This window comes from uncultured Victivallis sp. (genome assembly GCF_944391105.1).
In the GTDB taxonomy this organism is placed as follows: domain Bacteria; phylum Verrucomicrobiota; class Lentisphaeria; order Victivallales; family Victivallaceae; genus Victivallis.
In genome coordinates this window covers 1-41,486 of the sequence record NZ_CALXSK010000036.1, presented here as the reverse complement: position 1 = coordinate 41,486, position 41,486 = coordinate 1, and the positions used below count along the sequence as shown (strand labels likewise).

The window sequence follows — 41,486 nt, the reverse complement described above, 5'->3', positions numbered from 1 at the left end:
TGAGGCGGAGTTTAACAAATAACAGAAAAAATATAACCAAAGAAAGGGTCAGTCTCTTGACTTTTTCATAATAGGAGAATATTATATCGCACTAAGGCATACCGGAAAGTCCAATGCCATGTTCATCGACGGCCATGTTCAGTCCCAGAACACCAATCAGTTGAGTGAACGCGGTTTCTGGCACCTGAACGAATACATGGCCCTGGTCAACAACATGTGATTGTAATGAGAAATAATGACAGGGTATTTCAGTAAATTCCATATTTTGCTTCTCTGCACCGATCTCGTCTTTCCGACATTGGCGGCGCGCGTCCCGTACCGAATCGGGGAAGTGAACTTTTCCCTGATCCGCGACTGGCGGGACAGCGACAATATCCGGCTGTTTGCCAGCAGCGTCTCCGATCCGGAAAAACGTTCCCGCACCATCACCGCCGACGACCTGCTGCTCATCATGACGCCCTCCGGAATCACGAAAAGCGAAGGTCCGATGCTCAATGTTGCATCGCTCGGCGGCCTGGTCCGCACTGGCGTTGAAAAACAAATCGAGATGAAAAGCAAAGTCTGGAAAAACGGCTATCTCCTTGAAGTCGCCGTTCCCTTCTCGCTCTTCAACGCGAAACCCGCCGAAAACACGGTGCTCGGATTGAACGTCATGGCCGACGACATCGACCGCGGATTCCGCCAGCATGTCGGCATGACCTTCTACCGCAATGCGAACTACTGGAACAGCCCCCGGTCGCTGGGAAATCTCAAACTCATAAAATAAAAATTAAACTACTTCCCCCCCCGAAGCTCTTCCGGTAAATTCGTAAAAAAATGGAATCCTGACTGGAAAAACCTCCTCCGGAATGCCAAAGTATTACAAATAATGCGAAGCAACCGGAGGAGTTTCATTGGATGATCGATATGAAGCAACTCGCATCCCCGATCCTGCTGAAAGGGGATGCGCATACCGCCTACCGCAGCCCGGCGGTGTATTTTCACAACGGACGCCTTTATCTCTATTTCACCCTGGTCGAAACCGAGCCGGACGGTCGAGTGTTCCTCTATCTGGCGATGACGACCACCAACGATCTGCTCCACTTCACGCCGGTAAAAAAACTCTCTGTGCGAGACCAGGCGTTGAACTTCTCAAGCCCCGGCAACATCATCCGCTTCAGCGGACGCTTCTGCCTCTGCTGCCAGACCTACTGCCGCCCGAACGGTGAGAAGTACGGCACGGCGGATTCCCGCATCTTCCTCATGCGTTCCGACGACCTCGTACACTGGGACGACCCCGAACTGCTCCGGGTCAAGGGAGATGCTGTTCCGCGGGAGGAAATGGAGCGGATGATCGATCCGTATCTGCTCGAAGACAAGGATGAACCCGGCAAGTTCTGGTGTTTCTACAAACAGGCCGGGGTGTCGCTCTCCTGGTCACGCGACCTCGTGCACTGGAACTATCACGGCCGCACCGAAAGCGGCGAAAACGTCTGCGCCGCAGTCGTCAACGGCGAATACTGGCTCTGGCATTCGCCCCAAAACGGAATCGGCCTGCTGAAGAGCACAGATCTCACCCACTGGCACGACACCGGAACCCTCATCACCCTCGGTCAAAAAGAGTGGCCATGGGCACAGGGCCGTCTCACCGCGGGAGCCGTCATCGACCTCCGGGATGAACCTGCCGTCGGCAAGGCGCTGCTTTTCTTCCACGGAACGGGGCCTGAAGACGAGAGCATCGTGTTCGATCAGTACGCCTGCATCGGCGTCGCATGGAGCAACGACCTCATCCACTGGGAGTATCCCCGCTGAGATCTCCATTCAGCGGACGAGAACCGAGTAGCATGCCTCGGCGGCCTGGCGCCCCGCGCTGCTGCTGTTCGGAGAAAGCAGCTGCTTCACCTCAAGCATACCGGCTTCCACCTCCGCCCGACGCGAACCGCCCGGCAGAATCGCCTCCACCGCAGGAACCAGTTCCGACGCCCGGAAATGGTGCTGCAGAAACTCCTGGAACACCTCGCGGTTCGCAATGATGTTCACCATCGTAAAGTATCCGCGATACAATTTCACCACCAGCGCCGCCAGCAGAATCGTCACCCAGTTCAGCTTATAACCCACCACCAGCGGCAATCCCGCGATGGCCGACTCGACCGTAACGGTTCCGCTCGCGGCCAGTCCCGTTCCGGCGCGCTGCTGCCAGTCGCTCGTGTCTCCGCAGCTGACCGCAACCTCCGGCGTCTCCGGGTGACGACGACGGTAGTCTGCAAGCTTCTCGCGGCAGAGCCGGGCGATCTTCTCCCGCGGCGCCGCCAGATGAAACTTCAATTCCGGATGCCGCTTTGACAGTTCGGTGATCGTATCGAGCATCGGATACAGCAGAAAATTGATCTCCATCGTCCGGCTGCCCGGCAACAATAGAAAACTCTCCGGATCACGCACGATCTCCGGCTTGCGCCGCTCTTCAACGATGTCGATGAGCGGATGCCCGACAAACTCCGTCTCCAACCGGGTGGGCGCGAAAACCTCCGTCTCGAACGGAAAGATCACAAGCATCTTCGTGCAGATTTTCGCAAGCACCGGCAGCCGCCACTTGCCCCATACCCACAGGTGCGGGCAGACGTACCAGATCACCGGAATCCGGCTCGCATACATCATGAGCGCGAACAGCAGATTGAATCCGGGATAATCGATCAGCACAACCGCACCGGGCCGCTCCCGCCGCGCCTGTTTTACGAGCCGGAAGAAGATCCCGATGAACGTGAAGATATGCTTGAGCACCTCGATCACGCCGACCACGCCGAGTTCGGTCGAATCGACCCGGATATCGATTCCAGCGGCGATCATCTTCGGACCGCCCATCCCGGAAATCGTCAACTCATCGCCGCGCTCAGCCGCGATCCGGCGCAGTTCCCGGGCAAGTTTCGCGCCGTAGACGTCGCCGGAGGCTTCGCCGGCCAGAATCCAGATCGACCGTTTCACTATTGTTTTACCCCTGCCGTTTTTCCTGTTTGAATTCATCGACGGCCCGTCGGGCGACGCTGCGCAGCATCGCCGCATCGCGATCGTCGAGCTCTTCCGGCACGAACGAAATCGCCGAAACCGGAACCTCGAAGAGAAACGCCGTCCAGACGCACGCCTGAAGATACTGCCCGCGGCAGTTCAGATGAATCAGATCCCGCCCGATCCGAAGCTCGCCGCTCTCAGGATCCTTCCGGTAGAAACACTGCCCGACCACATCCCCCGCCTGCGGCGGAAGATCGGGCCAGCGCAGCGTTTCGAGAATCGCCGGATCGTAGTTCGCAAACGGCTTCTCCTCCGCCGCACGCGAAAGCTGTACCGCAAACCCGGTCGGAATGACCCGCAAATCAAGCTCTTTCGCGAGTTTCCGGTAATTCGCGGTCAAACGTTCGTACATTCCGTTCTGATCAAATCCCCACTCTCCGCCCGGCATCAGGCGCGGATCATCGGCCCGATAAGCCCAGGTCTGCTGAATCACGACTTCCGCACCGGGAGCGTGTTTCCGGACGTAGTTGAAGATATTCGAGGCGAACGGCTGGAACGACTCCGACCGCCAGCTCTGGTGGCTCGCCTGCTGCATCGTCACGATGTCCCATCCCCGGGACAGAATGTCGCGCAGCTTGCGTCCGCCCTGATAAATCCGGCAGACCGGAGAGGCCTCCTCCGCAGAAATGTAGCTCCAGTGCCGCTCCAGCTCGCACCCGCCGAAATTCGCACGGTCGAACGTCAGATGACATCCGGCCGACTCCGCCACCTGCGGAAAATAACGCGTCAGGCTGTCAGTAAAGCTGTTGCCGATGGTCAGGATTCGCAACGAATCTCTCATGCCTCCTCCTTCCGGGCGAATATCACTTCAGTCCGAGCACATCCTGCATGTCGTAAAGCCCCGGCTTTGCGTTCGCGAGAAATTCAACCGCGCGCAGAGCCCCCTTTGCAAACGTGTCGCGGCTCGACGCCTTGTGGGTCAGCTCCACGCGTTCGCCGTTGATCGCGAAGATCACGCTGTGGTCGCCGACCACATCGCCGCCACGCAGAGAGTGCATGCCGATCTCATGTTTCGTGCGCGCACCGACCAGCCCTTCGCGGCCATGGCGCACATCCTTGTCGTAATCCCAGTTCCACGCCTCGCAGACCACTTCGGCGAGCCGCACGGCGGTTCCGCTCGGAGCGTCCTTCTTCTGATTGTGGTGCATCTCGGTGATTTCGACGTCGTAGGCGGGACCGAGAATCGTCGCGGCCTCCTTCACAAGTTTGAAAAGCAGATTCACGCCGACGCTCATGTTGTAGGCCGAGACGATCCGGCCGCTTTTTTTCGCCAGTTCGGCCAGTTCCGCCTTCTCCTCCGGCTTCAGTGCGGTGGTTCCGATCACGACCGCACACCCCTTCGCAACCGCCGCCCGGGTCGTTTCGATGACCCCAGACGTGGCGAAGTTGATGACCGCCTCCGCTCCTTCGAGCGCCTTTTCGAGATCCGCCGTGATCACCACCTTCGCTTCGCCGCAGCCGGCAACCAGCCCGGCATCCTGCCCGAGAAACGGGGACCCGGCATACTCCGTGGCGCCGGAAAGCGCCAGCGTCGTGCTCTCCATGATGTTCGCGACCAGCCGGCGGCCCATGCGGCCCGCGGCTCCAATGACAACGGTTTGAATCATGCTGTTCTCTCTTTCCATGAAAAAAATTTGGTTACAATCCGGGAACCGGCCGCTGTTCATTCCGCGGCACCCAGAAGAGCGATTCCGGCATTCCGACCGGAAACACCCTCACATTCCGGTAACGGCTCGATTGCGCCACGAGGCTGTACGGCACGAAGAGAAATGTGTACGGCTGCTCCTCATGCAGAATCCGGCAGAACCGGCGCGCAAGCTCGATCCGCTTCTCCATATCGAACGTCCGGCGCAGCTCCTCGATGATCGCGTCGGCCTCGGCGTTCCGGAAGCCGATGTGATTGCTGCTGCCGTGAACTCCCGCCTGGCTCGAATGCCACACCTGATACGGATCCGGATCGATCGGGCTCGTCCAGCCGAGGCAGCACGCCTCGAAATTCTGCTCTTCCAGCCGCTGCACATAGACCGACCACTCGATGTTTTGAATTTTCATATCGATTCCCGCCGCGGCGAGCGTTTCCTTCATCATCGGCATCATCCGCTGCTGCGTGGGGCTGGTCGCGGCCTGAAGCATCGTGAAGGAGAATTTCCGTCCATCCTTCTCGAGAATCCCGTCGCCGTCCTCGTCCCTCCAGCCCGCTTCCGCGAGCAGTTTTTTCGCCGCGGGGGGATCATACGGCCACGGCTTGATCTCCGGATCGGTGTAACTGCTGGACGGGGAAAACGGTCCGGTGGCGGTTTCGACCAGATCGAAATAGACGTCTTTCCGGATCTTCTCCCGGTCGATGAGCATGGTCAGCGCCCGCCGTACCCTCGCATCGGCAAAGAGCGGATTCGTGAGATTCCAGCCGATGTAGGTGTAGGAGAACGCGAGGTACTTGTATTTTTTGAGCGTACCATCCCGAAACGGCTTCTCATCGGTCCGCTGCACCCACTGGTCCGGCGTCAGGTCGAGCCGGTCGAGATCTCCGGACAGCAGCGCCTGAAACCGGGTGTTCGGATGTTTGATGATCTCGTAAACGATGTTCTCCAGCGCGGGCGCGGCGCCATAGCGAATCCCGAAATAACGCGGATTGCGGCGGAAGATCACGCGCCGGTCCTTGTCCCAGCGGACGAACATGTACGGCCCGCACCCGACGATCATGCGGTTGCGAACGTGGTCGTCGTTGAATTTCTTCCCGTCGAACGGCCCGTCATAGGCGTGGTAGAGGTGGCGCGGCATCGGGGAGAGACCGAGCGTGACCGCGAGCGACCCGTAGTAAGGACGACTCCAGCGCACCTCGAACTCGTAATCATTGATGATCTTCACCTCCTGCAGATCCTCCAGATACCCCCGCATCGGTTTGCAGTTCACATCGGGATTCTTCACCACATCGACGTAGAATTTGAAATCGGCCGCGGTCACTTCTACGTCGGTATGCTTTTTCCCGGTCACGGGATCGGTGAAATCGTGCCAGTAGATCCCCTTGCGGAGCTTGATCCGGTAGACAAGATGGTCATCGGAGACGCTCCACGATTCGGCCATGAGCGGCTGAAACTCCTCGGGCTTTTCAAAATTCCGCTCGGCCAGCGAGGAACCGCACAACGAATTGAATTCGGCCGCCGCGGCATCGTTGTTGATGAGATAGTTCATGTTCGCGGTGTCGACACTCGTCGCGAGGATCAACCGCCCGCCCGTTTCGGCTTCCGGATCGAAGAACGCCGCATTGGCGATCGCAGACGTCTGCCGGTCCGGAACGGTTCCGGAAATCGGAGGCGCCATCCGCGCGGAAAACTGAATCCGGCCGGGGAGCATCTCGATTTTTTCCAGAATCCGCAGATTGCTCTCCCGGACACGGTCGATCGCCGTCACGAGCATGTAACCGAAAAAGGCGATCACCAGAACCAGAACGGTCAGAATGAATTTCAAATATCCGTGGTTGTTCACGACAACGTTCCTCCCGTTCGCGCTATCGCTGACTGATCCGGTAGGTCATCACCGCGCCCCCGATCTGGAAGATGATGTTCGGCAGCCACAGCAGATACTGCGGATAAAGGTGCGGAAACATCGACAGCGATTCACACAGGATGATCGACAAAAAGAACACACCCGCAAGAATCACGCTCAGGAACAGCCCCACCGAGGTTTCGCGGCGGCTGGTCCGAATCGCGAGCGGCAGCCCGAGCAGCAGAAACGCGATCGGCGAGAGCGCAAATGCGATCCGCTGATTCAACTCCACTTCGAGCTCCGTGGTATCCTTGTTCAACTCCTTGGTCAGGCGGATTCGCCCCATGAGATCGGTCAGCTTCATGAATTTCGGCTTGATGCTGACCCGCATTTCATTGGCTTCCTTCCCGTAATTGAAGCTGAACGAAAGCTCTTCGGAGAAAAGCCGCTGGGGGCCGTCGGTTCCGATGTTGCCGCTCGCGGCGCCGGGAGCCTTGTTGATGAGCAGACAGTCGAACAGCTGCACGGTCAAGATCTGTTTTTCCTTGTCCACCAGCAATTTGCCGCGTGTGGCAGAGATATCCTGCGCAACCTCTTTCCCGGTATCGGTAAGCGTGTAGATCTGGACGCCCTTCAGGCTGTTGTCCCCCTCTTTGTCATCGATGTAGATGATGGTGTTCTCAATGGAAATCTGCTTGCCCGGTTCGAAGAGAGCCAGCGGCTGGTCGATCGCGGCGGTTTTCATGAGGTCGCGCGATTTGCCGAGAAACGGCGGCCCGACCTCCACCTGAAGATAGAGGCACAGCAGCGTCAGCAGAAACGTGAAAATCAGAATCGGAGAAACGATCTGCAGAATCGAGATTCCGCAGGCGCGCATCGCCGTGATCTCCGAATCCGCCGACATCCGGCCGAAAACCAGCATCACCGCGACCATGACCGCCCACGGCACCGTGAAGGTCAGCACAATCGGCAGAATATACCCGGTGAATTTGAGAAAGGTCCAGAAAGAGATTCCCTGCGAAACCAGGTCGAACACCTTGATCAGGTTCGCCCCGGTCATGCCGAAAGTCAAAATGGCGATCGCCATCCCGAACGCGAGCAGAAACCCGCGGGTCACATACCAGTTTAAAATTTTCATAACGCGCCGCAGTTCAAATGTTGTGAACGAAGAACGATTTCCCGAATGTATGCAGTAAAGATACATGCAAAACCCCGTTTTGGCAAATCGGTTTGTTTCGAATTCCTGAAAAACAACCTTGAATATTCCGGAAAACGGGCGTATTGTATCTTAATGGTATAGGCGTTTTTTTCCGTTAAAATCTCATGCAAGGAGTCTGGATGTTATGAAAAAGACCGGGAACCGGATTTTGCTGGCGATTCTGCTGATTGTGATCGCGGCAGGATGTTTCTACCTCATGAACTATCTCTTCGACCATACGAAGCTCGTGCCGGATCTCTTCATGGGCGGAGCCGGGGAACAGGTGCTCGGCCGGGTGGAACCGGGCTCTCCGCAGACCCTCGCGGCCCGGGAGCGCGCCTTCGGGCGGATTGCAATGTGCGTATTCACCGCGATCGGACTGCTGCAGCTCTTCTCCTTTCTCGTTGCGGCCATTGTCGTGAACGGCATCCGGCGCGGGAGCGCGGCCGTGAAGATCCGCCTCAAGGAGCTTGACAATGCGGACATCTTCTTCGACGTGCCGCTTTACATCGGGCTTTTCGGAACCATCTCGGGCTTTCTGCTGATGGTGTTCTCCACACACAGCAGCCTGGTGATCGCCTACTCGTCGACGCTGTTCGGCATCATTCTGAGTCTGGTTCTGCGGCTTGCGCTGCTCTATCCGCTGCGTAAAAAGCTGCTCTCAAGCGGAGGCGATGAGAAGTGAATCGATCGATCTTAATCGTCATGTGCGACTTTCTCGTCTCGGCGATGCTCACGATGCTCGCCGGGATGGCGTCGCAGGGAAATTCCGGCGTGACGCCCGGGAAGGGAGCGATCCTCGATCGCGGATCCACCGCGCTGATCCTGGAGGAGCTGCACCGCCGCAGCGCGGAACTCAAATCCATGCGCGAAAAGTTGCGCGAAGCGCAGGCGCGGGAGGGTTTTTCCAGAGAACGCGAAGCAGAACTCAAAGCACTCGCAGAACAACTCGCTGAAACCCTGGCCAAAGCCGAGCTGATCGAACAAAAACTCGAACTGCATCCCGAAAATGCCGGTGCCCTGTCGCCGGAACAGCTTCAGAAAGCACTGGAACAGGAGATCCGCAAACGGGCGCTCGCAACCGTCCAGCGCCGGGAAGCGGAGAGCGAACTCGCCCGGATGCACAACAGTCTTAAGTCGGTCTCCGGCGACCTGGCTGTTTTGAACACGAACTTCGCCGTCAGCCAGCAGCAGCTCACCGACACGCGGAAAAGCCTTGAGGAACGGGAAGCGGAACTCAAACAGACCGGCAGCGCTCTCATGAAGGCGAGGGAGGAGCTCGCGGCCCGGCAGAACGAACTTGCCGGCGTCCGCGCCACTCTCCAGTCCGAACAGGCGAACCTCTCCCGAACCCGCGAGGAGGCCCAGTCGCTCGAAAGCGATCTCTCGTTTGCGAAGGGGCAGCTCAGTGCGGCTGAACACGACCTGGCGGTCGTGCGCAGCCAGTCCGAACGCAACCGGAAGCTGGCGGAACAGCGCGAAGCAGAAATGCGTGAAGCGCAGCGCCAGCTTTCCGATGCGAAAAACATGCTCAAAAATGCCGTTACGGAGCTCTCCCGCACCAAAGCCGAGCTGAACAAAAGCCGAGAAGAAACCGCCCGCACCGCGGCGAAAAAGGCCGAGGCCGAACGCATGATCGCCGAAAAGCAGGGGCAGGCCGACACCGCCCGCGCACAACTTGAGGCCACACAGCGCGAACTGCGCGCCGCCGAGGAGAAACTTCGCAGCGACGTGCTGGAACGCTACGACGCGGCAGTCGTTCGTCTCACCCTCGCATTGCGGGAAAGAAGGTTGCTGCTGAGCCAGGAGGGCGGCGGGGTCTACTTCCTGCCGCTGGTTCAGATCGCGGGAAAAACGGTTATGCCCGGATTCCACAAGCAGCTTTTCGGCGACGAAAAATACGCGCTGAATTTCGAGCGGATCGATCAACTCGAATACCGGGTCAACATCTCCACGGCGCCGCAGGAACAGCCGGGAACGCTTCTGCGCGGCCCGCTGCTGCTTCTGCCCGGAGAGCCGCGCATCGCGGCGATCGAGTTCACGGTCCGCGGGCGCAAACCGCTCGCGGCTCTGACCATCGACGCACTGAAACAACGCGGGCTGGAGGATCTTTTCCTCTTCAAGGCGCGGTCGTTCGGCAAGGAGTCGGCTTCGCTGAACGGGCGCTGCTCGCTCGATCTCAGCAAGGGAGGGTCTCAGCTCTACATTCGCAACTCGGGACGCAGTCCCGCAGGAGAATTGAAGGCGGAACCCGGCGACTTCATCATCACAAAACAGGGCGACTTCGTCGGAATCGTAACAGCAATCGAGGATTTCGACATGGGGCGGAGACAGGAGGCGAAGTGCTTCGTATTTCCGGAACATTTCAAATGGGACGGCGCAAAAACGATCCGGCTGGACAAGGCGCCTGACGCGGAGTATTTTGAGAATTTCTCGAAAGGTGTACGCGAAACCCGCGCCGGATATGAGCAATAACCGGTAACGGCGGGAAACAGGAACGTGAACGACGACGAAAAACATCCGACTCCGGAACGGGATGACGACCAGAAAACCCTGATCTACGGCATGGCCAGCGAAACGATGCTTTCGCCGGAAGAGCTCCGCCGTGCCCTGGGACTCCCCACCGGCGACCGGATCGAGGATTACGAAGGACTCTCAGCCATCGGAATCGGCGGTGTCGGGGCGGTGTTTTCCGCCCACGAACCCGGCCTGAACCGCGAAGTCGCCCTCAAGATCCTGCGCCCGCAGTATCGCAACAAGGCCGAACGGATCGAGTGGTTCATCCGCGAAGCGCGCGCGACCGCCCAGATCGACCATCCGAACATTCCGCCGGTTCACCGCCTCGGAGTCTTTGACGACGTCGGCGTCTACTTCACCATGAAACGGGTCGAGGGTGAAACGCTGCGGGTGATCCTGCGCAAGCTCAACGAGGACAAGGAAGGATATCGCCGCACCTATACCCTGCACCGGCTGCTTGAAATCTTCATCGGCGCCTGCAACGGCGTGGCATTCGCGCACAGTCACGGAATTCTGCACTGCGACCTCAAGCCCGGCAATCTGATGGTCGGAGATTACGGCGAGGTACTCGTCATGGACTGGGGCATGGCACGTTACCGGGCGGATCTCGATCAGGGGGGGGCCGGCAGCAAAATGGATCTCGACCTGGAATGCGAACTCGACAGCGCGCCTCCCGATCCGCCGAGCGAAAGCAAGGTTGTCCTCGGGGGGACCCCCGCCTTCATGCCTCCGGAACAACTCACCGGAGAAGTGACTGAACCGACGGAAGCGGCGGATGTCTACGGACTCGGAGCGATTCTCTACACGATGCTGACCTGGAAAACCGCCCCGATCGACACGACGCTTCCGTCGGAAGAGGTCATGCGCAGAGCGGTGGCGGGACGCATTGTTCCGCCGCGCAAGGCAGCTCCCCGGGCAGCTCTGGTTCCGCTTGAACTCGAAGCGATCTGCAGGAAAGCGATGGCTCGCGACTATCACAAGCGCTATGCGAAAGTTTCCGATCTTCTGCGCGACATCCGCAACTATCTGGATGGGTATCCGGTCGAAGTGTATTCGCCGACTCCGCTCTACCGCCTGACCAAGCTGATTCGCCGTCACCCGCTGATTCCCTCCACGCTGATGGCCGCGGCGTTGACCTGGGCGGGGTACTTCGGGTTCACACATTTTTCCAATTTGTCGCAGAGCAGTTCATTCATCAACCTTGCGGAGTACAACTATACGCAGGCGAAGAACTACAATGCCCTCGCGCTGCGCACATTCAACCTGCTCAAGGAGCGTTCGGAAGCGACCATGAGCGACGGACGGGAGCGCGACCTGGAAAACGAGCTGTTCCGACTGATCTCCGAACAGGAAAACGGTTACAATTCCGCGCTGGAGTTCATCAGCCGCGCGACGGAACTGGGTTTGCGGGAGGCGGCCGTGAACCGGATGTGCCGGGATATTTTCAAGTCGAGTCTGATTTTCTACCTGCGCATCGAAAATTACAGCACGCTCCAGCGTTTTCTGCGCCAGGTTCGGGCGCGCTGGCGCGGCATTTTCGATCGTGCGATGGAGCAGGACGCGGAACTCGCCGCGCTGGTGAACAAGATCGACAACCGGATCGGAACCCTGCTGATCCGCGGAACGGAACACCCCGGACGCCGCATGACGATCCGGGACACCTCCGGCAAGATCGTCTGGTTCGGCTCGTCGATCGACGGGGGAACTCCGGGATCACCGGCGGCCAATCTGCCGATCGGCGACGTATCCCACTCCTTCGAACTGCCCGCGGGGAATTATCTTCTCGACATTTCTCTGCCGTCCGGCGTGAAAGTGACGGCTCCCGTCACAATTCCGGTGGCGGGCAGCTCTTCCGTTGAGCTTGCCATACCCGACACTTTTCCGTCAAATGTCCGTTACATTGCCGGAGGGGAGTTTTTCCACGGCAGCAGTTCCGGCCGATTCGGGGTGGGAAAAAGTTATCTTCCGTCCTTTCTGATCGGCGCAACGGAGGTCACGTTTGCCGAATATCTCAAATTCTGGAAGGAGTTGAAGTCGCCGGCGGAAAAACGGCGGTATCTCGGGTGGTTCGCATTCGATCCGGCCTCGGAAGAGCGTCGTCCGATCTGGAACGAAGACGGGGAACTTGCTCCTCCGTTCACCCCCGATCTTCCGGTGGTCGGAATTTCCGGCGAAGCGGCGGAAGCGTATTGCGCCTGGCTTGGGAAACAACTCGACCTCCCCTGCCGGCTGCCGAGCAGACTCGAATGGGAAAAGGCCGCGCGCGGCGTCGACGGCAGAACCTACGTATGGGGCAACGTCTACGAACCGGGGAAAGCGCTGCTTCACGACAATCCGCGACAGGGGAACTTTCCGGTCGGAGCTCCTCCCGGCCAGTTTCCCGCGGATGTGTCCGTTTACGGAGTGCTCGATTTGACCGGGAATGTACGGGAATTCATCCGCTCTCCGGATGAAAACGGACGTCTCTACATGGTGATCGGCGGTTCTTACGCAACTGAAGCGGAACAGGCGAACTGTACCAATGTCTATTATGTCAACGGCGGTGCGGGGGATCTCGGCTTCCGCTATGTGCTGGAGCTTCCTCCACTCCCGGAGTCCTCGGGAGGAATTCCGGCTTCTCCGGATTTGAAGTAAAGAAACTGGTGCTATTGTGATTGATTTCAAAGATGTGACAAAAACCTATGCGGGCGAGGTGATTCTCGACTCCGCCTCTTTCCGGGTCAATTCCGGAGACCGGGTCGGTGTGGTCGGCCCGAACGGTGCCGGAAAAAGTACGATTTTCGACATCATCACCGGCGATGTCGCGCCGGACCGCGGTTCGGTCAGCATTCCGAAGGATATGCGTCTGGGCATTCTCAAGCAGCATCTGCCGGACGACGAGGTCACGCGCCCGCTGCTTGAATTCACGGCCGATGCGATTCCTGAACTGCGCGATATGCAGAAAGAACTTCACCACCTGGAAGAACTGCTCCACCAGGGCACGGATGACGATGATGAACTTCAGAAAATGCTCTCCCGCCACGGCCGGCTGCAGTCGACGATCGAACACCTCGGAGCTTACCGGCTCAATGTGGAGGCGGAACAGGCGCTCAGCAATCTCGGATTTCCAGAGGAGAAGTTCACGCAGCCGCTCTCGTCGTTCTCAGGCGGATGGCGGATGCGGGCCGCACTTGCGCGTGTATTGATCTCCCGGCCGGACATCTTGCTGCTCGACGAGCCGTCGAACTACCTTGACATTCCGGCCGTCGAGTGGCTGTGCAAATTCCTGAAGTCGTTCCCCGGAACGCTGCTGTTGATTTCGCACGACCGCTTTTTGCTGCGCAAACTTACGAACCTCACGCTGGAGGTCAACGCCGGACAGGTGACCCGTTACCCCGGCGACTACGACTACTATCGGCGCGAACGCGAGGAACGACGCCGCAATCTGGAGGCCGCCAAACGCAACTCCGACCGCAAGAAAGAGCACCTGGAGCGGGTGATCGACCGCTTCCGCGCCAAAAGTTCGAAGGCCGCACAGGCGAAGAGCTGGCAGAAAGCGCTCGACAAGATGGAGGAGATCGAACTGCCCGATGATTTGAGTTACCACGGAGCGATCCGCTTCCCGGCACCGCCGCCGGGGGGAACCGAGGCCGCCCGCATAGAGAATCTCTCGTTCGGCTACACGCCGGACAAGCTGATTCTAAAGGATGTGAATCTCTCGATCGATGCGGGTGACAAGCTCGCATTCATCGGTTACAACGGCATGGGCAAAACCACGTTCCTGAAACTGCTGGTCGGAATGCTCAAACCGACCTCGGGGCGGGTTGTCCTCGGACATCACTCGGTGATCGGCTATCAGGCACAGGAGTTCGCGGATCTGCTCATCCCGGAGCAGACCGTCTATGATGTTGTGCGCGGCAATCTCCCGGCGGGAGCGTCGACGTCCGGCCTCATGAATGTGCTCGGTTCGTTCGGCTTCTCGGGCGACGCGGCTTCGAAGCAGTGCCGGGTGCTCTCCGGCGGCGAGAAAATCCGGCTGCTGTTTGCGCGGATCTTCGTGAATCCGCCGAATTTCCTCGTGCTCGACGAGCCGACGACCCACCTCGACGTGGCCGCGCGCGAACTGCTGCAGGAGGCGCTGAAAAATTATTCCGGGACGGTCTGCGTTGTCAGTCACGACATCGAATTCGTGCGGAACGTCGCGACCGGAATCATCGCGATGGAGCCGCCCGGAATCCGAAAATATTTCGGGAACTACGATTATTACCTTGAAAAGTCCGCCGAACTGCGTGCCGCCGGCGTGACGACGACACCGGAACAGGAGACGAACGTATCCTCTCCGGATCTCGCCCGCAACCGCCGCCGCGCCCGCGCCCAGGCGCGCAATGCGATCGCCGCCAGAAAGAAGGAGGCCGAACAGAAGGTCGCGGCGCTGGAGAAAAAACTCGAAAAGCTCGAAAAGCGTCAGGCGGAACTCTACAAGGAACTCTCCTCCGACGGCAAGCTCGACTTTGCGACGCTCAACCGTGAACTTTCCCAGCTTCAAAAGACGATGGAGTCGACCATGAACGAATGGGAGAAGGCGGCCTCCGAACTTGAGGAGATCCGGCAGGAGAACGAACGGATTCACCGCGAGCTGAATTGAACGGTTTCGACGGCCGAAACATCCGGGCCGCCCGGCCCGGCCGGCCGGCTCTCTCCGGATTTACCGGGGCGGAGCGACGGAGTTGCCGGGGCGGTAAAGCGGAGAAAAGCTGCGCAGCGCGGGAGCGGAGATTTTTTGCTCGATCAGATCGATGAGCATCTCGGTTCCCGCCCGTCCCATCTCCGTGAGGACGTGATCGATCACGGAAAGCGTCGGATCGATGAAGTTCGTAAATTCGCAGTAGTCAATTCCAATGACGCTCAGATCGCGCGGAACCTCTATTCCGGCCCGGCGCGCCTCGCGCAGTACCGATACGCCGACCAGCGAATTGTAGGTGATGATCGCAGTCGGCGGCTCCGGAAGCGACATGAGATAACGGAATCCTCTTTCGCCTTCGAGCTCGCAATAGCGCTCTTCGATATTCGGAAGCGGCTTGCACCGGGTGCGGTTGAAAAGCAATGCAGGATCGGCATCCACGATACCTTGCCGGACACAGTCGAGAAATGCGTCTTCACGGAGGCGGGAGTCGACTCCATGGGTCGTGCAGTCGGCGATAAAACCGATCCGGCGATGGCCGAGCTCCAAAAGCGTTTTGACAGCAAGTTCCACGGCAGCCCGGTTGTCGAAGACGACCCGGCTCAGTCCGAACTGTTCGGCCGGCTGATCGATCGCGACGACGTTTGAACTCACGCGGAGCAGCCGGTCGACCCACTCCGCATTCGAATCGGAATGAATCAGGATGACGCCGTCGATGCGCGACTCGGCGATTTTCTCCGCGCAGATATCCGGCAGATTCCGACTGCTGATATTCAGCACGAGCAGATTGTAGTTCCGGTCGCGCGCCGCCTGCTCGACACCGCGGAAGATCGCCATCTCGTAGTCATTGCTCAAACTCCGCCAGCTTTTGGGCTGCACGTAGATTCCGAGCGTTGTGGAGCGACGCGTTTTCAGCATCTGGCTGGCGGAATTCGGATGATACCCGAGTTCGGCGGCCAGCCCGAGGATTTTCCGCCGCATCGGGTCGCTCACCTTCGTATTGCCACGCGATCCATTCAGAACGGTGGAGGCAACCGCGATGGAGCAACCTGCCGTCGCGGCGACCGTTTTCAATGTAACATTCGCTCTTTTGTGCATCCGTTCCCGCCTTCCGGGTCATTTCTGATTTGTCATTGTCATCATTATAACCGAAAAACATGGAAAAATCAATGGCATGCCGGCTTTATTTTTCCATTGTCTTCCAAATTATTCCGGTATATTCGAAAACATCCGTCATTCCATTACAATCTCATAGGCGAGTGCGGGTTCTTCGCCGGCGCCGGTGTCGACCTGGAAACGGAGCGTACCATTCAGAAAGACCGAATCAATCGCCGTTTGTCTTTTCCCGTCCAGATGCAGGGGATAGACTTTGGGAATCGTCGTTCCTTCCACATTCAACCGCATTTGAATCAATGCCTTGCCGACCCTGACCAGTCGCGGGGAGCTGCCATATTGATCCATGACGTTTTCCGCCCGGTTCATGAAGTGCGTGTTGCTGTTGAGCATGTCGGTAAGGTGGAACAACACGATTCGTTCTGCCTCGGCGAGTTTTGAGTGACTGCCATCCATCGAAGCGGCGAAAAAGGTTGCCGGTCCGCTGGTTTCGACACTCATGATCTCTCCATCGAGCTTCCCCTGCGAATTTATGACCAGTGCTTCACTGAACGGCGTCGTCACCTTCAGCGTCCGGGCGAGGCCGTCCAGCTCGATTTCCCCCGTGGAGCTGCGGGAGGATTTTCCGGCCACATCAAGCCTGGCTTTGCCGATCTCGCCGAAACGTGCAAGATCGTTCACCACCTGATCCGCCGGGACGCCGCCGGGAGCCTGATCCCCCGGCAGCGTCACTGCCAGCGGAACCTGAGGCCGGAACGAACCGTCGGCTTGTTCCACCACGGAGCCGGTTTTTCCGACCAGTCCAAGGCATTGCACCATTTTCGGCCATTCCCCATCGTTTCGAATTTCCGAACGGGGGATGCGCACCGGCAGCAGGAGTTTGGATTCCGCCACATCGCCACGGCGGAAAAGCAGCGCCGCAATTCGGTCTCCATGCAGAGAAATCACATCGTTGGCGACATCGAATGCGCGGATCTCGTAATCGCCGTCCTCGTAAAGTTTCTTGTCATGGGCGTAGGCGAAACGATAGATGCCGTCATAGCCCTGAAGAGCAGAATAAGCGCCGATCAGAACGCCACCCTCCGCGCGGTAGCGGTTCGGATAACACCAGTTGTATTCGGTGATAGTGAACGGTTTTCCCAGGATCCGGCTCGGGAACCATCCGGCGAACACCTTGGGAACCATGCCGTCGAGGGAACTCTTATTGGTATAGGTTGACGGCAGATTCTGGTTGGTCGGGTGATCCCAGTAACCATGATTGTCCACAAAGTCAAATCCATCCCGCAGCAGGGAGAGGCGCGGTGAACTTTTCATGTTCAGGTTGGTCAGCAGCTGCTGAACACCAAGTTTGCGGAGGAATGCGCTTTTCTCCCGGTAGGCGTCCCGCTCCACTTCGAAGAAGAAATCTTTCCGGAGAGCCTGCTTCTCTTCCTCGGAAACACCTTGCTTCCCGCGGGCCGCGAGCCATTTTTCGAACTCTTCCCCGTAGAAACGTGGAACCATGTGGTATTCAGAATGATCAATCCAGTAATCGAGATTTCCCTCGTTGAGCAAACAGAGCGAAATCAGGGCTGGATCGTCCTTGTACGCCGTTTTCGTGTAGGGATTGACGTGTGTGAGAAAATTCCGGGCGAACCGCTCCCAGTCGCGTCCGGCCCCCTCGTGCTTCAGCGCCAGAGCGCGGTAGGCGCCGATGTAATACCAGCCGGGAAGACCCGGAATTTTATTTTCGGTAAATCTGTGCGCATGAAGGTCGGTCGTCACATAAATACCCTCTTTTTTCAGGCAGGAAAAGAAGTAGTCGAGTTTATCCATCGCCTCGGGATCAAGCTCGGTCGTATGCCGTGGTTCCATGTAGAAATCCTGATGGTGGAATCGGATCGCGTTGTAGCCGAGCATCGCAAAGTGCTTCGCCATGCGTTCCGCTTCGGCATGATCGGGGAACGCCGCCGTGAAGCAGACGTTTGCCCCGTTGAACCGCACCGCTTTCCCCGGACGTTTCTCAAATTCGTAGCGGCCGTTGCGGATCACGACCTTTCCATATTTTCCCGCCGGAGCGTCGTTCAGAAACGAGAGGTCCAAAACGCTTCCCGGTTCGATATCGCGGGAATTCGGAATCGGGCGCCACTTTTCTCCTGCCGTGATGTAATGTGCTTCGGGATTGAGATCCGGAATTTTGCTGTGGCTTCCGCTCAAGGCCACGATCATCCAGTCGTGCGGTTTGCCGTTCTTGTCCGAGTTGATGAAGGAGATTTCCCGGATCGGTTTATTCCGGACCGGAATGATTCCGGTGTAGAGCCCGCGCAAGTCGCCCCGTTCCGTCTTCCCCTGCCAGAGCACCGGCGCGTTCTGCAGGGAAACGGCTCCCCACCAGTTGCCGAGATGGACACCGGATTGCATCGGAATATTCTCTTTGTCGCCGTCGGCATACGTCACGTGGATTTCTCCGATCTGCGTTCCGGCGGCGGCCTGTGTGGTGGCATGCTGCAGGCAGAGATAGCGGAATGATTTCCCGCCGATGTTCACCTGGCGTTTCTCCACACGCCCCGAATGGAACACCACTGCGGAATTGCCGCCGTTGGAGGCGGGATCGACGATATCAAAACGAATTCCTCCCCACCGGTATTGTCCCGGAACCATCATCCGCAAATCGTTTTGAGCGCCCTGATCGGTCCAGCCGCCTTTGCCGTCGCCATCGATTTCGTCCGCAAATCCCCGATTCATAATCGAACGAAGATCGAGCGGCTCGGTATCCGGGGAAATGTCTTCAACGACAAAACGCTGCCTGGCGGAACGCATCGGTCCGGATTTCGGGGTCGCACCGAAACGAACTTCAAAAAACGGCATCCAGCGCCGTGTATCGATCACGTTGTAACTGCCGGAGGAGGTCAGCTTCAAATGATTTTTGAAATCGCGGAACGCCAGTTCGAATGAGTCGAACGAATCGCCATTGCCGAGCCCTTCCTTGCCGGGAAACATCGGGAATTCGATTTTTCTGCCGTCCACCGAGACCGAGCGGCCGGCGAATTCCGCGATGGAGAGCCGGGAACAAACTCCGGCAAAGTCCGCATAAAACGGTTTGGAAGGGCTGATCTCAAACTCCAGAACTGTTCTGCGCGGCGTCTCCAGTGTGATTTTTTCCGAAAACCGCACCTCGACTCCGGCATAAAGTTTCCAGACCCCCTTCCATTCCCAGGAATTTGCTTCCTTTTTTGGATAGCCCGCATCCGAAATCATGGTGTCGGCATTTTTTAAATTCCATTTCCAGTTGTCGGAAGCAACTTGAAAAGCGAACTCCTGTCCTTCGATTTTGTAAGTGCCGTCCGGGGAGATCCGGTGAAGGAACGCGGCGGTCTGAGTTTGGGAGGTCGCCGCACCCAAAACAGTTGTACAATAGAGGGAAATTCCCGATAAGGCCAGCCAGAATTTTTTCATCATTTTGCGTTCTGAATAAGATGTTGATTTGCGATTGCTGAAATTGTCTGATTCCTGCGTAAGGCGGATTCCGCACATTCGGCGAAATAAATTCCCCGGCCGAGGCGGGAGAGCTTGTCATGCTCCCCCGGACGGAAGAAGAATTTTTCGTTCTGAACCGGAATGCGGAACTTGTTTTCTATGGAACATCAAACCCGTTGGTGTAATCCGTGTTCCAGTAGTTGACCAGCCCCTTGGAATCGTAGAGAAAAATTTCAGATTCGTATTTACCGTTGAAATTCTGCAGATTCCAGACATCGGCATGACCGTCGAGAAAAGCGGCGTTGAGTTTCAGCGGTGAAAATCCCGCATAGGAATCCCCTTGCGCGATATCGGAGTTGATCGTGTGGTATGACTTTCTGTCACTGACGCCGACTACGCGCGAAGGGGTTTTAATCCGCGTCAGTTTTACAGTATTATAACGCATGAGTCCGCGTCGATAAGCCAGAGAGGCGTACCAGCTGTCGTTCCACCAGGACTCGTTTTTCGCATTCATATTGGAATCGTTCAACCGCGTGTATTGCTCCATGTCGGCGACACAGTACATGAAGTCGGCCTTCTGCACATAAGGCCACAGTTTTGGAGCCCAGCCGCCCTTGAGTTTGATTGCGCTCCACAAAGTTCCGTCGTTGTTGCTGACTTTGTAAAGCAGATAATCCTGATTGTCATTGGCATACATGGTGAGCGCAAGTCCGATCTGCTTCATGTTGCTGATGCATTCTGTCGCCTTGGCACGGGCCCGTGCCTGGTTCAATGCGGGCAGCAGCATGGACGCCAGAATTGCGATGATCGCAATTACGACGAGAAGTTCTATCAATGTAAACGCCGCCCGGGAAATCGCGCGACCGCCGGCGCCATTCCCCTGCTCCCCGCACCCGGCCGCGGAGCGCCCGCACGGAGAGGATGGTATGTTTGCCAGGCGTTCTCCTGCGAAACCTCGGGTCGACGTGAATTTTTTTCCAGCCGATGAAAATGGATGGCGATGGTTGTTGCTCTTCCTCATAGCGTCTCCTTTGCTTTGGTAAATTGTCATTTCGAAAGTTGAGATGTCAACATGATTCCACCTGGAAACCGTTTTTCGGTTGCAAACCTCCGATAAACCCGCACTTGCAAATCCGTCGGCTGGTTTCATCCTGACGTATTTCAGATTAACCAAACGTTTCATTTATATATTATGACCAAATTCATGCAAATTGTCAAGAGGGAAATCAAAAAAAATTGTTTTTTTTACAGACGTTTTTTTTTCGGCGGAAAACTCCGGGATTCCGGAAATTCGAGGGGGGAGGAAAGGTCTGACGCTTTGCGGAGCCTCTTCCGGCGTCGTCCCGCATCGTCAAGTCGGCAGTCACCGCTGTTTCGATATCTCGGGACGAGGCGGCTGAAACTTGAGCCGCCCCATGCGGCCCGGTGAACGGTGCGGCCGTCCGGCAACCGTTGACGACCAAAACGCCATGAGCGGTTCCCGACTGACGCCGGAATAATCATAGCGGACAAAGTTGACCCGGATTTCCGACGGAACCCGCTCCGAAACAAACGCCTTCCGGGGGAATGCGGCCTCGATCAGCCATCCGGTCTCCTCCCCGCTGCTGTCGTGTAGAAAACCCGCCGCATGACGGATTCCCGGAAAGTCACGCCCGGGATATTCGTGAATCTGATTCATCTCCACCCATAATCCGTCCGCATCAAAGAGAGTTTCCCCGCCGCCAAAGAGATACTCTACATCACGCACAAGGCCGGAAGCATTGAACTGAACCTCCCAGATTCGGCGAAAATCCCCTGAAACATCGAGAAAAATCTCCACGACATCTCCTGTATGAAGCGGATCGTCCCGTTTCGTGCCGGAGCAACGGATATCGTGATCCAGACAGAAAAATGCAACGTAGAGCATGGTGTCATCATACGCCAGTCGGACCTCCGTAAAAGGAACATCCGCGGAATTCTCCCGGTCGAGCGGAGAAGAGTCGATCCGAAGCGGCACGGCATTTTCCCAGCCGGAATCCCCCGCTTTCCCGTCAATGTGGATCTCTCCCCGCCGGAACGGAACTCCGGATTCCGGCAGAGGAGGTGCGGCCCGCAGCAGCAGAGTTGTCGCAAAGCAGAACAGGAATGCGAGGGACGCCCTTCTTCTCATTCCGCCAGCTCCCGATTGAACTCCTCCGGCAACGTGCTCATCAGCAGCCAGACGCCCCGGCTGAAACAGCGGACAGGCGGCTTCTCGGGATTTTTCCCATCGCCTTTACGACTTGCGGCAATCCGTTTCTCACGATTGAGTCTCCCGGCCGCAGCCTCAGCCCGGGCGGCGGAGGAAAATTCCGCTACCAGCACGGTATTGCCGTATGCGGCCCGGTGAAGACCGGCGAGAAAATTCCCGATGGCGGATTCCGCACCGGCCCCGTCCCAGACTCCGGGACGGTGATATTTCACGGCAAAGACCCGCGAAGGTTCCTCTCCAATTAATTCAAGGATGCCGCGGCCGACCTCGGCGGAACAGTCGGTGATTCCGATGCGCGTCCACCCGCCTGCCCGCGCCGGAACGGAATCCGGAAGTGCGACGGCGCAATCGAGCGGCGCACGGTCGAGCAGTGTGGTTTCAAGCCGCTCCACCTGACCCGAAGCGACCAGCCCGTTGACAAGAGTCGAATCGAGAAATCGCTCCGCCGCAGCGGCGATTCCCGCCGGTGTCGTACCGGTGATCAGCACAAGTTCGGTTTCAAACGGCGGCCGGGCTACAAAACGACTGTGAAGAAACGGATTCGGCCCGCTCTCGATCCAGCCGAGATCTCCGGAAAATCTGCCGAATCCGAACGCATAGACACTTCCATTTTCAAACCGCGCCTCGTGTTGCAGAATCTGCCGGACAAGGGGATCGTCCGGCTCCCCCAGAACCACCAGATGACGAAATGCGAGCGCCTCCGGGTTGCCGGCGGCGAATTTTTCATTGAAGCAGCCGCTTTCGATTTTCCCGCCTTCGGACAACACGCTCAGCAGCGGATGGTTCTTTGCCGCGGCGACAATGCGTTGAAAAGCCGCACGCACCGCCGGAGGAGCATCTTCCGCGATCGTAATGACCAGCGATCGCGGCGGCACCTCGCCGAAAGCCGAACCCCACAGGACGGCAGACAACAATACAAACACCAGCAGATTCTTCACAACTGTTCCTCCAGCATGACAAGTTCTCCATCGCCGCTCCGGAGAGGAACTTCCACCACCCACTCATCCTGCTCTTCCCGAACGGAGAGCGGCAGATGCTCATTCATTCCGGTAGCGACAACCCCTTTGGCTCCGGGAGATTTCCGGATCCGCAATTCAACACGGCGGGCCGATTCGGCAAGATCCTCAACCGTGCAGAAGATCTTCCCCGCCGATGTAAAACCATACCCGGCGGTCCCCTCCGGGTAACGCAGCCGGCAGCGTGCGTCGCGATACGCGGTCTGGGCAATTTCCGCGGCAAGCTCTTCCGTCAGCTCTTCCGGGCGGATGCCAGCGACAATGCCGTTTCGCCCCGCAACAATCCGCCCATCTTTCACATGCGGAAAGAGTTTCGCAAATTCCGGCGGCAGCGGTTTGCGCTCGGTGAAAACGACCGCCATCTCCCCTTTTTCGATCCGCCCGGCGACAGCGGTTAACTCCTCCTTCTTCATCGAGGACGGCAGCGGCACGATCAACGGCATCGCAGCCTGCGACCGTGCCAGGCTCGTCGCGTTCGCAGCGCATGGGATGCTCAACCCGGCCCGGTGAAGCCGCCCGATCACTCCCGCGAGGTTCAGAATCAGCCGATCCGCATCCTGGCTGCCGCCCATGCCTCCGCCGGTAAAAATCGCTTTTTCCGGATTGCTCAGCAGGTCGGTTCCGACCAGAAACGCAAATCCGACTGCGCCATCCGGGCCGATCAGGCTTTGTCGTTCAGCCGCGTTCCAGTTCTGCTGCCAGTCATTGGCGTTCTGCACATAGGAGCTGTATCCATTCATCCCGTAACCGTAAGTGTGCATGGAACCGTAACTTCCGTCCGATCGCAGGGTGCCGCGCCAGCCACGAACCAGCTGATGGCGGCGTGAGCTTTCCGTCGTGCCGACCGGACCAAACCAGTGCGGATTGTTCAGCAACGTATTGTCCCATCCCCAGACAAAATTCGCCCGGAGCTTCCATTCCGGGTTAAACGCCTGATGAATCATCTGCCGCCCGGCGGTCAGAGCGAAATCCTCCTGATGCGCGCCCCAGGTGTCGTCGTCCGACATCCCGGAGAGACACGCCCCGATCTCGGCCGCCGCCTCCGGAGGCAGGAGCGGGATGCCCTGTCCATTCATGACCATGCGCTTTTTTCCGCTTTCGATGGCCGAGCGCAAGGCACGAAATGACTTCAAATAGTTGTCGAGCTGCCAGCGCGCAAACGGACCACGGAAGGAGCGGTCGATCTCCTGCAGCAGTTCCTTCCTGGTCCGCCCGCTCAATCCGGGCTGCCCGGAACGGCGCAGATGCCGGTCGAACTCGACAATTTCCAGCATCGAATACATCGAATCCGACGACGGTCCGGTGTCCCAGCGGTCGCTGTTGGAAATATCGATGATCTCCGCATTCTTCCACGCGGCGAGTTCATGGTTCATGGCAACAAGCGACGGGCCGGCCACTTCGAAAAAACGCAGTCCGTTCGGGAAACATCCCCACGGATTCGCATAATGGCTGAAATCGTTCTCCGAGAGAAACAGCTTCTCCGGAGCAACGGCGGTGCTGCGCCGCACCTGCTTGATCCGGTTCGCGTAACAGTAGACTTTGTCCTCCGGTTCTCCCCAGTGGCCCCGGGTGTCGCGGGATCCCGTGCCGAGCGCGAAATAGGAACGAACGCCGCGGGTCACAATCGCAGGAACCTTGAACGTATTCTGATCCGGACGCGTCTCGGCAATGTTCCGCAGCGGCGCGGCGGGCTCGATGACCAGCAGCGGCAGAGAGGCGACAACCGTACCGCCGTCATCCACCGCCTCCACCCGGCACGGTGCAATACCGTGTGGCGGCAGCGTCGGCAGCCGAACCGGAAACACCCGGCGCAACTGTGTTCCCGATGCGAGCCTGATTCCGGAGAGAGTTGCAACATTCACCGATCGTCTGCCCGGGATCAGCAGCCGGAGCGTGAGAGTTTTCTTCTCCTCTCTGGAAACCGCCGGATCAGCGGCGCCGAACAGTTCGATCTCCGTGAGGGAGGGCTCCACGCGCTTCGGTCCGCTTCGGCCATTCTCACGCCAGGGGAATTCGAACACCCACTCTTTCGCTTCCGCCGGATCGAAATCCAGTTCGGCACGCAGATTCCGAAAATCGGCATCAAGACGGTCGCGCCGGCAGACCTCTCTTCCGTCGGCGCGAAGCACGAGTGCGCCGGGCGTGACGATCACGCCCTTCCGCCGGTCTGAGGCTCCATAAAGTACAACCCGGCTCAAGCGGACCGGTTCCGGAAAACGGAATGTGATGCGATTCGTCTTTCCCTGTTCTCCGCGCCAGATCGCCGAATCATGAATCATGTCCCGCCGTTCCATGTCGGACGACGCAAGGTCATTCAACATGCGGGCGGAGCACTCCCCGAAAGGGGCGAGATTGCGAAAATTGCGACTGAGTTCAAGCGTTACATTGGCCGTTTCACCGGGGAGATACGCATAATTGGAAACGCGGAATCCGCCACGGCACTCCATGCGGAGCTGTTCCGGCCGCGGTCCGGGAAGCGTCCGTTTTTTTTCGGAAAGCTCATCGGAAGAGAGTCGAGTGGAATATTCCGGCGTAAAGTCGGCAAGAAGCGCCTTTTCCGCCAGAACCGCATCGCCGGCGGGAGAGAGAACCGCCGTGCGAAGCCGGAACGCATCATAAAGCTCGAGCTGCTGCGGAGCGAGCGGGCCCGACGGGGGCAGTGTCAGCACGAGTTCCCCCCGCTTTCCGGGGGCAAGGCGCAAGACTCCATTGAGATCATCCAGCAGCGTGCCATCCCAGCCGGAAAGCCGGACCACCACGGGGAGTTTCAATTCGACACGGCCCGGATTGCGTGCGGAAATCCGAATGGCGCGCCGCGCGCGGTCGATGGAAAATCCGATCTCTTCGACGGCGGGCGTTTTGCCGTCAACAGGTCTGGCCTCTGCAAGAAAACGGAGAACATCCGCCCAGAATTCCGGTGTTCCGGCATTGAGTTCCGAGGCGAATACCGCGACACGGCCCGCCCCGTATTCTCCGGTGATGAGCAGAGACTCCTCTCCGGAATCCGCCGCCCATAACCGGGTTTTCCAGTTCCGGTTCAGCAACGGACGACTGAAAAACCCTTCGCCGGCCTGACGCGGAATCTTCAGGTACGGGACTTCGCGCTTGAGGCATTCGAGGCGGCTCTCCCCGCGTTCCACAGCATGAACAGGGCGCATCCGCCAGCGGTAATTCGTGCGGAATACGGGAGATCTCCGGAAGAATTTCTGATCATACTTCCCTGTTCCGATACCGGGCTCGGCGTTACCGCGATACCCGAGCTGCATCAAACTCTGCCAGGCCGTGGTCGGCGAGATCGGCGAAAACCGGAACGCGGCGCTGCCGGGATTCCGCCCCAAGGTAATCAGCAGGGAATGACCACGCCGGACATGTTCGGCAATCCGTTCAAAGAGCGGCCCGTCGAGCTGTGCACCGGCGGAATCGGACTGCCAGACAAGAATTTCCGGAAGCTGGTCGAACCCGGAACTCCGGTCGACCCCGAGGGATTCCCTTCCCGCTCCGGCGCGAAACGCCGCGGCCTTCTTCGGATCCACGTTCACGCACTCCACCCGCGCCGCCGACGCAGCGACTCCCGAAAGCAGTATGATGCAGAACAACCATTCAAATTTGTTCAGAAACATGTCTCAATACCCTATCTGCCAGTCAAAATAATTACGCTTCAATGATTCGGTAAAGAATGCAGCGGACGGAACCGACATGACATGCAAACCCGACATCAAGGCATTGCGTTTTCCCCCCTGACCGGGATGACCGTTTTCCTCATTGAAATCCCACCATGCAGCCGTCGGCCCCGTACTGTATTGATTCTGAGACTCACCGCCATCCCTGTAACGATCGGCCAATAACACAGCATTACCCCGCTGATTCGAGGCAGCCAGTTCGGGCGAATTGATCTTCACCTTATCCAGCCGAAATGCCCGATTGTTCGGAATCGGCTGATTGCCTGTGGTCAGAACATAGTCCGCGCTGCGCCCGTTGTTGAACGCATAACTTAATTTTGTCTTTTTTCCTCCAGCAGGAAGAAGAGGATCCAACGGACAGGAAAGATATTTGACTGAGGTGGAAAATCTCTGCTCATGCCTGCCATCCCCTCCGGAAGCGGCAACGATGTACTCCTCCCAGGAAAAAAACTCTGTCGCAGAATCCTTGCGAGGAGGAAACCACTCTCCCGTATCATAATTCAAGAGTGCCACGCCGATCTGTTTAAGATTGTTGACGCAGGCAATCGATTTCGCCCGGTTGCGGGCCTGATTCAAGGCCGGCAGCAGCATGGAGGCTAGAATCGCAATAATAGCAATTACAACCAACAATTCAATTAATGTGAATTTTAATGTTTTCATCGACCTTTCCTTTCCATTTTGAAAACAATGCAATCCCCAATCAAGCAAACTGCTTCGGTCTCTTTTCGCACCAAGAATTTCGTTCAAACAACTTCACGCAAAAAACTGCGCAGATTACGTTTGCGGGCAGAATTCCTGCTTTGAAAAAATCGTTTTACAACCGGACAGGCGGCCCGTTCACCTTCTTTCGCGGAAATTTCGCCCATAATCAGAGGAAGCAGGACCGGTTCCATCAAAAGTTCACTCAACTCAGCCCAAGGTTCCTCGGAACAACGCCGAAACGGCTGACGTTGAAATTGTTCGATCAGCGGAGCAAGTTTCGGGATGCGGCTCTGTTCTTCCTTCAAAAGTTTCAGGAACGGCGAGAGCCCCATGAGAGCGTCCATCTGTGCAAATTGGAAATCAGGAGAAACCAGGTATTCAAAGAAATGCTGTTCTGAAGAATGAACCCGGTCTGTTCCGAACAACGCGGAATGAGCGATAAATACTCCGTTTGCAGCCCCGGGAGCAAAAGGCAACGGTCCAATCTGGAACTCATTGCCCTGTTCAAGAAGGCGGAAGCTGTTCCAATGATGAGTAAAATCAATCAACCCGGCAAGACGGCCGCTCTGCAACAAATGAGCATGCGGCTCCTCCGGAGAAATTTCATGATTGATCAGATTTTTCTGCGCATAAAACGCCAGCGAGTTGAAATAGGAAGAAAGCTCTGGACTGCTCTCAATCCCGGCAAGAGAACGGCCAACCAGGTCAACGACACCGCAACAGGCGGCCAGCCAGTCATTCCTCGGCGGAAGCAGGCTCCGTTCTCCGAGCCGGGCATACACCCGTTCCAGCCAGGCGGTGACCGTCTCATCCCGGGCCGGCACGAGCGGATTGGAGTCCGGGCCGCGGTAGATGAATGCGTGCATCTGCACCTGGTACGGCAGGAACAAACTCCAATCCCAGTCGGAAAATTGTGCGAGCGCTGAATGCCGCACCCTGTCAAATCGCTCGTTCCCGAAAATTTCGTTCAGAGGAACAGCGGGCGGCAGCCCGTCACGTCGCGGCAGCCGAAGCGCCACGCGGGTTCCCTCCGGAATTGCCGCCTTGGAGTCACAAAACCGCGCCCGCACCTCAAAACCGGGATTTCGCCGTTCAAAATCGCGGAAACGTTCCAGCCAGAACGCGGTCTGATGCGGCAGGTTTTCGAAAACGGTGACCTCAACGACCTCCCTCCGCTCGGAAGTTGCAACTCCCGCGGCTCCGGGACGCACGGCAACCCGGCTGCCTTTCTGCGGAATATTCGTCACAAGTCCGCGTTTCTCCAGCTCCTGCAACGCAATCTGAACGGATGCAGGCGAGATGCCGTACTGTGCGGCAAGTTCACGCCGGCTCGGCAGACGGTCGATGAATCCGGGAGCCCCCGTTCGGATCAACTCCGCGATCGTTTCTATGAATTCATGAATCTTTGTCGTATTGCGCATCTCTTCGCCTTTTTTAATCATCTGTACAATATTATGACATATTTTTTGCAAAATGTCAAGGTTCATCTCAAAAAAAAGCAAAAAAACATGCTGAAAAACCAGCAAGCCATCAAAATCACTATTATTATTCAAATGTACAATTATCCCATTTCAATCACTCCCGGCTTTTCAACAAAAAAAGTTTTTTCGAAATCTTTTTCCCGAACCTCTTGACATTAGTATGGTTTTTTACCCATAATATCAATAGCCACCAGTTGGCCACCCTGATTTAGAAAAACCGGAGACGAAATTGGAAACCGAAAAAATAAAAACCACGGAACGCTGGAAGATCCGCACCTACATTCTGGGGCTTATCTACCGCGGCGGCGGCAGTTCGGTGAAGGTCCCCTCCTCGGCGGAACTCGCCGCCCGCTTCGGGGTTGCGCGACGCACCGCACGCATCGCGCTCGAAGGGCTCGTCCGTGAAGGATGGCTCATCGGGCGGCGCGGGGTCGGAACCTTCACCAATCCCGCCCGCGCATTCGGAGATGATTCCGACAGCCGGATCCCTCTGATCGGCCTCATCTACGGATACGGCGACAACTTCTACTACGACATCCCCGCCATCCGGATGCTTTCCGAGATGGGGCTTGCGGCGGCGGCGGGGGGATTCAACGTCCGGTTCCTCACCCGCATGTCCGGCAACGAAACGTGTCTCTTCACGGAGATTCGCGATTCCAATCTCGACGGTCTCGTCTGGGCTTCCAACAGTTACCCGTCGATCGAACTGCTCGAAAAACTCCGGGAACTCGGAATCCGCATCGTCACCATCGACCGCAAAGTTCCGGGTTTCAGCAGCATCCTCTTCGATTCCGCCGCCGCCATCCGGCAACTCGCAGCGCTCCTCGCTGCGGAAAAACGCAACCACATCGTCCGGCTGTGCCCGCCCAATGAAGGCCACGCCGCATCGACGACCAGAGACAAAGAGCTCATGGAACGGTTTCTTCCGGCCTGCCGCGGCGTTATATTTTCCCAACATCACTACCGCGAAACGCTTGCGGAACTCCTGAGCAAGGAGACCCCGGACACTCTCATCATCGGCTGGAGCGGTGGTTCCGCTGCCGTTGAACTTCTGCGACAACACAACATCGACCCGATCACGAAGTGTCGAATCGTGGTGATGGAAGATTTCGCCGACTCGATTTCCCTGCCCTGTCTCGTTCTGGACCGCCCCTACCGGCAAGCCGCGGACGCCGCCGTTGCGGAAATCGCCAGACAACTGGCGGAAACTTCGCCCGAACCCGTGGACGCCGCCGTGAACGTCGTTCTGAAATACCGAAATCTGAATCCGGATCCATCTTCGATGTTTCATTCAACCCCGAAGGAGCCAAGATCATGAACCAGCCGATCGCAAAGGAAACCCAAACAGAGAAGAAGAGAAGTTTTACATTGATTGAACTTCTTGTCGTAATTGCAATCATTGCCATCCTGGCCTCGATGCTGCTGCCCGCCCTCAATCAGGCGCGCGAACGGGCCAAAACCAGTGCCTGCGCCAACAATATGAAACAGATCGGACTGGCATTCATGCTCTATTTGAACGACTACGGCAGGCTGCCGAAACCGTGGACACGCAACACTCCCGGCGCGATCAACTGGCGCAGTGACCTCTTCCGCTACATCGATTCGAGCGGATTCAAGGAAGATCCGAACAGCTATCACCTGTGCAAGACCTATTTGTGCCCCACGGTCATGGATCCGGCGCTTCAAGGTGTCAGTTACGTCATGAGCGCAAAACTCGAAAGTGAGGCAAACCGCACGGAACGCGCGCTCGCTTCGAAGCGCAAAGTCATGGTTGTAGAGAGCAATGTTGCAGGCTCTTTCCGCATGAGCCCTTGGACACACAACGGATACGAATGGAATAACTGGACCGCGATCACGCTAGCCTGGGATAAACGGCACAACAAATCCATGAATGTCCTCTTCACAGACGGAAGCCTCACATCCACCCGCATCGAAATCGCTCCCGAACGCAGCGAATCGACCCGAACGTTCAACTGGTAGCCAGGAAAGGAATCTGAACATGTCTCTCTCGAAACTTCTGCTCTGCCTGTTCGGCGCGGGTGTGGCCGCTGCCGCCGGGGCCGGAGAATTCACCAGCGACTTCTCCGGCGGAACCGCCGGGTGGCTTGTGCGGGGAGAGTCCGCGCCGCTGGTGCAGTCCGGCTCTGCACTGCACTACGACACAACCCGACCCGACCCCTCGAAGTACCGCTGGACGACACTCGAATCCCCGAAGGCGATGGACGGAGACTTCCGCGTTTCGCTCACCTTCCGCATTCTGCGGCAGGACCACTGGAACAGCCTGCGGCTCAACGTCACCTCCGTCAAGGAGAAGGCGTGGAACGCCGTGCTCTACCGCAGACAGCAGAAACTCGGCGACGAACAGTTCAACTGCCAGCTGAACATCGCCGGAAAAAAACAGGAAAAAACCACTTCGAGCCGGGCACGCTCGGGAACGCTCATCATCGAACGCAAAGGAGAGCGACTCTCGTTCTTGTTCCTTCCCGAAGGAGCGTCACAGCCGACCGAGCTCTACGCGGTCGAAAATGCGCCGGCAGGAGCGGCGACCGCAAGCATCTCGTTCGACACGCCCAAAATGACCGGCAGCAGGATTGAACTGACGAATTTCACGCAAACCTGGGAGAACGAAGTTGTCGGCGCCTTCGCTCCGGTCTATCTGCAACGACAGAAGATCGCCTCCGAAACGGATCGGTCGATCTGTCTTCTGCTGCTCGAAAACGGCTCCCGCGCGGAAGACGGCACGTTGCGCATCGCTCCCGGCGGCCGGGCGCTCTTCGGCATCCGGGGACCGCTGAATATGATCGATCCCAGACTCGAATGGCGCTCCTCGGGCGCGCTGAAACTGAGCGCCGTCCGCCCCGGGTCCGCCGAGACGATCGAACTTGGCGAAACGCTCGTCTGGGACAACCCCACCCCTGCCGGGAAAGCAACATACAAACCGCGTTCCGTCTGGCTCACAGATCTCGTCACGCGCAACCGGAGCCAGCGCAACTGGATTCTGCCGCACCTCTCCGGGGACAACCTCTTTTTCGTCACGGTCGCTCCCGCCGCGAACGAGGAACTCCGGTTCGGGGAACCTGTTCTCACGGGCTCCCCTCTGAAGGGGATCGAGCCATTCACGCCCGCCGCGCGCGCAACGTCGCGCCTCGTCCGAATCGGGGAATCCGCCACGCTCGCGTGGGAGACGCCGGAGGAGGGGCGTGGCTGGTTTCCCGGTTCAAATTCTCCGTTCCGCGCAGGAGAGCGCCGTGAGTACGGCGAGGTTCCCTACGTGCTTTCGCCGACGCTGCTGGGGCCGGAACTGCCGTCGGTCGCGATTCCGGTCGGAACCGCTGCCGGAACGATCCATTTCCTGCACGCCGCCGGACCGCAGCAGCCGGGCGACTCTCCCCTCGCCGCGACCTGGCTCATCGTCTACGCGGACAACTCCACCGAACCGGTATTCGCGGTGCTCCGCTGGAACTGCGGCGTCTGGCGCGACGGCTATCTCCCGCGCGGTTCGGCGGACTTCACCTGGTGGGGACCGCCCGGCTTCACACGCGGACAGGTCCACTATCTGCCGCGCCCGCCCTTCGGCGTCTCATGGGACGCGCTCTATTCCGCCTCGATTCTGAATCCGCATCCGGAGAAGAAGATCCGCGAAATCATCGCCTACCAGATGCCCGGCGACCGGCGCAGCTTCGCCCTGCTCGGCGTCACCATCGAACCGCCTGAGAACTCCCGCGTCGCCCTCGTCGAACCGGATGAGGCGACCTTCGAACCCGGTAAACCACTCGGTGTCACCGTGATGGAGTACAACGCCGTCGCCGCCGCGACCGATACGGAAAAGAACGTTCCGGTCGCGCTGAAGCGCGGCAATTCATCCGTGAAGATCGGAGACGTGAAGCTCGCCGTTCGCGGAAACTTCTCCGGCGGCCGGGCGATCGTCACCCCGACGGGAGAAGCCGGACCGGTCCGCATCGCCGCCGGAAACGCCGAAAGCAGCCTGCTCGGCCTCCTGCCGGAGAGATCCGCCACCGACCGGCCATATCACCTGACCATGATCGCCGGGGGCGGTGAACCGCGCGGCGACTTCGAACGGATTCGCCGCCTCGGTTACGATTCGGTCAAAATCCACCTGCCGTGGGTCGAAAACGAACCCGGCAAAGTCGAGTGGCCCGGATGGCGCGAACGGATTCGACGCATCGCGGGCGAAGGGCTCAAGATCGGATTCCGCAATCACATCGGCAATTCCCAGCCTGAATACATCCGGGAAAACGCCGTCTACCTGAAACAGTACACTCCGGACGGTACCGTCACCGAAACCCGCCTGCCCGACCCCGCCGATCCGCTCTACCGCAAAAGCGTTGCCGCTTATTACCGCGAAGCCGGGAAACTCGCAAACGAATTCCCCGAAACCGTCTTCAGCATCAACGCAAACTACGGCATCCGCAGCGGCCTCGGTCCGAAAAACCTCACCGTCGGCGAGACGACCATGCAGAATTTCCGCAAATCACTCGCACAGGAGTTCACGCTTGCCGAACTCGGCTCCCGGCTCGGAAAAACGCTCACCAGCTGGCAGGAGATCACGCCGGAACTCGTCATGACGGACAAGAGCCGGACGCTTCTGCCCCGCCTCGCGCGCATGAACATGCAGGATCTCGGCATCCTTCAGCGTGATGTCGCCGCCGCAATTCGCGAAAGCGGCTGCAAGGCCCATTTGACCTTCAACGTTCCGTTCCACCCGATCGAGCACAAACTGCTCGGACTCAATACCACGGAATATCTGAAACTCTCCCGCGAATTCGCCCCCGGCTCGATCTTCCACGAAACCAGCGACCGTTACTGTCTGAGCTTCGCAAAGTGGATGCTCGCGAAGCGGACGATGGATCTCCCTTACGGCGACGAGGGCAATCAGCCCCCCCCGACCTACGAACACAATGTCCTCTCCTATCAATGGATGGCGATGATGCAATGTTACGATGCGCTCTACTGCCAGTGGTTCGGCGGCAAGCCCGCCGCCCAGAACATCGCGTGGCTGAAACCATATTACCAGATGCTCTACAACGCGGAATATCTGCCCGACCCGGTCGCATTCGCCTTCAGTCTCGACACAGGATTCGCGGAGTCGCCGGACGTGTTTCCGAAGAGCCTCCACTCGACCACGCGCTCCCACTATTCGCTCGCGAATCTGCTGCGGGCGCTGAACATCAATGCCGACCGCTATATGGTCGACCGCTTCCCGGAGTACGACGGAAACGTGAAGTGTCGACTGCTGATCGACGACATCACCCGTGACCTTTCCCCGCAATTCGGCGACCGCATCGAGTCGTTCATCCGGAATGGCGGCGTATTTCTCGCCTCGCTCGAAACCGACAAACGGAACAATCACACCTTCTTCCGCCGTTTCGGCATCGAAGTCGCGCCGGATGGAACGCTCTCCGGCAAGGGACTTTCCATAAAAAAAGGAGTCCGCACCATCGCAGAAAAAAACGTGGGGAAAGGCACACTGCTGATCCTCGCCGGAAGCTGGGAGAGCCCGAGCTGGGATCCGGGAGAACCGGAAACGTACCTCGCATTCGCCCGGGAGCTGTTCACCCGCGCAGGAAATTTCCGGCCGCTCGTGAAAACCGACACCGTCGACGTATTCGCAACGCCTTACCGCACACGGGAAGGGGATGTGCTGATTCAGCTGTTCAACATCACGGCCGCCCCGTGCCGGGTCCGTTTCGCCGCCGCGGCAAACCTCGTCGCGGGCGCGGAGTTCTTCGATCACGGAACCAACGCGGTACTGCCCGGAGTCGAAGAAGCGGGATATCTCTCCGCCGAAACCGAAGTTGCTCCGCTCGCCAGCACAGTCATCCGCATGCGGCCCGCAAGATCCAGCCGCTGAACGACGAGGAATTTCACTCCCCGGGCGGGACGTTCTCCTCCTGCACGCGCAGGAGGGGCAGCGCGAGGCGGATCGTGTCGATGTCGCGCAACCAGCTCCGGCGGCCGTCAACAAGCCCCCAGAGCCGTACCTCAGCCCGGGTCGTGAAGCTCACCAGCACATCATTCCCGCTCCCGGCAACCTGGAACTCCCGGTCACCGGAGCGATGCGCATAGCGGTTTCCATCCGTATCGTCGTCGGTCGTCCGGGTGTAGTCAAGGCTTGAAAGCGCGGCTTCAAAGGCGGCGAGGAACTCCCGTTTTTCCACCTCATCCGGGCAGCTCACCACCTCGAACATCACGATCTCCTGACATTTCCATCTCGGCGAAAGCGCCAATGCCGCAATCCCCAGAAACAACAGCCCGAGACCGATCACCCAGAGGTGTTTTCCCATATCGTCTCCTCACAAACTCCAGACCGCATCGCTCGCATCGCTCGGCATGCGCCAGTCGCCGCGCGGCGAAAGCGCGATCGTCCCGACCTTCGGTCCGTCCGGAATGCAGCTGCGTTTGAACTGCTGGCGGAAAAATCTCCGCAGGAAAGTCGCGAGCCACCGTTCGATCACCTCCGGCGTGTAAACTCCGGCGAACACCGTCTCGGCGAGAAACCGGATCTTCTCCGGCTCCGCCCCGTACTTGATGAAGTGGTAGAGGAAAAAGTCATGCAGCTCATACGGCCCGATCAGTTCCTCGGTCTTCTGGCTGATCGCACCTGTTCCGTCGGCCGGAAGCAGTTCGGGACTCACCGGCGTATCGATCACGTCGCGCAGCACGGCGGCAAGTTCCGGCTCGGAACGCTCCGCGGTCGTCTCGATCAGAAACCGGATCAGCGTCTTCGGGATCGAACAGTTCACGGCGTACATCGACATGTGGTCGCCATTGTAGGTGCTCCAGCCGAGCGCGATCTCCGACAGATCCCCCGTGCCGACCACCATCCCGCCGGACTTGTTCGCGACATCCATCAGAATCTGCGTACGCTCGCGCGCCTGTACATTCTCATACGCCGTATCGTGCACGGCAGGATCGTGGCCGATGTCATGGAAATGCTGAAGGCAGGCGGCCTTGATGTCCACCTCGCGCAGCGTCGTACCGAGCAGTTTGCAGAGCTTCACGGCGTTGTTGTAAGTGCGGCCCGTGGTTCCGAAGCCGGGCATCGTGTACGCGATGATCTCCGAAGCGGGGCGGTTCAGCAGTTTACAGCACTCCGCCGCGACCAGCAGCGCAAGCGTAGAATCGAGTCCGCCCGAAACGCCGATCACCATCGTCTTTGCCTGCGTGTGTTCGACCCGCTTCGCGAGACCGGCACACTGAATGTCGAAAATCTCGCGGCAGCGTTCGCGCCGGTCCGCCGCCTCCTCCGGCACGAACGGGCGACGCGCAATCTTGGCGTACCGGCAGTTCGGCGAGCCCGCCGCCTCCGGCAGGACGATCGTCCGGAACTTCACGCTCTCCGGCAGAACATTGTCGTTGAAGGAACTCTCGGAAAGGCGCGCCGCTCCGATCCGCTCCAGATCGACATCCGCATACGTCAGATTGGAAACCCGCTCAAACCGCGTATTCTCCGCCGCGAGACGTCCGTTCTCCGCGATGAGCGCGTGGCCGCCGAATACGAGGTCGGTCGTCGACTCGTGGACGCCCGCCCCCGCCAGCACATAGGCCGCGAGGCAGCGCGCGCTCTGCTGTTTCACGAGCTCCCGGCGATAAGCCGCCTTGCTCGCGAGCTCGTTGCCGGCCGAGAGGTTGAAGATCGCCCGCGCTCCGCCCAGAGCCAGATGCAGCGACGGCGGCAGCACGCACCAGAGGTCCTCGCAGATCTCCACGCCGAACCGGAACGGCCCGCCGCAGTCGAACAGCAGATCCGTTCCGAACGGAATTTCCTCCCCGTCGACACGCACCGCTCCTCCACGTAAATCCCGGCCGGAGTGGAAGTGGCGCTTCTCGTAAAACTCCCGGTAATTCGGCAGCACGCTCTTCGGCACGATGCCGCAAATTCTTCCGTCTGCGACCACCGCCGCAACGTTGTAAAGCGCCTCCTTCATCCGGAACGGCAATCCGATCACCGCAACGGTTCGGCTGCCCGCCGTTTCATGCGCGAACCGGAGCGCTCCCCGCTCCGCCGCCGCAAGCAGCCGCTCCTGAAAGAACAGGTCGCCGCAGGTGTAGCCCGTGACGCAAAGTTCCGGAAACACCACCGCGTCAGCGCGTTCCTGCTCCGCGAGGCGGTAACACCGCAGCAGCTCCTCCACATTGAACTCGACGTCGGCAACGCGCAGTTCCGGCACGGCCGCGGCAAATCGGTAAAATCCAAACATATTTTTCTTCCTTTCCAGCAAAAACGTTACAGAACCATCCCGGCGATCCAGCCCGCGGCAAGAAGCGGCAGATTGTAATGCAGAAACGTCGGAATCGTCGAATCGTAAATATGGTCATGCTGTCCGTCGGCATTGAGTCCCGCAGTCGGTCCGAGGACCGACTCCGACACCGGAGACCCCGCGTCTCCAAGCGCCCCGGCCGAACCGACGATCGCGATCGTCGCCAGCGGAGAGAGTCCCATCGCCGCGCACAGCGGAACGTAAATCGCCGCAATCAGCGGAACCGTCGAAAATGACGAACCGATTCCCATCGTGATAATGAGCCCGATGAGCAGCATTGCGAACACCGTCACCCCCTTGTAGTCGAGCGCGGCGCCCTGAACGAGCGTTACGAGCTCCGAAACGCCGCCGGTCTCCTTCATGACATTCGCGAACCCGGCGGCGGCGATCATCACGATGCCGATTCCGCCCATCAGATGGACGCCCTGCACGAACACATCCTGTGTGTCCCGCAGCCGGATCACTCCGGCAATCACGAACACCATCACCGCGAGCAGCGCGCCGACCAGCAGGGAGTCGAGAAAGATCTGCACGACGAGCGCCATCAGAATCGCCGCGATGCCGACCGCCACGTTGAACGGCTTGATCTCCGCAGGTTCGGTGGCATCCACCATCGCTTCCGTTCCGGAGGTGTTGTAGACGCGCGGCCGGCGGTAGCTGAAAAAGACCGCGATCAGCAGCCCCGCGACCATGCCGAGCGCCGGAATCAGCATTGCGGGAGACGCCTGCGAGGCGTGCACCTCCATGCCGTTGCGCGTGATGTTGTCGAGCAGAATGTTGTTCAGGTAGATCTTCCCGAATCCGACCGGCAGAACCATGTACGGAGTGATGAGGCCGAAGGTCAGTACGCAGGCGACCGCGCGGCGATCGAGCTTGAGCTTCTCAAACACCGGCAGCAGCGGCGGAATCAGAACCGGAATGAAGGCGATGTGCATCGGGATCAGATTCTGTGAGGAGATCGAAATCAGCGTCAGGATTCCGAGCAGCATGTATTTGAAATAGAGCAGCCGCCGCGCGGTCAGTTCGGTTCCGATCCAGGCGAAGAGTTTGCGGGCGATGAGTTCCGTCACGCCGGAGCGCGAGATTGCGATGGAAAAGGTTCCGAGCATCACGTAGTTGATCGCGAGCACCGCGCCGTTGTCGAGGTTGCTCAGGAACGCCTTCATCGTCCCGCTGAAACCGCCGACGCAGCAGTTCCAGAACGCATGGAACTCGCCGTGACCGAGCATCGCCCACGCCTCTCCGCCGTCGACGGCCCCCATCAGCCCGCCGACCACGGAAGCGACCACCAGCGCAAACACCACGTTCATCCGCAACGCCGACAACGCCAGCAACACCGCGACCGCGACCAGAACGGGATTCGTCAACAACTCCCAGACCATTCCATTCCAACCTTTCCCAAATCAATACTTCTACGTCGTTTCCACAGACCGCATTTCCCTGGCCGTCTTCACTCTCCGCGCGCCCGGTGGAGAAACATCACAAGCACGAGCAGCAGCAGAAATAAAATCAAAAACAGAAAATAACTGATCATCGAAGCGAGTTTCTGCTTCGGAGTGACCCGCAACCCGAGCTTCGTCTGCACCAGATCAGTCAAGTTCGGCAGCAGGATGAATGCAGCCGGAACCAGAATCAGCGGAAATGCCACGAGGAAAAACACGCCGGTCAGATCCGTGGAAACCACCGTCATCACGCAGCCGAACACGAGCAGAGTGACGAAACATCCCGGCGCCGCGACTTTCACGCCGGTATCGGCGGCACGCTCCGAGCGACGCAATCCCGGGACACCGAAATAGATCCCCGTGATCGCCGCCAGCACGGCCAGAGTCGACAAAATAAATGGATCCTGAAACATCAAAAAACTCCTTTCGGATAATATCGCCCCGAAAGTGCCGAATATCAACCCCGGGAGCGTAAATCCCCCCTGTTATTTTTTCCGCCAGATCCGCTGTTGCAACCCATTGTAAAAAAATTAGATTAATCTAACTGGCAGCTGTTGACATTCTCATTTCAGATGGTATATTATCCACAGTTACTGTGTGAGCCGACTCAATTTTCAGAAAAAAGCAACAACGGCTTGACCGCAACATAAAATTAGTTTAATCTAATTAATAAAAAGGGAGTGAATTATGCTGAAATATTCCGCGATCATCGGAACCGTTCTGGCCGGAGTCATCACCGCTGGAGCGCTGGAAATACCGGATGAGGTGAAACATTTTTCCCGGGAGATACGGAAACGATTGCCCGGGGTGGCGAAGTACGAACCGGTAGAAAATGGTATATACACTGTAAGCGACAAAAGCGGCAAGAAACTTGGAACGCTTTATCTGGAACGCATTTCCGATGACGATCGGCAGATGGGTTATGCCGGAACGATCGAAATCGCCGTCGTCTTCGACCCGGCAGGTAAGGTGGCGGGTGTTCTTCTGGGAAGAAATCAGGAGACTCCATCGTTCCTGAACAGAGTCCGGGCGGCGAAGTTTCTGGACCAGTGGAACGGCCTTCGGATGGAGGAGATCCTCGACAAACAGGTCGATACCGTAACCGGAGCGACGTACAGCAGCAGCGCCATCCGCGCCGGAGTGCGAAAACTGGCGGAAAGTTATCTGGCGGAAGGGAAGAGATCCGAAGAGGAAGAAACCGGACTTACCGCGGAAGAACGGGCTGCCGTCGAACGCGAACTCGTCCAACTGGAACGGAAAGTTCAAATGCACAGGCGGATCTGGGAATCGAGCGAACGGCTTTTGAAACAGCTCCGGGAACGAAAGGAAGAGGAGCTGGAACTCCGCTTCATTGCTGCGGTTGACGGGAAAGAGGCCGCAGCTGAGTTCGCGAAAGAACATGACATGATGTTCTTCAACCATCCCCGCCGGGGTCCGGAAAAAAAGAGCCGGACGGAACTGCTCGGAGAGGCCTACAAATCCTCGCGCTCGGCCGAAGATCTCGCAAAACTGAAAGCGGCGATTCTGGAGGATTACGAAGGGCTGCTGTTACGGGTTCCGCCGCACAACGAGGAACACCTGAAAGCGATGAAGGCTTCGCAGGAACGGGTGGAACTGCTGAAGAAAAAACTCGGATATGCCGACCAGACCGGCTCTCCGGCCATTACCGAATAAACCTCAATCACGGAGTCAACGGAAAAATGAAACCATCCATCGAACTTGTTTCCATGCAGAATCACAACATCGGCAACGACACTTCTGCGTCGTTTCGCAACGCAACGTCAACCGGCCGCCGGATGCTGAACGCGGCGGACGCGCGGTCCGTTATCCGCGGCCGCGCCACGATCAGAACAGCATTTACACTTATTGAACTTCTGGTCGTGATTGCGATCATTGCGATTCTGGCGGGAATGCTGATGCCGGCGCTGAATCAGGCTCGAGAAAAAGGTGTGGCATCGTCATGCCTGGGCAGATTGAAGAGCATCGGACAGGCCGATGCGCTTTATCAGAATGACTTCGGTTACATCTCGCCCGCGCGGGAGTATCTCGCCGGAAGCCGGGGGCTGTACTGGTGCGGCGATACCTCCTCCAGCGGCGGCGGGAGCGGAGATTCGATCGATTTCACGGCGGAAGGTTATCTGACCCCCTACATCAAGAGAGCAACCGGCAGCAACGACATCGGTTCCGAGCTTTCGTCAAATGCCTTCATCTGTCCGTCCGGAGTCGTCCAGGGGATGCTGACCGGCCAGAAAGTGACGGCTGCGAACGGCGGCGGTTACGGGGTGAACCGGAACGTGCACGGGACGCTTTTCATGGCCTCCCCCAGCATGAAATCGTTCTATCCGCTGCTGCGCCCGGGCCAGATTCCGAAACCGTCGCAGACCATCGGTTACGGCGACTCGGCCACCAGCAGCGGTTCGGAGCTTAAGGTGAACAACCTGATCAGCGGAAACAAGGTTCATTTCCGTCATGGGAAGCGAGGGAATTTCGCGTACGCCGACGGACACGTCACGTCACTGCCGGGCTTTTACACGCACTCGTGCGGTTCGGGATTCGGAACATCAAACCCGGATGAAGCCAACAACATCGGCTGCGTGAATCCGGACGAGGCCGACTGCAACACGGAAAACAGCTTGTTCTGGAGCCGGTAAATCATGAAACGAAAAATCATGATCGTGATTCTGCTTGCGATCTGCGCGACGGGACTCTGGTTCTTCCAGGTCAGCGGAAAAAGCGTGGAAACACCGCGCGAAATCCCCGCCTCCCCCGAGCAGAAAAAGGAACTTCAAACCGCATTGAGTGTCATCGAACAGGCGTTCGGCAGCAACAACACAGCGACGGTTTCGCGGCTCTACGGGCTTTCCGATCGGGAACGGAAAGCCGCCGAGTGCGAAACCGGAGTCGATCCGGTACGTGCCGGGATGGAACAGCTCGGAGGATTCGGCTGCAAGCTGAAAGTCGAAAACGCCGCGTTTCTCGCCGTCGACCGGATGCCCGCACGTTTCTATATAACGGGCGATCTCTGCGACGGCCGCACAGTCCGGTTCACGCTGAACCGGACGAAACGCGGACTGCGCCTCAATGAGGTTGTCGTCCGCTGACGGAGAATCAAAACCACCGGCTAAGCCGGTGGTATGCACCACGCCTTCAAGGCGATATTGCCGGCAGCCCGACACGGGCT

At 58.3% G+C, this 41,486-nt stretch carries 30 protein-coding genes; 13 read left to right on the top strand and 17 right to left on the bottom strand.

The window, feature by feature from the left end:
- Positions 1-67 precede the first annotated feature (67 nt).
- The 3 genes from Q0K10_RS15635 to Q0K10_RS11255 all read left to right on the top strand — a co-directional run bounded on the left by Q0K10_RS15635 (position 68) and on the right by Q0K10_RS11255 (position 1,791).
- Positions 68-220, top strand: a complete 153-nt coding sequence (locus Q0K10_RS15635) for an H-X9-DG-CTERM domain-containing protein (protein WP_366943000.1) — start codon at positions 68-70, stop codon at positions 218-220.
- 15 nt (positions 221-235) lie between these two features.
- Positions 236-766 (top strand): sugar-binding protein, encoded by a 531-nt coding sequence (locus Q0K10_RS11260; protein WP_294507037.1) that lies wholly within the window; start codon positions 236-238, stop codon positions 764-766.
- Positions 767-897: 131 nt separating this feature from the next.
- Complete coding sequence (locus Q0K10_RS11255) at positions 898-1,791, top strand: hypothetical protein (RefSeq protein WP_294507035.1); 894 nt, start codon at positions 898-900, stop codon at positions 1,789-1,791.
- Positions 1,792-1,800: 9 nt separating this feature from the next.
- Here the strand turns inward: Q0K10_RS11255 and lpxB are convergent, their stop codons facing one another.
- Genes lpxB through Q0K10_RS11230 form a run of 5 tightly spaced genes read right to left on the bottom strand, consistent with a single transcriptional unit; the run spans position 1,801 to position 7,666 of the window.
- Positions 1,801-2,958, bottom strand: coding sequence for a lipid-A-disaccharide synthase (gene lpxB / locus Q0K10_RS11250; protein ID WP_294507032.1), 1,158 nt, complete (start codon positions 2,956-2,958; stop codon positions 1,801-1,803).
- 7 nt (positions 2,959-2,965) lie between these two features.
- Complete coding sequence (locus tag Q0K10_RS11245; RefSeq protein WP_294507030.1) at positions 2,966-3,823, bottom strand: DUF4886 domain-containing protein; 858 nt, start codon at positions 3,821-3,823, stop codon at positions 2,966-2,968.
- Positions 3,824-3,845: 22 nt separating this feature from the next.
- Positions 3,846-4,649: a 4-hydroxy-tetrahydrodipicolinate reductase gene (gene dapB, locus Q0K10_RS11240; protein ID WP_294507029.1), complete on the bottom strand. Its 804-nt coding sequence runs from the start codon at positions 4,647-4,649 to the stop codon at positions 3,846-3,848.
- Positions 4,650-4,680: 31 nt separating this feature from the next.
- On the bottom strand, positions 4,681-6,528 hold the full coding sequence (locus tag Q0K10_RS11235) for a peptide-binding protein (protein WP_294507027.1): 1,848 nt from the start codon (positions 6,526-6,528) through the stop codon (positions 4,681-4,683).
- Positions 6,529-6,550: 22 nt separating this feature from the next.
- Positions 6,551-7,666 (bottom strand): LptF/LptG family permease, encoded by a 1,116-nt coding sequence (locus tag Q0K10_RS11230; RefSeq protein WP_294507025.1) that lies wholly within the window; start codon positions 7,664-7,666, stop codon positions 6,551-6,553.
- A 205-nt stretch (positions 7,667-7,871) separates the two neighbouring features.
- Here Q0K10_RS11230 and Q0K10_RS11225 point away from each other — a divergent pair, with 205 nt between their 5' ends.
- Genes Q0K10_RS11225 through Q0K10_RS11210 form a run of 4 tightly spaced genes read left to right on the top strand, consistent with a single transcriptional unit; the run spans position 7,872 to position 14,867 of the window.
- The gene (locus Q0K10_RS11225; RefSeq protein ID WP_294507023.1) at positions 7,872-8,411 is read left to right on the top strand and encodes a hypothetical protein; all 540 of its coding nucleotides are present in this window, start codon (positions 7,872-7,874) and stop codon (positions 8,409-8,411) included.
- The gene (locus Q0K10_RS11220; protein ID WP_294507021.1) at positions 8,408-10,201 is read left to right on the top strand and encodes a hypothetical protein; all 1,794 of its coding nucleotides are present in this window, start codon (positions 8,408-8,410) and stop codon (positions 10,199-10,201) included. The genes Q0K10_RS11225 and Q0K10_RS11220 overlap by 4 nt, the downstream gene beginning before the upstream one ends.
- Before the next feature lie 24 nt (positions 10,202-10,225).
- Complete coding sequence (locus tag Q0K10_RS11215) at positions 10,226-12,877, top strand: bifunctional serine/threonine-protein kinase/formylglycine-generating enzyme family protein (protein WP_294507019.1); 2,652 nt, start codon at positions 10,226-10,228, stop codon at positions 12,875-12,877.
- Between the two features lie 16 nt (positions 12,878-12,893).
- Complete coding sequence (locus Q0K10_RS11210) at positions 12,894-14,867, top strand: ABC-F family ATP-binding cassette domain-containing protein (protein ID WP_294507016.1); 1,974 nt, start codon at positions 12,894-12,896, stop codon at positions 14,865-14,867.
- Positions 14,868-14,927: 60 nt separating this feature from the next.
- On the opposite strand, the gene Q0K10_RS11205 is transcribed toward Q0K10_RS11210, so the two are convergent.
- The 8 genes from Q0K10_RS11205 to Q0K10_RS11170 all read right to left on the bottom strand — a co-directional run bounded on the left by Q0K10_RS11205 (position 14,928) and on the right by Q0K10_RS11170 (position 28,521).
- Positions 14,928-16,001, bottom strand: a complete 1,074-nt coding sequence (locus Q0K10_RS11205; protein ID WP_294507014.1) for a LacI family DNA-binding transcriptional regulator — start codon at positions 15,999-16,001, stop codon at positions 14,928-14,930.
- Positions 16,002-16,136: 135 nt separating this feature from the next.
- On the bottom strand, positions 16,137-19,454 hold the full coding sequence (locus Q0K10_RS11200; protein ID WP_294507012.1) for a cellulase family glycosylhydrolase: 3,318 nt from the start codon (positions 19,452-19,454) through the stop codon (positions 16,137-16,139).
- Between the two features lie 175 nt (positions 19,455-19,629).
- A complete protein-coding gene (locus Q0K10_RS11195) occupies positions 19,630-20,493 on the bottom strand; it encodes a type II secretion system protein (RefSeq protein WP_294507010.1) in 864 nt (287 codons plus the stop codon).
- A gap of 342 nt (positions 20,494-20,835) precedes the next feature.
- Positions 20,836-21,621 (bottom strand): carbohydrate-binding family 9-like protein, encoded by a 786-nt coding sequence (locus Q0K10_RS11190; protein WP_294507008.1) that lies wholly within the window; start codon positions 21,619-21,621, stop codon positions 20,836-20,838.
- Positions 21,618-22,640: a hypothetical protein gene (locus Q0K10_RS11185; protein WP_294507006.1), complete on the bottom strand. Its 1,023-nt coding sequence runs from the start codon at positions 22,638-22,640 to the stop codon at positions 21,618-21,620. The genes Q0K10_RS11190 and Q0K10_RS11185 overlap by 4 nt, the downstream gene beginning before the upstream one ends.
- Entirely contained in the window at positions 22,637-26,338 is a 3,702-nt protein-coding gene (locus Q0K10_RS11180) for a hypothetical protein (protein WP_294507004.1), read from the bottom strand. The genes Q0K10_RS11185 and Q0K10_RS11180 overlap by 4 nt, the downstream gene beginning before the upstream one ends.
- A 3-nt stretch (positions 26,339-26,341) precedes the next feature.
- The gene (locus Q0K10_RS11175; protein ID WP_294507002.1) at positions 26,342-27,058 is read right to left on the bottom strand and encodes a type II secretion system protein; all 717 of its coding nucleotides are present in this window, start codon (positions 27,056-27,058) and stop codon (positions 26,342-26,344) included.
- Between the two features lie 83 nt (positions 27,059-27,141).
- Complete coding sequence (locus Q0K10_RS11170) at positions 27,142-28,521, bottom strand: GntR family transcriptional regulator (protein WP_294507000.1); 1,380 nt, start codon at positions 28,519-28,521, stop codon at positions 27,142-27,144.
- A 289-nt stretch (positions 28,522-28,810) separates the two neighbouring features.
- Here Q0K10_RS11170 and Q0K10_RS11165 point away from each other — a divergent pair, with 289 nt between their 5' ends.
- From Q0K10_RS11165 to Q0K10_RS11155, 3 genes are read left to right on the top strand one after another with little or no spacing between them, the layout of a single operon-like run.
- On the top strand, positions 28,811-29,899 hold the full coding sequence (locus Q0K10_RS11165) for a GntR family transcriptional regulator (RefSeq protein ID WP_294506998.1): 1,089 nt from the start codon (positions 28,811-28,813) through the stop codon (positions 29,897-29,899).
- Positions 29,896-30,561, top strand: coding sequence for a type II secretion system protein (locus Q0K10_RS11160; protein ID WP_294506995.1), 666 nt, complete (start codon positions 29,896-29,898; stop codon positions 30,559-30,561). Before Q0K10_RS11165 ends, Q0K10_RS11160 begins: the two co-directional genes overlap by 4 nt.
- 19 nt (positions 30,562-30,580) lie before the next feature.
- Positions 30,581-34,453 carry a hypothetical protein gene (locus tag Q0K10_RS11155; RefSeq protein WP_294506993.1) on the top strand — a complete coding sequence of 1,291 codons (3,873 nt, stop codon included), beginning with the start codon at positions 30,581-30,583 and terminating at the stop codon, positions 34,451-34,453.
- Between the two features lie 13 nt (positions 34,454-34,466).
- Here the strand turns inward: Q0K10_RS11155 and Q0K10_RS11150 are convergent, their stop codons facing one another.
- The 4 genes from Q0K10_RS11150 to Q0K10_RS11135 all read right to left on the bottom strand — a co-directional run bounded on the left by Q0K10_RS11150 (position 34,467) and on the right by Q0K10_RS11135 (position 38,718).
- The gene (locus Q0K10_RS11150; protein WP_294506991.1) at positions 34,467-34,886 is read right to left on the bottom strand and encodes a hypothetical protein; all 420 of its coding nucleotides are present in this window, start codon (positions 34,884-34,886) and stop codon (positions 34,467-34,469) included.
- Between the two features lie 9 nt (positions 34,887-34,895).
- Positions 34,896-36,803: an NAD(+) synthase gene (locus Q0K10_RS11145; RefSeq protein ID WP_294506989.1), complete on the bottom strand. Its 1,908-nt coding sequence runs from the start codon at positions 36,801-36,803 to the stop codon at positions 34,896-34,898.
- A 26-nt stretch (positions 36,804-36,829) separates the two neighbouring features.
- Positions 36,830-38,245, bottom strand: a complete 1,416-nt coding sequence (locus tag Q0K10_RS11140; RefSeq protein ID WP_294506987.1) for a Na+/H+ antiporter NhaC family protein — start codon at positions 38,243-38,245, stop codon at positions 36,830-36,832.
- 68 nt (positions 38,246-38,313) lie between these two features.
- Positions 38,314-38,718, bottom strand: coding sequence for a hypothetical protein (locus Q0K10_RS11135; RefSeq protein WP_294506985.1), 405 nt, complete (start codon positions 38,716-38,718; stop codon positions 38,314-38,316).
- A 274-nt stretch (positions 38,719-38,992) separates the two neighbouring features.
- Between Q0K10_RS11135 and Q0K10_RS11130 the strand changes: the two genes are divergently transcribed.
- The 3 genes from Q0K10_RS11130 to Q0K10_RS11120 are packed head-to-tail and all read left to right on the top strand — an operon-like array spanning position 38,993 to position 41,406.
- A complete protein-coding gene (locus Q0K10_RS11130; protein WP_294506983.1) occupies positions 38,993-39,979 on the top strand; it encodes an FMN-binding protein in 987 nt (328 codons plus the stop codon).
- 26 nt (positions 39,980-40,005) lie between these two features.
- The gene (locus Q0K10_RS11125; RefSeq protein ID WP_294506981.1) at positions 40,006-40,956 is read left to right on the top strand and encodes a prepilin-type N-terminal cleavage/methylation domain-containing protein; all 951 of its coding nucleotides are present in this window, start codon (positions 40,006-40,008) and stop codon (positions 40,954-40,956) included.
- A 3-nt stretch (positions 40,957-40,959) separates the two neighbouring features.
- Positions 40,960-41,406, top strand: coding sequence for a hypothetical protein (locus tag Q0K10_RS11120; RefSeq protein ID WP_294506979.1), 447 nt, complete (start codon positions 40,960-40,962; stop codon positions 41,404-41,406).
- Positions 41,407-41,486 lie beyond the last annotated feature (80 nt).

What these genes read in the sequence shown, in the direction of transcription:
- Q0K10_RS11260 (WP_294507037.1), top strand. Translation starts at nt 236, where the DNA reads ATGACAGGGTATTTCAGTAAATTCCATATTTTGCTTCTCTGCACCGAT.
- Q0K10_RS11255 (WP_294507035.1), top strand. Translation starts at nt 898, where the DNA reads ATGATCGATATGAAGCAACTCGCATCCCCGATCCTGCTGAAAGGGGAT.
- Q0K10_RS11245 (WP_294507030.1), bottom strand. Translation starts at nt 3,823, where the DNA reads ATGAGAGATTCGTTGCGAATCCTGACCATCGGCAACAGCTTTACTGAC.
- dapB (WP_294507029.1), bottom strand. Translation starts at nt 4,649, where the DNA reads ATGATTCAAACCGTTGTCATTGGAGCCGCGGGCCGCATGGGCCGCCGG.
- Q0K10_RS11230 (WP_294507025.1), bottom strand. Translation starts at nt 7,666, where the DNA reads ATGAAAATTTTAAACTGGTATGTGACCCGCGGGTTTCTGCTCGCGTTC.
- Q0K10_RS11225 (WP_294507023.1), top strand. Translation starts at nt 7,872, where the DNA reads ATGAAAAAGACCGGGAACCGGATTTTGCTGGCGATTCTGCTGATTGTG.
- Q0K10_RS11205 (WP_294507014.1), bottom strand. Translation starts at nt 16,001, where the DNA reads ATGCACAAAAGAGCGAATGTTACATTGAAAACGGTCGCCGCGACGGCA.
- Q0K10_RS11200 (WP_294507012.1), bottom strand. Translation starts at nt 19,454, where the DNA reads ATGATGAAAAAATTCTGGCTGGCCTTATCGGGAATTTCCCTCTATTGT.
- Q0K10_RS11195 (WP_294507010.1), bottom strand. Translation starts at nt 20,493, where the DNA reads ATGAGGAAGAGCAACAACCATCGCCATCCATTTTCATCGGCTGGAAAA.
- Q0K10_RS11190 (WP_294507008.1), bottom strand. Translation starts at nt 21,621, where the DNA reads ATGAGAAGAAGGGCGTCCCTCGCATTCCTGTTCTGCTTTGCGACAACT.
- Q0K10_RS11180 (WP_294507004.1), bottom strand. Translation starts at nt 26,338, where the DNA reads ATGTTTCTGAACAAATTTGAATGGTTGTTCTGCATCATACTGCTTTCG.
- Q0K10_RS11175 (WP_294507002.1), bottom strand. Translation starts at nt 27,058, where the DNA reads ATGAAAACATTAAAATTCACATTAATTGAATTGTTGGTTGTAATTGCT.
- Q0K10_RS11170 (WP_294507000.1), bottom strand. Translation starts at nt 28,521, where the DNA reads ATGCGCAATACGACAAAGATTCATGAATTCATAGAAACGATCGCGGAG.
- Q0K10_RS11160 (WP_294506995.1), top strand. Translation starts at nt 29,896, where the DNA reads ATGAACCAGCCGATCGCAAAGGAAACCCAAACAGAGAAGAAGAGAAGT.
- Q0K10_RS11155 (WP_294506993.1), top strand. Translation starts at nt 30,581, where the DNA reads ATGTCTCTCTCGAAACTTCTGCTCTGCCTGTTCGGCGCGGGTGTGGCC.
- Q0K10_RS11150 (WP_294506991.1), bottom strand. Translation starts at nt 34,886, where the DNA reads ATGGGAAAACACCTCTGGGTGATCGGTCTCGGGCTGTTGTTTCTGGGG.
- Q0K10_RS11145 (WP_294506989.1), bottom strand. Translation starts at nt 36,803, where the DNA reads ATGTTTGGATTTTACCGATTTGCCGCGGCCGTGCCGGAACTGCGCGTT.
- Q0K10_RS11140 (WP_294506987.1), bottom strand. Translation starts at nt 38,245, where the DNA reads ATGGTCTGGGAGTTGTTGACGAATCCCGTTCTGGTCGCGGTCGCGGTG.
- Q0K10_RS11135 (WP_294506985.1), bottom strand. Translation starts at nt 38,718, where the DNA reads ATGTTTCAGGATCCATTTATTTTGTCGACTCTGGCCGTGCTGGCGGCG.
- Q0K10_RS11130 (WP_294506983.1), top strand. Translation starts at nt 38,993, where the DNA reads ATGCTGAAATATTCCGCGATCATCGGAACCGTTCTGGCCGGAGTCATC.
- Q0K10_RS11125 (WP_294506981.1), top strand. Translation starts at nt 40,006, where the DNA reads ATGAAACCATCCATCGAACTTGTTTCCATGCAGAATCACAACATCGGC.
- Q0K10_RS11120 (WP_294506979.1), top strand. Translation starts at nt 40,960, where the DNA reads ATGAAACGAAAAATCATGATCGTGATTCTGCTTGCGATCTGCGCGACG.